Annotated in this window: 50 protein-coding genes (1 of these 50 running past the window's edge); 26 read left to right on the top strand and 24 right to left on the bottom strand. The window is 51.4% G+C overall.

Translation table 11 applies throughout. The features are described from left to right. From H6F86_RS09830 to H6F86_RS09820, 3 genes are all read right to left on the bottom strand, one after another. Positions 1-366: the 5' portion of a Ycf51 family protein gene (locus H6F86_RS09830; protein ID WP_347240110.1), read on the bottom strand. It extends 216 nt beyond the left edge of the window; the window shows 366 of its 582 coding nt (coding positions 1-366); the start codon lies at positions 364-366; its stop codon lies beyond the left edge, outside the window. Between the two features lie 15 nt (positions 367-381). Then, the gene (locus tag H6F86_RS09825) at positions 382-804 is read right to left on the bottom strand and encodes a tetratricopeptide repeat protein (RefSeq protein WP_190448428.1); all 423 of its coding nucleotides are present in this window, start codon (positions 802-804) and stop codon (positions 382-384) included. A gap of 149 nt (positions 805-953) precedes the next feature. Continuing rightward, positions 954-1310, bottom strand: coding sequence for an iron-sulfur cluster assembly accessory protein (locus tag H6F86_RS09820; protein WP_190448427.1), 357 nt, complete (start codon positions 1308-1310; stop codon positions 954-956). Positions 1311-1666: 356 nt separating this feature from the next. Between H6F86_RS09820 and H6F86_RS09815 the strand changes: the two genes are divergently transcribed. Next, the gene (locus H6F86_RS09815; protein ID WP_190448426.1) at positions 1667-3322 is read left to right on the top strand and encodes a hypothetical protein; all 1656 of its coding nucleotides are present in this window, start codon (positions 1667-1669) and stop codon (positions 3320-3322) included. A 156-nt stretch (positions 3323-3478) separates the two neighbouring features. On the opposite strand, the gene H6F86_RS09810 is transcribed toward H6F86_RS09815, so the two are convergent. Continuing rightward, positions 3479-4411, bottom strand: a complete 933-nt coding sequence (locus H6F86_RS09810; protein WP_190448425.1) for a Sll0314/Alr1548 family TPR repeat-containing protein — start codon at positions 4409-4411, stop codon at positions 3479-3481. Positions 4412-4686: 275 nt separating this feature from the next. Here H6F86_RS09810 and H6F86_RS09805 point away from each other — a divergent pair, with 275 nt between their 5' ends. Both H6F86_RS09805 and rsmG read left to right on the top strand, forming a co-directional pair. Then, a complete protein-coding gene (locus H6F86_RS09805) occupies positions 4687-5373 on the top strand; it encodes an energy-coupling factor ABC transporter ATP-binding protein (protein ID WP_190448424.1) in 687 nt (228 codons plus the stop codon). A gap of 194 nt (positions 5374-5567) precedes the next feature. Beyond that, entirely contained in the window at positions 5568-6404 is an 837-nt protein-coding gene (rsmG, locus tag H6F86_RS09800) for a 16S rRNA (guanine(527)-N(7))-methyltransferase RsmG (protein WP_190448438.1), read from the top strand. 40 nt (positions 6405-6444) lie between these two features. Here rsmG and H6F86_RS09795 read toward each other — a convergent pair whose 3' ends face one another. The 4 genes from H6F86_RS09795 to H6F86_RS09780 all read right to left on the bottom strand — a co-directional run bounded on the left by H6F86_RS09795 (position 6445) and on the right by H6F86_RS09780 (position 13157). Next, the gene (locus tag H6F86_RS09795) at positions 6445-7788 is read right to left on the bottom strand and encodes a DEAD/DEAH box helicase (RefSeq protein ID WP_190448423.1); all 1344 of its coding nucleotides are present in this window, start codon (positions 7786-7788) and stop codon (positions 6445-6447) included. 218 nt (positions 7789-8006) lie between these two features. Continuing rightward, on the bottom strand, positions 8007-9545 hold the full coding sequence (locus tag H6F86_RS09790) for an NAD(P)/FAD-dependent oxidoreductase (RefSeq protein ID WP_190448422.1): 1539 nt from the start codon (positions 9543-9545) through the stop codon (positions 8007-8009). Between the two features lie 110 nt (positions 9546-9655). Continuing rightward, complete coding sequence (locus tag H6F86_RS09785; RefSeq protein WP_190448421.1) at positions 9656-12427, bottom strand: valine--tRNA ligase; 2772 nt, start codon at positions 12425-12427, stop codon at positions 9656-9658. Between the two features lie 73 nt (positions 12428-12500). Next, a complete protein-coding gene (locus H6F86_RS09780) occupies positions 12501-13157 on the bottom strand; it encodes a Uma2 family endonuclease (protein WP_190448420.1) in 657 nt (218 codons plus the stop codon). A 489-nt stretch (positions 13158-13646) separates the two neighbouring features. Here H6F86_RS09780 and H6F86_RS09770 point away from each other — a divergent pair, with 489 nt between their 5' ends. The 4 genes from H6F86_RS09770 to H6F86_RS09755 all read left to right on the top strand — a co-directional run bounded on the left by H6F86_RS09770 (position 13647) and on the right by H6F86_RS09755 (position 17397). Then, positions 13647-15560, top strand: a complete 1914-nt coding sequence (locus tag H6F86_RS09770; protein ID WP_190448419.1) for a pentapeptide repeat-containing protein — start codon at positions 13647-13649, stop codon at positions 15558-15560. 57 nt (positions 15561-15617) lie between these two features. Beyond that, entirely contained in the window at positions 15618-15857 is a 240-nt protein-coding gene (locus tag H6F86_RS09765; protein WP_190448418.1) for a hypothetical protein, read from the top strand. A gap of 82 nt (positions 15858-15939) precedes the next feature. Further along, positions 15940-16563 (top strand): cytochrome b/b6 domain-containing protein, encoded by a 624-nt coding sequence (locus tag H6F86_RS09760; RefSeq protein ID WP_190448417.1) that lies wholly within the window; start codon positions 15940-15942, stop codon positions 16561-16563. Positions 16564-16674: 111 nt separating this feature from the next. After that, positions 16675-17397 (top strand): molybdopterin-dependent oxidoreductase, encoded by a 723-nt coding sequence (locus tag H6F86_RS09755; RefSeq protein WP_190448416.1) that lies wholly within the window; start codon positions 16675-16677, stop codon positions 17395-17397. A gap of 110 nt (positions 17398-17507) precedes the next feature. On the opposite strand, the gene H6F86_RS09750 is transcribed toward H6F86_RS09755, so the two are convergent. Next, positions 17508-18149: a hypothetical protein gene (locus H6F86_RS09750; protein ID WP_190448415.1), complete on the bottom strand. Its 642-nt coding sequence runs from the start codon at positions 18147-18149 to the stop codon at positions 17508-17510. A 197-nt stretch (positions 18150-18346) separates the two neighbouring features. On the opposite strand from H6F86_RS09750, the gene H6F86_RS09745 reads away from it, so the two are divergent. From H6F86_RS09745 to H6F86_RS09720, 6 genes are all read left to right on the top strand, one after another. Then, positions 18347-18679, top strand: coding sequence for a DUF565 domain-containing protein (locus tag H6F86_RS09745; protein ID WP_190448414.1), 333 nt, complete (start codon positions 18347-18349; stop codon positions 18677-18679). A 127-nt stretch (positions 18680-18806) separates the two neighbouring features. Further along, positions 18807-20744: an aminopeptidase P family protein gene (locus H6F86_RS09740; RefSeq protein WP_190448413.1), complete on the top strand. Its 1938-nt coding sequence runs from the start codon at positions 18807-18809 to the stop codon at positions 20742-20744. Positions 20745-20805: 61 nt separating this feature from the next. Then, on the top strand, positions 20806-21369 hold the full coding sequence (locus H6F86_RS09735; protein ID WP_190448437.1) for a Uma2 family endonuclease: 564 nt from the start codon (positions 20806-20808) through the stop codon (positions 21367-21369). Positions 21370-21720: 351 nt separating this feature from the next. Then, positions 21721-22980 carry an HhoA/HhoB/HtrA family serine endopeptidase gene (locus H6F86_RS09730; protein WP_190448412.1) on the top strand — a complete coding sequence of 420 codons (1260 nt, stop codon included), beginning with the start codon at positions 21721-21723 and terminating at the stop codon, positions 22978-22980. A gap of 157 nt (positions 22981-23137) precedes the next feature. Beyond that, positions 23138-23665: a peptide deformylase gene (gene def, locus H6F86_RS09725; RefSeq protein ID WP_190448411.1), complete on the top strand. Its 528-nt coding sequence runs from the start codon at positions 23138-23140 to the stop codon at positions 23663-23665. A 23-nt stretch (positions 23666-23688) separates the two neighbouring features. Next, positions 23689-24129 carry a hypothetical protein gene (locus tag H6F86_RS09720; RefSeq protein WP_190448410.1) on the top strand — a complete coding sequence of 147 codons (441 nt, stop codon included), beginning with the start codon at positions 23689-23691 and terminating at the stop codon, positions 24127-24129. Between the two features lie 4 nt (positions 24130-24133). On the opposite strand, the gene H6F86_RS09715 is transcribed toward H6F86_RS09720, so the two are convergent. From H6F86_RS09715 to H6F86_RS32165, 4 genes are all read right to left on the bottom strand, one after another. Further along, positions 24134-24505 (bottom strand): TSUP family transporter, encoded by a 372-nt coding sequence (locus H6F86_RS09715; protein WP_190448409.1) that lies wholly within the window; start codon positions 24503-24505, stop codon positions 24134-24136. Positions 24506-24612: 107 nt separating this feature from the next. Then, positions 24613-25035, bottom strand: a complete 423-nt coding sequence (locus H6F86_RS09710) for an NUDIX hydrolase (protein WP_190448408.1) — start codon at positions 25033-25035, stop codon at positions 24613-24615. A 15-nt stretch (positions 25036-25050) separates the two neighbouring features. Next, on the bottom strand, positions 25051-25515 hold the full coding sequence (locus H6F86_RS09705; RefSeq protein ID WP_190448407.1) for a DUF3531 family protein: 465 nt from the start codon (positions 25513-25515) through the stop codon (positions 25051-25053). A 133-nt stretch (positions 25516-25648) separates the two neighbouring features. After that, entirely contained in the window at positions 25649-27046 is a 1398-nt protein-coding gene (locus H6F86_RS32165; protein WP_190448406.1) for a glycosyltransferase, read from the bottom strand. Positions 27047-27158: 112 nt separating this feature from the next. Between H6F86_RS32165 and shc the strand changes: the two genes are divergently transcribed. Then, positions 27159-29135 (top strand): squalene--hopene cyclase, encoded by a 1977-nt coding sequence (gene shc, locus H6F86_RS09695; protein ID WP_190448405.1) that lies wholly within the window; start codon positions 27159-27161, stop codon positions 29133-29135. A gap of 93 nt (positions 29136-29228) precedes the next feature. On the opposite strand, the gene H6F86_RS09690 is transcribed toward shc, so the two are convergent. Then, positions 29229-29915 (bottom strand): RusA family crossover junction endodeoxyribonuclease, encoded by a 687-nt coding sequence (locus H6F86_RS09690; protein ID WP_190448404.1) that lies wholly within the window; start codon positions 29913-29915, stop codon positions 29229-29231. A gap of 223 nt (positions 29916-30138) precedes the next feature. Beyond that, positions 30139-33669, bottom strand: a complete 3531-nt coding sequence (gene treS / locus H6F86_RS09685; RefSeq protein WP_242033451.1) for a maltose alpha-D-glucosyltransferase — start codon at positions 33667-33669, stop codon at positions 30139-30141. A 374-nt stretch (positions 33670-34043) separates the two neighbouring features. Between treS and malQ the strand changes: the two genes are divergently transcribed. Further along, complete coding sequence (gene malQ, locus H6F86_RS09680; protein WP_190448402.1) at positions 34044-35552, top strand: 4-alpha-glucanotransferase; 1509 nt, start codon at positions 34044-34046, stop codon at positions 35550-35552. Positions 35553-35638: 86 nt separating this feature from the next. On the opposite strand, the gene H6F86_RS09675 is transcribed toward malQ, so the two are convergent. The 4 genes from H6F86_RS09675 to H6F86_RS32765 all read right to left on the bottom strand — a co-directional run bounded on the left by H6F86_RS09675 (position 35639) and on the right by H6F86_RS32765 (position 38769). Next, positions 35639-36700 carry a methyltransferase gene (locus H6F86_RS09675; protein ID WP_190448401.1) on the bottom strand — a complete coding sequence of 354 codons (1062 nt, stop codon included), beginning with the start codon at positions 36698-36700 and terminating at the stop codon, positions 35639-35641. A 395-nt stretch (positions 36701-37095) separates the two neighbouring features. Next, complete coding sequence (locus tag H6F86_RS09670; RefSeq protein WP_190448400.1) at positions 37096-37665, bottom strand: hypothetical protein; 570 nt, start codon at positions 37663-37665, stop codon at positions 37096-37098. Positions 37666-37797: 132 nt separating this feature from the next. After that, the gene (locus H6F86_RS09665; protein ID WP_190448436.1) at positions 37798-38595 is read right to left on the bottom strand and encodes a biotin--[acetyl-CoA-carboxylase] ligase; all 798 of its coding nucleotides are present in this window, start codon (positions 38593-38595) and stop codon (positions 37798-37800) included. A gap of 42 nt (positions 38596-38637) precedes the next feature. Then, positions 38638-38769 (bottom strand): hypothetical protein, encoded by a 132-nt coding sequence (locus H6F86_RS32765; protein ID WP_277881652.1) that lies wholly within the window; start codon positions 38767-38769, stop codon positions 38638-38640. Between the two features lie 75 nt (positions 38770-38844). On the opposite strand from H6F86_RS32765, the gene H6F86_RS09660 reads away from it, so the two are divergent. From H6F86_RS09660 to purF, 3 genes are all read left to right on the top strand, one after another. After that, positions 38845-39234 (top strand): VOC family protein, encoded by a 390-nt coding sequence (locus H6F86_RS09660; RefSeq protein WP_190448399.1) that lies wholly within the window; start codon positions 38845-38847, stop codon positions 39232-39234. Positions 39235-39307: 73 nt separating this feature from the next. After that, entirely contained in the window at positions 39308-41716 is a 2409-nt protein-coding gene (gene purL / locus H6F86_RS09655) for a phosphoribosylformylglycinamidine synthase subunit PurL (protein ID WP_190448398.1), read from the top strand. A 356-nt stretch (positions 41717-42072) separates the two neighbouring features. Continuing rightward, complete coding sequence (purF, locus tag H6F86_RS09650) at positions 42073-43545, top strand: amidophosphoribosyltransferase (RefSeq protein WP_242033452.1); 1473 nt, start codon at positions 42073-42075, stop codon at positions 43543-43545. Between the two features lie 151 nt (positions 43546-43696). On the opposite strand, the gene H6F86_RS09645 is transcribed toward purF, so the two are convergent. Next, entirely contained in the window at positions 43697-43849 is a 153-nt protein-coding gene (locus tag H6F86_RS09645; RefSeq protein ID WP_347240109.1) for a hypothetical protein, read from the bottom strand. A gap of 354 nt (positions 43850-44203) precedes the next feature. On the opposite strand from H6F86_RS09645, the gene glyA reads away from it, so the two are divergent. After that, positions 44204-45487 (top strand): serine hydroxymethyltransferase, encoded by a 1284-nt coding sequence (gene glyA / locus H6F86_RS09640; RefSeq protein WP_190448395.1) that lies wholly within the window; start codon positions 44204-44206, stop codon positions 45485-45487. 70 nt (positions 45488-45557) lie between these two features. On the opposite strand, the gene H6F86_RS09635 is transcribed toward glyA, so the two are convergent. Both H6F86_RS09635 and H6F86_RS09630 read right to left on the bottom strand, forming a co-directional pair. Further along, positions 45558-46613 carry an AEC family transporter gene (locus tag H6F86_RS09635; protein ID WP_190448394.1) on the bottom strand — a complete coding sequence of 352 codons (1056 nt, stop codon included), beginning with the start codon at positions 46611-46613 and terminating at the stop codon, positions 45558-45560. A 102-nt stretch (positions 46614-46715) separates the two neighbouring features. Continuing rightward, positions 46716-49082: an IMS domain-containing protein gene (locus H6F86_RS09630; RefSeq protein WP_190448393.1), complete on the bottom strand. Its 2367-nt coding sequence runs from the start codon at positions 49080-49082 to the stop codon at positions 46716-46718. 219 nt (positions 49083-49301) lie between these two features. On the opposite strand from H6F86_RS09630, the gene pdhA reads away from it, so the two are divergent. The 5 genes from pdhA to H6F86_RS09605 all read left to right on the top strand — a co-directional run bounded on the left by pdhA (position 49302) and on the right by H6F86_RS09605 (position 52622). Continuing rightward, positions 49302-50336 (top strand): pyruvate dehydrogenase (acetyl-transferring) E1 component subunit alpha, encoded by a 1035-nt coding sequence (gene pdhA / locus H6F86_RS09625; protein ID WP_190448392.1) that lies wholly within the window; start codon positions 49302-49304, stop codon positions 50334-50336. Positions 50337-50368: 32 nt separating this feature from the next. Beyond that, positions 50369-50686, top strand: a complete 318-nt coding sequence (locus H6F86_RS09620) for a hypothetical protein (protein ID WP_190448391.1) — start codon at positions 50369-50371, stop codon at positions 50684-50686. Between the two features lie 11 nt (positions 50687-50697). Continuing rightward, positions 50698-50913 (top strand): NAD(P)H-quinone oxidoreductase subunit O, encoded by a 216-nt coding sequence (locus H6F86_RS09615; protein ID WP_190448390.1) that lies wholly within the window; start codon positions 50698-50700, stop codon positions 50911-50913. A 146-nt stretch (positions 50914-51059) separates the two neighbouring features. Continuing rightward, positions 51060-52031 (top strand): malate dehydrogenase, encoded by a 972-nt coding sequence (gene mdh, locus H6F86_RS09610; protein WP_190448389.1) that lies wholly within the window; start codon positions 51060-51062, stop codon positions 52029-52031. Positions 52032-52073: 42 nt separating this feature from the next. Further along, positions 52074-52622, top strand: a complete 549-nt coding sequence (locus tag H6F86_RS09605) for a nuclear transport factor 2 family protein (RefSeq protein WP_190448388.1) — start codon at positions 52074-52076, stop codon at positions 52620-52622. Positions 52623-52668: 46 nt separating this feature from the next. Here the strand turns inward: H6F86_RS09605 and dapF are convergent, their stop codons facing one another. Beyond that, complete coding sequence (gene dapF, locus H6F86_RS09600) at positions 52669-53505, bottom strand: diaminopimelate epimerase (protein WP_190448387.1); 837 nt, start codon at positions 53503-53505, stop codon at positions 52669-52671. A gap of 141 nt (positions 53506-53646) precedes the next feature. Here dapF and H6F86_RS09595 point away from each other — a divergent pair, with 141 nt between their 5' ends. After that, the gene (locus H6F86_RS09595) at positions 53647-53865 is read left to right on the top strand and encodes an RNA-binding protein hfq (protein ID WP_190448386.1); all 219 of its coding nucleotides are present in this window, start codon (positions 53647-53649) and stop codon (positions 53863-53865) included. 141 nt (positions 53866-54006) lie between these two features. Here H6F86_RS09595 and H6F86_RS09590 read toward each other — a convergent pair whose 3' ends face one another. Beyond that, positions 54007-56070, bottom strand: coding sequence for a S9 family peptidase (locus tag H6F86_RS09590; protein WP_190448385.1), 2064 nt, complete (start codon positions 56068-56070; stop codon positions 54007-54009). A 233-nt stretch (positions 56071-56303) separates the two neighbouring features. Here H6F86_RS09590 and fba point away from each other — a divergent pair, with 233 nt between their 5' ends. After that, positions 56304-57383 carry a class II fructose-bisphosphate aldolase gene (gene fba, locus H6F86_RS09585; protein ID WP_190448384.1) on the top strand — a complete coding sequence of 360 codons (1080 nt, stop codon included), beginning with the start codon at positions 56304-56306 and terminating at the stop codon, positions 57381-57383. Positions 57384-57671 lie beyond the last annotated feature (288 nt).

Genomic DNA, 57671 nt, shown 5'->3' with positions numbered 1-57671 from the left:
ATAAAGGTCTACCGCAGCCTGCCGTAAAGTGGCATCCAGCGCCGTTTCAGTAATAGTGGCAGGCACCACAATCACCACCTGAGAGGCTCCAGAGTCAAAGACGCGGGTAAATTTGACGGCACCTGGAATCTGAGGGCGATCATGCAGCCCCAAACCCAGTGCAAACAAACCGCCCGTCAACACGCCCATAAAGCCCGTGATGCCAACTAGCCGAAACCGGATCCCCCACTTTAACAACAACCCCAATACCATCAAAGCAGCAGAGAAGAGGGTAAAGTACCCTGACCAGATTGCGATCGTAACCAGTGAAAGACCAAACATGACGTAGGGACGAATGGAGCGGCGAATAAGGCTAAGACAGACCAAGCTTCAACAGACAATTTAAGCTTCAAAAACCCAAGCTTTGACCCGCTCCAAGCTTTGCCAGCCCGGTTTGCGTACAAAGCCATCCTCAATATTTTGTGCTACTTCATCGCGCAGTTCTGGCACTGCCATCACCAGTTGCTGCACCAGTTCAATGTGCTGCCGAACCCCTTTTTTAGAGGTTTCTAGCATCGCCAGCACCAGATTGACCCGTGCCTGTGCGTCTTGTGGGTTAAGCTTGACCGCTTTTTGCGCTGCTTCAAATGCCAGAGCAGGCTTCTCAACCAACAAGTACAGCCATGCAAGACACGTCCAGGCAGAGCTACTCTTGCGGGAGCGATCGCAGACTTCTTTGAAGACAGGAATCAGCGTTTCGGGCGCTTCGCCTGCTTTGTAGCGCTCAATACCTTCATCAAAGAGCGCATCAACAGTTTGAGTCATAGTTAGGAAAGAGATTTACTAGTTGTTAGTTTCTAGTTGTCAGCAGTTCAGACTAAAACTAACCGCTAACAACTATAAGCGTTGTTGGTTTTTAGCTGTTAGCAAGTTCAGACTAAAAACTAAAAACTAACCGCCAACAACTAAAGAAGCTACGCTGAGAACGATTTGCCGCAGCCACAGGTTTGATCAGCATTTGGGTTCGTGAATTGGAAACCACCGCCAATCAGCGCATCACTATAATCAAGCACTAAACCGTAGAGATAGAGCAGACTTTTAGGATCGCATACAACCTTAAAGCTCTCGTAGTCATAAACCTCATCCGTGGGCTGAATGTTGCTAGCATCTTCAAAGTTCATGGTGTAAGACATCCCAGAGCAACCACCGCCCCTCACACCAACACGCAGGCATAGATCCTGCCCCTGCTTTTCTCGAAGCTGCAACACGTGGTTCAGAGCGGCATCTGTCATGAGAATGCCCTGCCGTTGCGATTGCGCTGTTTGCGTCATTGCTGATAAAGCTCCTTGCCAGTGTTCAATCCCAAGGGTTCATACCTATCTATCCATACTATCAGGGATAAATCACACCGGGGTAATGCATCTTATTGAAGAGAGGCGACTGGTTAGGAAGAGAGATTTCTGTGATCTGGAGACCGGCAAAGGTCATTACCACCTTAGCCGTTGGTCGCATGACAAGATGATCGCACGACGAGATGAATTGCGCGCCAAACTGCAAGAGACGAAACAGCAGTAGGAACCGGATTAGTGTTTAAGATGAATATCTGCTGCCAATTAGCTGCTGCCAAATCAGTCTAGGCTGGCTGGCATTTGGCATACCAGTCTTTAAAACAAGCTTTCTATTTTTTATGACTGCGCTCAACCTTTCTACCCATCGCCGCCTTCAGCAACTACCGCAGATTGCTAGTGTCTGGGAAGGCGATCGTCGTCCGCTGGTATCTGGGATGCCCTCAAGCGCCGATTGGACGGATGCTGGCGCTGGTTCAGAACCAAATGGTGAGTGTATTCTTTGGGTGGATGGTTCGCAAGGCATGGTGCGGGCGATGGATGTGGTCACACCAGAGACAGGCTCAGAGGCTGTTGTACGCACCCTTCTCCGGGCAATGGAGCATCCGCACAACCCGAACAGTCCGGCACGTCCTCAGAAAATTGTGGTTAGCGATCGCGAACTGCTGTTTTATCTACGAGGGGTACTGCAAGATCTAGACATCACGCTGGACTATGTGCCCTCACTGCCGCTCATTGACGAAATTTTTCGTGGGTTTCAGGATGCGGTAAGTAGCCGCCCACCCCAACTGCCACCCCAATATGCTGAAGCCTTGACGCAAAAGGCGATCGCACTTTGGCATGATGCACCGTGGGATATCTTTGCCGATCATCAAATCTTGGCGATCGAGGTCAATCGCTGGGATATCGACACGCTTTACGCCTCCGTTATGGGGATGTTAGGCATGGAGTTTGGTGTCTTGTTCTATCGTTCGCTTGAATCACTCCAGCGTTTTCGGGAACGTGTGTTGACGAATGAGTCTCTGGAAGACATGGAGGAGGCGTTTTTAGGACAAGATTGCCTATTTGTCACGTTTGAGAACGAAGGTGACGAGGAAGAGGGGGTGAATCTGTCCATTGTGCCGACGATCGACGCGATCGAGCCTGTCTTTGGCAATCTGCATCCCCTTGAGGGGTTACGTTCCTTTCTGTATGACGAAGAGGCAATGGCGCTAATGGTTGTCCTAGAAGCATTCCATCGCTTCATGCGCCAGCACCGCTCCAAGTTTGAGCCAGATACCTTTCCTGTCGTTAGCAGTCGTTATCGCATTCCTCTACCAACTGAGGTAACAGCCGATGCACCAGCAAATGAGGCAACCAAAACAGCGACGATCGCGATCAAGGTGTCCACCATGCCCGATCTGGCTGCCGAGTTGCTGGTGCTGACTGATGCAGACGATGACGACGGAAGCTTTCCTGCTGTACGAGACGATCTGGTACCTGAAAACTCCTTTCTGAGTCTAGGTGTAGTGCCGTGGGACATGCTGGACTTACTGCGATCGGGCATGGCAGAGCATCAACCAATGACCGAGGTAAAAGCGGCAGGCGATGGGTTTCCCGTGGTTATGATTCAGACTTCGCGACCCAAGGCAAAGACCTTAATCGGCGCGATCAAGGCAGCAGGCGGACTGCAAGCCATTTGTTTCAACCCAGGTGCCGACCCCTTTGATAGCGAACACTACGACTTAGGACTGTTTCAAACAGGTAATGGCGACCTGCACCTGTTTGGTGAATTTGGTGACGACGACCCCACCCATATTGCTGCCCGCAAAAAGTGGGATCAGCGCTGCAAGAAGACAAATGGCTGTTGCGGTTTAATTGTTGCTACGGGACTAACTGGAGCCAGCCGTGGTAAGCCTCAATTTAAGGACATGGTGGCGCTGTTTGAGGCACGTTCCTTAACAGCAAAAGACCTGGGCTTAGGTACACTCCAGCTTCGGTTAGCGGCAGATTTTTAGGTGTTGCTGCGGGTTGGCATCACTGATTGCCTTATTGCACTCGTCTTAAATCTCCTCGAGCTGAGGCACTTTAAACAAAGCTGTTTCCCTCAGCTCTGAGGATGAATGAGTGCATTGGTAGCCTATCGCAACGTTGATGCTTGAAGGGCGACCGCTCTACTGACCCGCATTACCCAGACGACTTTGCGCCCGATCGCGCTCCCGATTGATTTGCCGAACTAATCCTGGCGGCAGTTGCTCTTGCTTAGTGAGCGCCTGATTAAAGTAGGCAATACTACCCCGATTGTCGCCCTGACGCACAAGGATTTGCGCCTTTAGATAAAGTACATCCGGATTATTGGGTGTCGCTTTAAGAGCGCTATCGACGGCAGCTAATGCCTTAGCTTGCTGGTTTAAGTCCCGATAGCCCAGAGCAATGCCCCGATGAGCCAGGTAACGGGGAGTGGCATATTTATCCAACCGATTGATGGCATCGGTCGGGCTAGAAAACGGCAAGTTGAGCGAGACAAACAAATCAATATAGCCCCGCAGCAAGTTTAACTCTGGATCGCTTGAATCAATTTTTTCAGCGTTATCCAGATACTTAAACGCCTGCTGAATTTCACCCAGCGCTCGCGGTGTGCCCTTGACTGTGCCGTCTTTGCTGAAGATATAAGCACTTTCTAGAAAATGCCCGACTGCCTGGTAAAGGTTGCCGCGCAAAGGGTCTTTGCTAACCATGTCTGCGGCAGCTTCCCGAGTCTGAGTCGCGTAGGTTTTAAACACCTCTAGCTGTGCAGACTTTTTCGCTTCATCCTTCTCACCATCCCAGTTGATGTATGCCAGTGAAGCTCGGAGCGCTTGCGTCAGCGGATCTCTTGGGTCTGCTTTCTGTGCAAACGAATCAGCTTTTTTATAGTTCCCTTGCTCAAAGAGAGCTTTGAAGGCAGCTTCGGTACGATCGCCAATTTGTCTGGCATTCGTCGTCCGAAACGGATCTTTTGCCAGGGAGGGACTCGCCCACAGGCTCAAGGAAACAAGTGTCGCACTGGCAACACGCAGCACACGGCTGGGAGTAATTTGCGAAAGGGTAGTCAACTTAACAGCCATAACATTCCAGTTAATCGGGTTTAAGAAAGCACGGTTCAAGAAAGCAGTAATCAAAAAACTAATACTAACTTGGAACCAAGTTAGTTAGAGTGGTAGGACAAAACCCTGTGCCGAAGGCAGTTTCTACAGAGTAAGGACACAGCCTAAGAACCCTTTGTGCAGGTTGGGGCGGCAGTCGTTACCTGGCTCACCCAAGTAATACGCTCTGACGCTGTGGCTGCCTGCAAGTTCCGGCAATGTCTTTACGCGATCGCTCTCTTCTTTTGACGAACGGCATGCTCCAGCTCAAAAACCTGACCTACCATCCCACTGCCAGCCACACTGCTATTCTTAAAGCCGTCAATTTTCAGATTGCCCCGCAGCAGATGAGCTTAGTGATCGGTCCCAGTGGATCAGGCAAAAGTACACTACTAGAAATTTTGGCTGGGCTGGCAGAAAAGACAAGTGGTGGCATCTTTTGGCGTGACCAGGAACTCATCGCACTCCAACTGCAACAGCTTAGTGGTCTGGTCTTTCAGTTTCCAGAGCGCCACTTTTGCGGTGGCACTATTCTAGAAGAACTGAGGCTGGGGCATCCAGAATTGACGAGCGATCGCATCGAGCAAGCCCTCACCGAAGTCGGACTCACCCATTTACCCCTCAGTACGTCGCCCAATGCCCTTAGTGGTGGACAGCAGCGTCGTCTTGCCTTCGCCGTGCAGCTCATTCGCCAACCAAACCTGCTGCTGTTAGATGAACCCACCGCAGGCTTAGACTGGTCAATGCGGCAACAGTTGATTGGTCTACTGGCAAAGCTTAAAGCACACTGGAGCTTGCTCGTTGTTTCTCACGATGCCGGAGAACTGGCAGATATTGCTGACCAGTGCTGGACATTGAATCATGGTGAACTAACCGCAGTGCAACCGCATGAGCTTAAAAAAACGCGCAAAAAAATCGTAGAAGCAGGAAGGGGTGAGGAATGAGGGATGAAGGGGTGGAGGAGCTGAACTGGGCTGAGGCAGAGGAAGCAGGGGAAGAGAAAGAAGCAGGGGAAGGGAAAGAGGCTGTGATGCATAAGGGGGGCGCAGAGGTAGAGACCCTCACAACATCGCCGAGGCAAAGGAAACCGCACACTACAACCCTTACGCCTGACCTGCGATCGCCCCTGTTACCTCCAATGGAGGAATGGCAATTAACGTTGCGTTGGCAACCAGAAGCACATCAACAGGCGCAGTTTCAACAGCTTTATGCCCTGACGCTGGCTGGTAATCGTCAGTTTAATCTCACGCGCATTACAGAGCCAGCAGAGTTTTGGGAGAAACATCTGTGGGATTCGCTGCGAGGAGTGCAGCGTTTTTTGCACGAAGATTGGGAGTCGGGAGGCAGAAGGCAGAAGGCAGGGGGCAGAAGGCAGGGGGCAGAGGGAGCGGGGGAAGCAGGGGCGGCAGAGGAGGAAGATAAAACTCACCTCTCACCTTTCACCTCTTTCAAGGTCATCGACATTGGCACGGGTGCTGGGTTTCCAGGTTTGCCTGTGGCGATCGCTCAACCCAATTGGACGGTCACGTTACTAGATGCAACGCGCAAAAAAATTACCTTTATTGATCAGGTGATTGCCCACATGGGGCTTACCAATGCCACAACGTTAGTAGAGCGGGTCGAGCAAGTGGGACGGCAACGACTCCGGCGGCAAGCCTATGATCTGGCATTGATCCGAGCGGTGGCAGCAGCACCAGTCTGTGCAGAGTATGCGCTACCGTTGCTAAAAGTTGGTGGCTGTGCAGTGCTCTATCGAGGACAGTGGTCAGAGGCTGAAACTACATCCCTGGAAGCGGCAGTCGCTGTTCTGGGTGGCAAGATAGATGCGATCGAAGCCTTTACAACTCCGCTAACGCAGGGCGATCGTCACTGCATCTATTTGAAAAAGATCGCACCCACCCCAAACGAATTTCCACGGGCGATCGGCATTCCAGCGCAGAAGCCGCTTGGGTTGGAACTGGATACCATTGCGTAAGGGCGATCCTTCGTAATCGCCCTTACGCAATGGTGTAACTCTAATGTCGTCCACTAGGGCGACGGGAGACAGGCGATCGCGCACCAGGTCGTTCACCATCCACATGGCGGGCAGTACGTGGGGGAGCAACCGCTTGGGGCGATCGAGAGGGGACACGATCGTGGCGTTTGCTGCGAGAGGCTTGTCCACGCTGTCCGTTCTGAATCGGTTCTGGTTTGGCGTGGGGGTTTGGCTCAAACCCTGGAACGATTTCTCTCGGTAAGGGCTGCTTGATGAGCCGTTCAATATCTGCCAGCAGTTTTAGTTCATCCACACAAACCAGCGAGACTGCTTCGCCTTCGGCACCCGCACGCCCCGTACGACCAATGCGATGGACGTAATCTTCAGGCACGTTGGGTAGCTCAAAGTTGACAACGTGCGGGAGATCGCTGATGTCGATGCCGCGTGCCGCAATATCAGTAGCGACTAACACCTGCAAGCTACCGTCTTTGAACTTCGCCAGTGCACGGGTACGCGCCGCCTGACTCTTGTTGCCATGAATTGCCAGTGAGGGAATGCGATCGTCCATCAACTGTTTAACCAGGCGATCAGCTCCGTGCTTGGTACGAGTAAAGACCAAAACCTGAAACCAGTTGTGTTCTTTGATGAGATGAGTCAACAGTTGGCGCTTTTGCTCACGATCAACGGGATACACTTTCTGCGCGACAGTATCGGCAGTAAGATGACGGCGCTCTGCCTCAATCAACGTTGGGCGATCGAGCAGGCTAGACGCAAACGCTTTAATATCGCTGGAAAACGTTGCAGAGAACAGCAGGTTTTGCCGCTGCTTGGGCAAGAGGGCAAGAATGCGGCGAATATCGCGGATAAAGCCCATATCCAACATGCGATCGGCTTCATCCAGCACCAGAATCTCAACACGCGATAGATCCACCGTTCCTTGCTGCACGTGATCGAGCAACCGCCCTGGGGTCGCTACGAGAATGTCAACACCACCTTTGAGGCGTTGCACCTGTGGATTCATCCCCACGCCACCAAAGATCGTCATTGAGGTGAGCCGCACGTACTTGCCGTACACGCGCACGCTTTCTTCAACCTGTGCAGCCAGTTCACGAGTGGGAGTGAGAATTAACGCTCTGATGGGCGATCGTTTCTTGGGCTGACTGCTAGACACAGACGAACGATCGCCCTTTTCTGACAAAAGATGCAAAATTGGCAGTGTGAAACCAGCCGTCTTGCCAGTACCCGTTTGAGCACCCGCTAGCAAGTCACCACCGGATAGCACAGCCGGAATCGCTTGCAGTTGAATGGGTGTAGGTTCGGTATAACCGCGCTCTGTAATGGCGCGGAGAATGGCATCGGAAAGACCGAGATTGGAAAACGACATAAGGCTCCAGTAATAGCATCAGCCCCCGCCGTTAGCAGCGTCAGTCTTAGGCGGACGGATCAAAATTTTGAAGGGCTGAAAAGGCAGTGACGCTAGGACTGGAAGCGAATGCCACAGCTTTGCATTCTAGCAGAGTGTAGCTTTTTGTGTTGCCGAGTTGCGATCGCCCACTGCTCTACCCTCAAACCTCTACTCCCAACACACCCCACTTCCGACTCTTACTGCCTCACTCGCTTCAACACCTTCAGCAACTCCTCCGTCTGCCACGGCTTCACTAAACTGTTGGCACACAGAATGCCAGATGCCGCGACCGCAGGGACACCAATTCCAGGCATGGTGCTGTCGCCAACGCGGTATAAGTCGAGAATGGGCGTTTGGGTGCTGGGAAACATGCCCTGACCAGCCGCGATCGCAGGACCATATGTTCCCTGATGGCGGCGCAGGTAGCGGGCATGGGTAAGCGGTGTACCGATTAGTTCTAAAACGATGCGCGATCGCAGATCGGGGATGACTTTTTCTAACGCTCGAAACAAGGGTTCTGCGCGTGCTTGCTTGCGTTCTGCATAGTCACCATCTCGTTGCCAGTCGGTGTAGAGTTCTAAAGTGTAGGCATGAACAACATGATGACCTGGTGGAGCGAGAGTAGCGTCCCATACAGAGGGAATAGAGATCATGCAGGTGTTGCCCGGAACGGTGATGTCTTGTTTGGCATCGTGCAGGACAACATGATGTCCCGTGAGATGCTCCAACCCGTCAGCCCGAATGCCCAGATGCAAATGCATAAAGCTATCGACAGCGGGGGTTGCTAAGGCTGTTTGACGATAGGTTGCGGGTAAAGCGTCCGGTTTCAATAGGTGATTGTACGTGTCCCAAACAGTGGCGTTGGAGATGATGATCGCCGCCTTCAAGATCTCACCATTTCGCAAGCGCACCCCCACCGCTTTACCAGCTTCCACCAAAATCTGCTCCACATGAGTACCGAGTCGTAACGTACCGCCCCATTTTTGCAAGCCTCGTACCAATGCTTGCACGATTGCGCCACTGCCACCGATGGGATAATCGACCACAGATCGCGTCCGTTCGCCAAACATGAAGGCAACTTCGGGTGCGATCGTCCCCTCGGCTTTCAGACCAGAAAGCAAAAAGCATTCTAAATCAATCAAGCGTCGTAACCAGGGGTCATGCAGGTCGCGCATTAAGTCGGCAACTGAGCTTTGGACGGCACCGAGTTGGGGCAGAAGTTTGAACAAGGCAGGCAAATAGCGACCCAGAAGGACAGGCACCAAATTGAAGTCTGCCCGTAACGCCAAAGTAGGAATGCCTCGCAGCGCGTCATACAAACCCAGCAGCCGTTTTTCGAGTCGAGCTAATTCTGCTGCACCCTGCGGTGTAATTTGCGCGATCGCTTCCCGATAGCGATCGACATTGCCGTAAACCGGGAAGGAGCCTTCAGGAAAGTGGTAATGCCCCATTGGGTCGTAGGCGATCGCGGGCACCGTTTCACCTAACACATCCAACACCTGTCGTAATGGATTGAGCGAGTGGCGATCGCTCAGACCGCAGTAAAACGACGGCCCTGAATCAAACTCAAAGCCCTGTCGCGAGAAGCTATGCGCCGCGCCGCCCGGAATCGTGTGGCTCTCACAAACCACGACTCGCTTGCCATAACGAGCCAACAGCGATCCTGCAACCAGACCACCAATGCCGCTGCCAATGACGATAACCTCATACTCGCTAGGATTAATCTGTTTCGACATGCTCGATTTATCCTGCTAAATGCCGCCAAGAAACGCCTTTGGCATTGTAACGAGCTACAGAGCAAGGTGGAGATCAGCGGTCAGCGGTCAGCTTTTAGGCCGTTAGGAAACTAGAGTTTGCCAAGCCGATCGCGCAGAATCTCTGCTTGCTTTTCGGCTTCTGCCAGCGTTGCCCGTGCGCCTTCCACGACATCCGCAGGGGCTTTGTTGACGAAGCCAGGATTGCCGAGACGACCGGAGAGGGACTGAATTTCAGCCTCCACCCGTTTGAGATCGCGCTCGATTTTAGTACGTTGTGCCCCAAGGTCAACGACACCTGCCAGCGGAATCACAACCTGTACAGTACCGACTACGCCTGCGATCGCCTGGGATGCATCGGTGTCTACCTGCGCTGCATCATTAATAGTCGTAATGGTCAGGGTTTCCACTTTCGCCAGTTCTTTGATGTAAGCCTGTCCAGCGGTGAGGATTTGCTGTTCGCGATCGCTCTCCGTCTGCAAAATGGCGGTGACTTTCACCGCTGGCTTAATTTCGGCATCGGCACGTAAATTGCGAATGGTGCGAATGGTGCCGATAAGCAAGTCAAACTGCTGTTCCAGTTCGGTATCGATCAGGCTGGCATCTACTTCTGGATACGGTTGCAGTGCTAGATAGCGATCGTCGCCTGCTTGCGTCAACGTGTGCCAGATCTCCTCAGTAATGTGTGGCGTGAAGGGATGCAGCAGCTTGAGAATGCCTTCCAAAACAAAGATCAGCACGTTTTGAGCCGTGCGCTTCGACTCAGCATCATCGCCTAATAGCCGTGGTTTGACTAGTTCAATATACCAATCGCAGAAGTCACCCCAGATGAATTCATAGAGACCTTTGGCGGCTTCGCCTAACCCGAAATTGTCGATTTGGTCGCGGGTTTGCTGCGTGACCTGGTGGAAGCGAGAGAGAATCCAGCGATCAGCGAGTTCGAGGGAGTGGGGAGTAGGGAGTGGGGAATGGGGGGTAGACAACTGCGCCTCCCGACTCCCGATTCCAGACTCCCAACTCTCCAAATTCATCAGTACGAAGCGAGAAGCGTTCCACAGCTTGTTGGTGAAGTTGCGGGACGCTTCCACAGTGGCGGATTCATCAGTTTTGCGGTTGTACTCCAGACGGATATCCTGTCCGGCTCCGGCTACTTCGCGGATCAGCGTGTAGCGGAGAGCATCCGTGCCATATTTATTGATCAGCAAGAGTGGATCAATGCCATTGTTAGACGACTTGGACATCTTTTTGTTGTTTTCGTCCCGCACCAAGCCGTGAATGTAAACGGTCTGGAAGGGCATCTGTCCGGTAAAGTGTCCTGCCATCATGGTCATGCGGGCAACCCAGAAGAAAATGATGTCGAAGCCCGTCACCAACGTTGTGGTGGGATAGTAACGTGCCAGATCTGCTGTTTGTTCAGGCCAGCCTAGCGTCGAAAAGGGCCACAGCCCTGATGAGAACCAGGTATCGAGTACATCGGGATCTTGCACCAACTGCACATTGGCTCCAAACTGGGCGATCGCTTTCTCTTGTGCCTCCGCTTCATTCTTCGCCACTACAAAAGGCGTATCGTCCGTAATTTCGCCGTCTGTTTCGTTGACGGCATACCAGGCAGGAATTTGATGCCCCCACCAGAGTTGACGCGAAATGCACCAATCCCGCAAGCTGACGAGCCAATCGCGATAGACTTTCGTCCAGCGATCGGGCACAAAGGCAGGCGAATGCTGCTGATCCAAAAAGTCCAGCGTCTGATCTGCCATCGGTCGAATTTTGACAAACCATTGAGTAGAGAGCAGCGGTTCGACGGGCACTTTACCGCGATCGCTATAGGGCACCGTATGCTTGTAGTCCTCGATCTTGACCAGAAAGCCTTCTTCTAGCTGTGCAACCACATTCTTCCGGGCGACAAAGCGATCTTGCCCCTGAAAAGCGCCTGCATTCTCATTCAGAGAACCGTCTTTGTTCATGATGTTGATGAAGGGCAGGTTGTGGCGCTTGCCCATCTCAAAGTCATTCGGATCGTGGGCAGGGGTAACTTTGACGCAACCTGTCCCAAAGGTGGAATCCACATACTCGTCCGCAATGATGGGGATTTGCCGACCCACGAGAGGTAGCGTCAGGGTTTTGCCAACAAAGGCTTTATAGCGATCGTCGTTGGGATTCACCGCAACGGCTGTATCGCCCAGCATTGTCTCTGGTCGTGTGGTTGCCACTTCCACAAAGCCAGAACCATCGGTGAGCGGATAGCGGAAGTGCCACAGATGCCCGTTTACTTCCCGGTTCTCGACTTCAAGGTCAGACACAGCGGATTGCGTGGCAGGGCACCAGTTGACGAGATATTTGCCACGATAAATCAGCGCTTCATCATAGAGTTTGACAAACGCCTCTAGCACTGCCTCAGATAGCCCTTCATCCAGCGTGAACCGTTCCCGTGACCAGTCCACCGAAAGCCCTAGCCGTCGCAGTTGACCGACGATCGTGCCGCCCGATTCTTCTTTCCATGCCCAGGCACGTTCTAAATACGCTTCTCGACCAACATCCTGCCGCTTTTTGCTCTGCGCCTTCAGTTCTCTATCGAGAATCGCGCTGACTGCAATGCTGGCATGGTCAGTGCCTGGTAGCCAGAGAGTGTTGCGCCCTAGCATTCGGTGATAGCGCACCAGGACATCAATTAAGGAATGCTCAAAGGCGTGACCCATGTGCAAACTGCCCGTCACGTTAGGCGGCGGAATCACCACGCAGTAGGGTTCACCAGGATGATTGGGGTCAGCTTTAAATACGTCGTTGGCTTCCCATAATTGCTGCCACTTGGCTTCGGCGGTTGCGGGATCATATTGGCTGGGCAAATTGGGGGTTGCGGCGGTCATGGGAGAAGCTGCGTGTATTTAACTTTGATACATTCTGCCACGATGCGCGGTTAGGATGTGCCCCTTGATAGCCTCACTTAGGAATGCTTTGTAGCCACTCCCGGAGCGATCGCAGGGCGGTCATCAGCCCCAGCGCATCGCTTTCATCAATAAATTGCAGAATTCGACCAGCGGGCAAAAATGGAAACGCCAGCCCATGAGTCGCTTCAACGTAACGATCGCCCTCTAAACAATAGATCTGCAAGGTTCCTTTGAGAAAATCATCACCGAGTTGACTAACGTAGCGCCACACTTCAGCGACACCGATCGCGGCATAGAGCGCAAGCCTGTCACTTGTACGCGGGCTAAAGGAAACGTCCAGCACTAAATCGGGTGGTGGATCGACCGCAAGATCGATCGCCCTCTTACCGTGCACTGCCGCAGCGTGTTGGATGTAGTAACCGGTCTCTGGTTCGATCGCGATGCCCAAATCAGGACGCTTCAATGTGGGTGCCTTGTAGCCTTCCACACGCAGTGCCCCTTCATCTGCCAGCACAAGGATCAGCGACTCGATGAGCTTATGGCAGCGGTCGTGTTCCTCCAGTGGTGTCATTAGTTCCAGGCGATTGCGAGCGAACGTGAAGCGAGCCGATCGTTCTGCGCCCATTTCTGCCAGTAGTGTTTCAAACTGCTGCCAGCTTACTTTTTCCAGCACGACTCGTTGTTCGCTGGGTTTCGGTGCTTTTGCCATGAATCGTTCGTAGAAATGCGCTTGTCTCCATTAACGCATCTGTAAGGCGAAGCGCGATCGCACGGCTTCAATGATCGTCGGGCAAATGATCCGTGTATTGATTAATTGCTTCTACCATGATCTGCGAATACGGTTCAAGAATTGTGGCGGAGACGTGCAATGCTGCTAACGCATCCGAAAAGTCTTCTGAATCAGGGTTAGCCGTCTATAGCGTATTGAGTGCCGCGATCGCTCGTTCTAGCTGTGGTTGATAATCAGCCAAGTGTGCCTTGAGCAATGTCAAGGAGTTAGCGTAAGTCACTGTCATTTTTTAAGTCTCCGTGTCAGATCCCCGACTTCTGAATCAGATTTAGCAAATCATAGTGAGACTGAACAAAGAAGTTGGGGATCTATATTCCTGCTTCGCTTTGTGTCTTCTATCGCCCTCAACGATGACGAAATTCTTTGGCAAGGCAATAATAGACGGAACGCCAACCGCTGTGCCTTACTATGCCTCAACCGCAACGCCTGGACTACCGCAACCGCGATCTGCGAAATCGATCGTTTAAAAACAAAGATCTGGCAGGCGCAGACTTCAGTGGTGCTGACATTCGGGGGTGCGACTTTAGCGCTGCCACGTTAACAGGCGCAAACTTTCAGCAAGATAGAACGGGGCAGAGTCGTAGGCAGTTCATCATTCAGCTTGTTCGTGTGGTCGGTGGCACTGCCGGTGGCGCTGCCGGTGGCGCTGTTGCCGTCTCTTTCGCTAGCGCGATCGCTGTCCCTTTTGCTGTCGCTGTCTCTTTCGCTGTCATTGTCGGTGACGGTATCTCTTTCACTGGTGCTGTTGTTTTCGCTGTCGTTAGCAGTGGCGCTGTTGTTGTTGCCATCCACGGTACGACCTTTGCAATCTCTGCCTTTGGTAAAGGCGCAATTGCCGAAGGGCTTCTTTACACTGAACTTTCCGTTCTTCTCACTAGTTTTGCTCTTTATTTGTTCAGAGAACTCATCCAAACCATTCGCAACACACCCGGAACTATCTTCAAGGGTGCCAATCTGACCTACGCAAAGTTTGATCAGGTCAGCATTCAAAGCGCTGATTTTTCGGATGCAACTCTTGATTTTGTGGACTGGACTGGTGCATCTTTAGTGCGATGTCAATTCTCCAACAGCTTTGATCAAAGGATTAGGCAACTTTGCACCAGTCGCAACGGTCGCGGTCAAGATTACAGCCACGTCAACCTAAACCGTCTTTACCTGGCAGGAGTGACACTGGCGGGTGCTAATTTACGGAGGGCAAACTTAAACGACGCAAATTTGAAGGGTGCCAACTTAGAACGAGCCAATTTGCAAAGTACCCAGGCATTAGGCACGGATTTCTCCAACGCTGCCTTGACGGGAGCCTACATTCAGAACTGGGGCATCAATGCAGATACTTGCTTCACTGATGTTCGTTGCGACTACATTTATTTGGAGCCAGACGAACAGGCGCGTCAACCTGCCAGCGGGAGCTTCGCGCCAGGGGATTTTGCCAAACTGGTCAATCAGTTCTCCAAAACGCTCGATTTTCTCTTTCGCAATGGCATTGAACCGCAGGCGTTTGATGTGGCGCTCCGCAATTTGCTCACGAAGTACGAGGATGCAGGTTTGTCGCTACAGGCTGTGGTGGATGTGGGCGATGGCGATCGGCTCGTCAAGCTCAACGTTACCAATCCCAATACTGACTACGCACCTATGCACGCGCAGTTTATGCACGACTACATAGCAATGCAGAAGCAACTGGAGGCAGCGCGAGAAGAAAAGCAGGCATTGCAGCAAAATCTCGCCCATGCGGAAGGGCGACTCACTGTCTATCAAGAGCAATCGGTGTTCTTACAAGGCTTTGTTTATCATCAAACTAACCAATTTAGTAGACCGTCGTTCAATGCTCCTAACTCTCAATTCACAGGTGATCTTATGCCAAACAATGACAATAAAATCCAGGTCGGTAACGTGCAAGGCGATGTAAGCGGTATTGCAGGCGGCGACATTAGCGGCGTGGCAGGCAAAGACATCACAGGTGCAGCAGGCGGCGACATCAGCAGCACACTCACCCTCACACTTGATCAACTGGAAGCCTCAAACGCGCCTGAAATACTCAAGCTGGCAGATTTGCTGAAGCAACTCAAAGCTGCCATTGAAAAGCCCGACGCTGGCTTAGACAAAAAAGACCAGGAGAAAGCGCTGAAGCATCTGGATGCGATCGCCAAATTAGGTAACGACCCCAAAAATGCTGACCTGCTAGAAAAAGCAGGCGATGCGCTGGATGCACTGCCCACGATCATCAAGCGCGGCAATGGGCTAATGGAATTTGCTGAGAAGCATTTGCCCACGATCTTGTCAGGCGTAAGAGCGGTTTTGGCACCTTTGGGAGTTTCCTGGTAGCGGTCTAAGTTTGATCCGTCAAAATGCCAAAACGCCATTAAAAGGGCTAGGAGTGCAATGATTACTCAAATCATGGTTCAACCCTCATTCTGGGTCGAGTCTGGTATTACGGTTCAGAAAGTGAGAAACCTCAATCTGTTCAAATTTACCAATGAGCTTCAGGCTCGGCTAGAAGAACTCTTGGCACTGCACAAAGCAGGTTTGCTAAATTCAGAACAGGAAGCTGAACTAGCAGGCATTACAGAACTCGATCGCATCTTTACGATGTTGAATGCCAGACTGATTGCAGAGTCATGACCATCTTTCCGATTATTCAAGGTTGTCCCAGCAAGGTTGAACCGCTGTACAGTAGAGTGAGAAGCCGTTACAAACTGAAACAGTGGATTCCTCGCCAGCCGCAAAACCCCAACTTAAACGCCGATCGCTCCAAACGACACCAGCCAAGATCTTTCACTGGGTCAACATCGTTAGCCTGTTTTTAATGCTGACCAGTGGCTTGCAGATTTACAATGCCAATCCAGTCTTTGGTGGGCGTGAAGGGTTTCATTTTCCCTTCTTTGGCTTATTGGGTGGCTGGTTAGCAGGCGGACGGCACTGGCACTTTGCCGCTATGTGGTTTTTTTCGCTCAATCTACTCTGGTACGGCGTGTATGTGCTGGTGACGCAGCGGTGGCAGCATCGTTATGTGGGTAGCAACGACATCAAAGCATTGCAACAGAGCAAGAATCCCAAACGACGTGTTTATGCATGGCATCGCCTTGTTTATACGTCCATTATCCCGATTTTGCTGCTGGCGCTTTTGAGCGGCATTGGTATGTATAAACCCGCTCAGTTTCACTGGATTGTTGATTTTTTCGGTGATTGGTTTGCGATCCGCGTCACACACTTTCTCACGGTGCCGATTGTGCTTGCGTTTGCGATCGCCCACTCTCTCCTTGCCTTCAAAGCAGGCGGCGATCGGCTCGTAGATTCCATGTTTTTGGACGAGAAGGTAGAAAGCTAGAAGGCTGAAGGCTGTAGCTTGCTTCTCCGAAGGAGCAGGCTAAAAGCGAGTGTTCAAATTTAACTTAAAACTCAAAACTGCCCCTAACTCATAACGTTCCCTATCCCTCTCATGTCCCCAACTGACGACACTTCCGACTCTCTCCCTCGCCGTAGTTTTCTTCGTATCGCTGGTCTGACCGGCGCAGGCTGGATTGTGGGCACCGCTGGGCTAACGCTGGCAGAAGGCTTAGCGGGCAAGCTGTTTATGCCTGTGAACGATCGCCTGGATGCACTCTTGCTGAATCCCCAAAAGCTCATACCAGAGTTTCCTGTCAGCGCGATCGAGCCAGCGGCACTTATTGAGAATACGTTTCGGTTTGTGCCACGGATTGACCCAGGAGTGTTTCGCTTGACGGTAGACGGTGCTGTAAACAAGCCGCTAAGTCTAGATTTAACGACGCTTCAGCAGATGCCGTTGACATCGATGGTGGTTCGCCATGTCTGTGTTGAAGGGTGGGCGGCGATCGTGCAGTGGGGCGGCATCCGACTGAGTGATCTTATTGCACTGGCACAACCAAAGGCAGACGTGCGCTACGTCTATTTTCAATCAGCCGATGGCTATTACGAAAGCTGGGATCTCGCATCAGTGCTGCATCCTCAAACCATGCTGGCATATCAAATGAATGGTGCGCCGCTGCCTGCCAAGAATGGTGCGCCGCTACGTCTTGCCTCGCCGCTAAAGCTAGGTTACAAGCTGAGTAAGTGGGTGACAGGCATTACGCTGGTGAGCGAGCTATCGCAGCAGCGAGGCTATTGGGAAGATTTGGGCTATGAGTGGTTTGCAGGGCTTTAGGGATATCGGCGTACAGCACGCACGTTGAAGAAGGACCGTGGAGGGGTAAAAGCGTGGAGGGGTGAAGGGTGGAACTGATACAAGTAAGACTGTTTGGAAGTAGCGGAACTTTAGGGCTGCAAGATTAATTGCCATTCAACTGCTTTTGGGTTCCATGTTGGCATAGCAGTTTCGTCCACAACGTAGGGTCCCCAGTAGCGCCCGGAGCCGTCTTGAGCAAACGCAACCAGCACATCCCCTCTTTTGAGCTTGAGGGTACGATCGGGCAACGACACCAGCAACCCATTCGCACCACCTTCTTCGGGTGCAAAATCCCAGTGAGCAGGCACTTCGTAGCTAGATGGCTCATCTGGCTGGGCGATCGCCGACTCTGTCTTACCGCTGCCCTGCTTTACCTCTTGTTTTGGCAACAGCGCCACCCGTACTGGATAACTAGTCGGATTGCCAACTCGCAAGACACCACTCCGGATGCTAGCCGTACCAACACGCTTGTCAGGAAGCGCCTCAACGGGCTGGGCTGCTGTGGGTACAGGAACAGGTTTAGCGCTGGGTGCAAGGGTTGGCTGATTCGTTGGCTGCGTAGCTGGCGAAGCGGGCGCGGCTTTAGGCAACTCGCTATCAGCTGAAGGTAGATCGATTGCAGAGGGCACGATCGCGCTGGTAGTAAAGCGTTGATAGACGACCCACCCACTGACCAGACATAAAAGCGTTGCCAAGGTTGCACCAACAACGGGGTAGCATCGCAATTTCATATACCTAGCTGGTTTACCCGCCATCGTTTTCCTGCCATCCACATCCCTGCTTTAGTAATAGCAATCTTTCAGCACCTGCGGGGAAGAAATATTCTAAAGTGAAACAGAGAAAACGTTGAGCTGGTCAATGCTGTCCTGGCGGTTTGAAGCGACCACCTGCTCGATGATCGAGACCGTCCATCAAGAGCCATTCAGCTATGCAAAATACTCGTCTCAACAGTTTGGTGGATCGGACGACCGATCGCCTGGGCAGTTGGCTACAAAACCCGTGGCGACGAGTCTCGGTTCTAATCATCAGTCTGTTGTTCGGTAACTATGTTGGACCCGCGCTTTCTCTAGTTGCAGGTCAACAAGGGCAGGTAGACATCGTTGTTGCCGCGCTAGTCGTCGCGTTGACCGAACTAATCAGTCTGTTTGCGTATCGCCGAAGACCCGAAGGGACGCGATCGCTCTTGCTGGATTCTCTCAATGCCTTCAAGGTCGGCTTAACGTACAGCTTGATTGTGGATGCATTCAAGCTTGGCTCATAAACAGTGGTTAAAAGTCAGATTGGAATTTATTGCCTCCTGCCTTCTGCCTCCTATCCTCTACCTCCTGCCTTCTGCCCTCCGCCTTCTGTAAATGCTATAAATCGAACTAGACGCTCACTCATTGCCCATGTCTCCTACTGATTTGTCTTCTGCTGATTTGTCTGCTGCTAACTTATTGCCTCACGTGTCTACTGTGACTCAGGAGAAGTTTGCGGCGCTGCGATCGCACCTTGCCACCCATCGGTTAGATGGCTACCTTGTGCCTGCCGCTGACGAACATTTGAATGAATACTTACCAGAGGCAAAGCGGCGACGGATCTGGTTGAGTGGCTTTTCGGGTTCGGCTGGCGATTTGCTCGTTGGTCAAGAGACGGCGTGGCTGTTTGTCGATTCGCGCTATTACGAACAGGCGGATCTAGAAGTTGATCCGACGTTGATGCAGGTATCCAAGCTGGGACTAGACGGGCAGAAAACTTTGGAGGAAAGGCTGGAAGCGCTGGGTCGAGAGGCAACGCAAGCAGGCAGCCGTTTTCGCCTGGGGTTTGACCCGTTTACGCTGACGGTAAGTCAGTTTCGCAACTTTCAGAAGCAGTTGGAACCATCGGGGGTCGTGTTAGTGCCGATCGCTGGCAATCTGGTCGATCGCGTCCGCCTGCAACAGCCCTGGGTGAGTGCAGAACCGTTGCCAACCTATGCTGATGCCAAATTGTTTTACCTGCCCGACGCACTAACGGGAGAAACCATTGAGCAAAAGCTAAAGCGCGTTAGAGAGGCGATGCACAAAGCAAATGCAGACGTGTTGCCCATCACCAAGCTCGACCAAATTGCGTGGCTCTACAACCTGCGCGGTTGGGATGTCCCGTATAACCCGGTGTTTATTGCTTATACGATCGTCACGCCCAAGGCTGCCTACCTGTTCACCAATCTCGATCGCATTGATCTCGACTTGCAAGCATTCTTGCAAGAACAGGTGACGCTACACCCGTATGAACTCTATGGGGAGACACTGAAGGCGCTCGTTGCCCAGGCTCCAAACCAGCGGGTACTCATCGATCACAAGCACACAACCATGGGAACCCATGAGCTGCTTACCGATCCCGTTGCTCCGATCGCCTGCAAAATTGTCGAGGGAAGCAACCCGATCGAGGGCATGAAAGCCCGCAAGAACGCGATCGAAATCTCGCAGATGCAGCAGGCAAACCTGAAGGCAAGCCGCGCCAAAACTCGTACTTTGAAGTGGGTTTCTGATCAATTCAACAGCAAAGAAATCCTTACAGAAGCCGATGTCGCTGCAACCGTGGAACAGTTTTATGCCGAAGAAGCTAATTTTCAAGGCTTGAGCTTCAACACGATCGCTGGAGCCGGAGCCAATAGCTCGATCGTCCACTACGGCACCCCTAACCCTCAGCGAGTGCTGCATGACGGCGAATTTCTGCTGCTCGATTCTGGCGCACAGTACGCTTCCGGCACCACAGACGACACACGCACGTTAATCGTCGGCAACCCCACTCCAGAGCAAGTGGAATGCTACACCGAAGTCTTGAAAGCTCACATTAACTGTGCCATGCAGCGCTTTCCCAAAGGTACCACCGGAGCGCAACTGGACGGCATTACGCGATCGACCCTCTGGTTTGCAGGGCTAGACTACGGGCACGGTACCGGACACGGAGTGGGCGCGTTTCTGAATGTGCATGAAGGTCCAAACGGTATCAGCAAGCGAGTCAGCGAACCACTGGAACCGGGCATGGTGACTAGCATTGAACCAGGCTTTTACAAATCAGGCTGGGGCGGCATCCGTATCGAAAATCTGTACGTCGTTAAGGATCTAACACCCGCAGGCGAAACGTCAGAAACAGACGCAAAGCCAGATCCCAACAAACTCACTTGGTATGGCTTTGAACCACTAACCTACATTCCCTTCGACAAACGCCTGATCGATCACGATCGCCTTGACGAGCGTCACCAGGCATGGCTGGCACAGTATAACGAGGCGATCGTTGCTAGGCTCACCCCCACACTTAGCCCCGAAGAAGCCACCTGGCTCCAGGAGGTTTGTACCGTTTAGCCACCCTTGCAACGTTTGGATGATTGGCAAAAACCGTGATGCTATTGATGAGATTGAAGCCATGACGATCGCCACCCAGCAACCCATCACCCTCGAAGCCTTTCTGAAACTGCCAGAAACAAAGCCTGCCAGTGAATACATCAATGGCGCAATCATCCAAAAGCCAATGCCAAAGGGAAAGCATAGCCAACTTCAGTTGAGACTCTGTAATGCTGTCAACGAGATCGGAGTAGCCCAACAAACCGTCTATGCCTTGCCGGAATTGCGCTGCACGTTTGGTACACGCTCGCTCGTGCCGGATGTGGCTGTGTTCCAGTGGTCGCGTATTCCCTTTGATGCTGATGGAGAAATCCCTAACGATTTTTTGATGCACCCAGATTGGGTCATTGAAATTCTTTCGCCTGAGCAGGCTTCAAACCGCGTCACAGGGAACATTCTGCATTGTCTCCATCATGGTTGCAGCTTGGGTTGGCTGATTGGTCCCGGCGATCGCTCCATTCTTGCCTTCCTACCGAAACAAGAGCCAGTGCTGTATGAAGGTAATGACCTACTCCCAGTGCTGGCAGGAGTGCCGCTAGAACTGACCGTACAGCAGGTTTTCAATTGGCTCAAAATGTCCGGCTAGTTCGTTATCGTGATCATGGCTGCAAGTATTGAGTAGCAACCGCTGGAACTCTACACCGCTGCTAGCGTCTGCCTTGTAAGCCTTAGCATGACTGAGCGTTTCAGTCCTTTAGCAACCCGCATTTTAGGGGTGGGCTTTACTAGCAATTCCGTCTGGACAAACAGTAAGCGTGACTGCAATGTATACGTCTAATCTGGATTTTGAATGGGCTAGGATGAGCGTAAGAATAATGCTATGCAGTGCTTTCATCCTGGTCTCACAGTTGTGAAAAACAACGTGAGCGGCTAGAGGTGCGATCGGTTTCAGTGCTTTGACTTAACGTTTTACACTTGCGGACTGGACAGTACAACAATGAAGATTTCCATTTATAAACAAGGCAACGTACGCAAATCTCCCTGGAAAACGCCAGCGGCTTACTTGTTACTGCCACTCTTAGGAGCAGGGACAGCGCTGCTAGGTGATCACTGGCTGTCGTCTAACACAGCTTCGACCCAGGTGGCGATCGCCCAAACAGCCCGTCCTCCAGCACAAACCCAGTTGCTTGCCCAGACACCCAACCGCAGTAGCGCCATTCTTTCGTCTAGCGATCCCAACTTTGTTGTCAACGTGGTTGATCGCGTGGGTCCTGCTGTCGTGCGTATTGACTCCTCACGTACCGTCAAAAACCGCCGACCCGCCATCTTTAATGATCCGTTTTTCCGACAGTTTTTTGGCGATGTGCCAACGGGTCCATCGACTCGTGTTGAGCGTGGCACAGGTTCCGGGTTCATCATCAAAAACGATGGGCTAATTTTGACCAACGCGCACGTAGTGGATGGTGCCGATACTGTAATCGTGACGCTGAAAGATCAGCGCGAGCTAAAAGGCAAGGTGCTGGGCGTTGACCCCCTCACTGATGTCGCTGTCATCAAAGTAGAAGCAACCAATCTGCCAACTGTTAGCATCGGCAATTCCGATCAACTGCGACCAGGCGAATGGGCGATCGCGATCGGCAACCCCCTCGGTCTCGACAATACTGTGACAGTCGGTATTATCAGTGGTACGGGTCGCACCAGTTCGCAAATCAAAGCGCCCGATAAGCGCGTAAGTTTTATCCAAACCGATGCTGCGATTAATCCTGGCAACTCCGGTGGTCCCTTGCTCAATCAGCGCGGCGAAGTCATCGGCATGAACACCGCCATTATTGGGGGTGCCCAAGGCTTAGGGTTTGCCATTCCCATCAATACTGCGCAGCAAATTTCAAACCAACTTGTCACCACTGGTAAGGCGAGCCACCCGTATCTGGGCATCCGCATGACAACCCTCACGCCAGAGCTGAGGAAGCAGGTCAACAGCGACCCTGAAGCAGGTATCACTGTGAAAGAAGACAGCGGTGTGCTGGTCTATCGCGTGATGCGTGGTTCTCCGGCGGCTCAAGCGGGGCTTCAACCCGGTGACGTAATCCAGAAAATCAATGGTCAGCCCGTTAAAACAGCGGACGGTGTGCAGCAAGCCGTGGCACAGAGTTCTGTTGGCGGTAGTCTTCAGGTGGAGTTTAAGCGCAATGGACAAACGATGACGCTAGCAGTCCGCCCTGGTGCGTTCCCTACGCAGACAGCGCAGACTGAGTAAGGGAGGAAGGGCAGGAGAAGGAAGGATGAGGGAGGAAGGGCTTCTCTGCCTCTCCTCTCCCCTTGCCTCCCCTGCTCCCTCCGTCCCCTTGCCTCACCTGCTTTCCTTACATAGACGATCGCTTTAGACCAAAAATATCCATTTGTTGTCACGTCCTATGCCTGAGTTGCTTGAAGTAATCGAGTTGGGAAATCCCATTCTGCGTCAGAAAGCGCAGCCTGTGGAGAATGTTCAGTCAGAACGCATTCAAACGCTGGTTGAAAATCTACTGATCACGGTTAAAGAGGCAAATGGGGTTGGCATTGCTGCGCCGCAAGTTGCCCAGTCCGATCGCCTTTTCATAGTGGCATCGCGTCCGAATCTGCGGTATCCCAACGCACCAACGATGGAGCCGACAGCCATGATTAATCCACGCTTGCTTGCCCATGCTGATGAAACGGTAATGGGATGGGAAGGTTGCCTTAGCATTCCAGGTATTCGGGGAAAGGTGCCCAGATATCGAGCGATCGAAGTTGAATACACCGGACGTGACGGCAAGCTGCACAAACAGGAGTTGACCGATTTTGTTGCTCGTATTTTTCAGCACGAACTCGATCATTTGGATGGCATTGTGTTCGTCGATCGGATAGACAGTACGCAAGACCTCATCACCGAGCGCGAGTACCAGCGCCTTTTCCCCGGTTAATTTATCTTGCGATTTGAGACGCGATGAACTCCTGCTTCGTCGAATTTGAAATTGCCAGCGAGGAGCAGTTTCGGCAACTTGAAGCCGCTGTCAACGCTTTGTGCAAAGCAAAACGGGCTAACTTATTTCCTCCTGAAGACTATTGGTTAGCCTTCTTCGATACGAAAGCAACGTCTTTCTTCTGGCACCCAACTGAAGCAGAACTCAAGGATTGGGAGCGACGATGGTTCGCGACACCCGTTGAGGAACGATGGAATGATCAGACGCTTGAAACACCCTGGGACTTTGGCTCCATGATTGGAGCTTTTGAGGATGGCGATTACCAGCTAGTAGGATGCCGTCGAATCTCAGGTACAATTGCTCGTTTGGAGTTCACCCCGTATAGTTCGCCTTATGGTGGTACAGGCTGTATGCAAGCACTCATTGAAGCTTTTGGACACCAAGTTACGGCTATTTCAGACTAATTTCTCAACGAAAAAACAGGTAACGAGCGCCAATGACGAAGAGAAAAATGCCGTAGAGTTTTTTCATCAGGGCACTGCTGATAAAGGGTTGATTGGCAAACAATGCACCAAATAAAAAGCCGACAAAAAGTCCAGCCGCAATAAAGAGTGCATCCCGAATGCTGAGGTTGCCTTCTCTGTAATAGACCGCAGCGCCGAGAAGACCGATCGGCAAAATCTGTGCGGCGATCGAGGTTCCTGTTGCAAATTTTTGATCCATCCCCAGCAGCAGCACCATTGCAGGCACCATAATGGCACCACCACCGATGCCAAACATCCCGCCTGCAACACCAGCTACTAAACCGATGAGCAACAGTTGAACCATCAATAGAGACATAGCTTCATTCCGCTCAGCGCTGTTAAGTACACACTGAGACTACTTATAGCAGTACTTAGACATGAGTTCGGTCTAGAAATGCACGAAGTTCAGGAAAAAGCTTAGGGCTAAAGGAATTGCAGACATTGTGGCGGTACAAGGCGTAGTTCGCCCGATTGGAAGCGATCGCACTCAATCCAGTAAGCAGTGTAGGTTTGGTCGCTATCAGCAAAGTTGACTTGTTCCTGCTGATAGAATGCCTGATCGACAAAATCACAGCGGTAAAGCTGAACAAATTCATGCCCCGGCTTGCCGTTAAAGGTGAACACGTTTTCCAGGCAGCCGAGATAGTGAATGTTCGTTAGTTCTGCCTGAAGTTCCTCTCGAAATTCTCGCTTCAGCGCTTCCAGGCTTGTTTCGCCGAACTCAATACCACCGCCTAACGCACGATAGAAGTAATCCTGTTTTACGGGATCAAACCCTTCCGAAACAAACAGACGTGAGCCATTTTGAATGAAGCCCAACGCGATCGCTCGTATCCTATGTCCCAACGCCTCACTCCTCACCTAATTCAAATCACTGGTATCCAAAAATGTATCTGATCGATAGCGGCTGTCGCCTGTTGTCCAGTCTTCGTTTTCACCACCAATAATTAGGCTTTCAAGGACAACGTAATCTTTGCTGAACTGACGCAGGGCGGTGATAAGTACATCTAGGGCGATCGCGTCACTGGTACCGAGGTCAAACCAACAGCGTCCCCAATTGCCCTCGTATTCCACCTCGCCCATATTGTGCATCAACGCCACCATGCTGCTGTCAGCCAGATCATCGTCGTATTCCATCTGGCTCACTTCTAGCCCCATATCTTGCACCTGGAGGTTTTCGGCATTAAAGCCGCCAAGCTTGCCTAGAAAGAACCAGGAATTGAAGACTTCCTCAACGTACTGTTTTTCCATTTCCGAGGGCACTGTGCTGAACTCAATCCAGATCCAAACATTAAAGGGATCAAATTCTCGAAACTGTACATTCATCTTGATACTCCTGCGTTCCCGAGAAAAATTAAAATCGCAAAACTAAAAATGGCAAAGGCAAGTGATGCTCACTTTTAGTTCTTAACTTTTAATTCATTACTGATTCTTAGCTATCATGACACGGCACAAACGGCTAATAGACCCGTCCTTTCCAGGCTCCACCCTCGCCGCGCCAGTGACGGAGGGCAGAATCGAGCGTCATGATGGTGTAAAGGAAGGCGATCGCGGGTAGCCCAAATGCCAATAGTGGTGGACATTGATAGAGCCGCAGCGTTGGCACATACGCCACACCAATAAGTAGCCAGGTGAGTAGTCCAACCAGGGCGATCGTCCACTGTCCGGTGAGAAGTCCCGCGATCGTGCTCACAGGTGGCACCACATAAATGATCGTCATGCCAACTAACGTTCCAAACAGCAGCAACGGCGAATAGTTGAGTTGAGTAAAGGCAGTACGAGCCACCATATCCCAAATCGTTTTAAGCGACGGATAGGGGCGCAAACTGAGCGTTTGGCGAGTCAGCCCCAGCCAGATTTTGCCAGTGGGGTGTAGGGTGTGGGGTGCGGGGGGTGGAGTGTGGAGTGTGGAGTAAGGGGTGAGTTCGGAAGTTTGCCCCCCTACTTCCCTAGCTTCCCCTGTCTCCTGCCCTCTGCCCTCTGCCTCCTGCCCTCTGCCTCCTGCCTTCTTCCCCCTGCCTCCTGCCTCCTGCCCTCTGCCCAAACCCTTCACCGCCTGCGCCAGGGAACAGTCATCAATCAGCGCTTGACGAAGAATTTGCAGACCGCCGATTTGCGTCAGAGCGTCGCGACGTAGGAGAATACAGCCTCCAGCCGCAGCCGCAAGCTTACGGTTCGGATCATTTGCCCAGCGGAACGGGTAGAGCTTTTGGAAGAAAAAGACGAACGCAGGAATCAGAAGTTTTTCCCATGTGCTCTTGCAGCGCAACAACACCATCAACGAAACCAGATCCAGGTCATCTGCCTGTGCTTTGGCGACCAATTGATGCAGGTTTTCGGAGTGATGCGAGATGTCAGCATCCGTTAGCAAAAAGTAGTCAGGCGGTGGCGACAGCGTTTGGGCGTAGCGAGCGCCTTGTTCCATTGCCCACAGTTTGCCCGTCCAACCAACCGGAAGCGGTTCAGCAGTGATCACCGTTAGCCTTGAGGGATCAAGAGCCTGAGCCGTCTGCCGTGCAATATCAGCAGTGCCATCAGTACTCTGGTCATCAACCAAGATGATGCGAAGGTTGGGATAGCCCTGCGTCAGGAGCGATCGCAGCGTCACGGGCAGCAGATCGGCTTCGTTACGGGCGGGGATGATGGCGCAGACAGAAGGGAGTGGGGAGTGGGGAGTGGGGAGTGGAGAAAGAGTGCCTTCTGCCTTCTGCCTCCCGTCGGCTGATGCTCTGGGAAGCCTGCCTTCTGCCTCCTCATCCAAAAACTGATCCGATCGCCAAAACTGTCCGCGTCCAAACAGCAGCACGAGCCAGATGATGAGCGACAGCAGCGTTATTCCCAAGCCAATTTCAGCCATTACCAATTGCCAAGACTCTTCACTAAGGGGCAAAATACAACATCTGCCAATTGTAACGACAGGTGTATCGGTAAAATTGGCAAAAGCGGTGTGTTGAGGATGGACAGACGGTATGCAAACTCAGGAACAGGGTGTCGGGAACAGTGCAACGGCTGGGTCGATCGAAGTGGACGAGGCGATCGCCCGCAGTCAAAATTACTTGCTATCACTTCAGTATCCAGACGGTTACTGGTGGGCAGAGCTAGAGTCGAACGTCACCATTACGGCAGAAGTGGTGCTGCTGCATAAGCTTTGGGGCACCGACAAAACCCGTCCACTGCATAAGGTAGAGGCATATCTGCGATCGCAGCAGCGCGAGCATGGCGGTTGGGAACTGTTCTACGGTGATGGTGGTGAACTGAGTACTTCCGTTGAAGCGTACATGGCGCTCCGGTTGTTGGGCGTACCGGCTACCGATCCAGCGTTGCAAAAGGCGCGATCGTTCATTTTGAGACGGGGCGGCATCAGCAAGACACGCATTTTCACCAAGTTTCACCTGGGGTTGATTGGCTGCTACGACTGGCGAGGCCTGCCCTCCATTCCATCGTGGGTCATGCTGCTGCCGGATGCTTTTCCAGTCAACATCTATGAACTGTCTAGCTGGGCGCGGGGTAGCACGGTGCCGCTGCTAATTGTGTTCGATCGCAAACCCGTTTATATCACTGAGCCAGCCATCAGTCTGGACGAACTGTATACCGAGGGACGTAGCAACGCGCGCTTCGAGTTACCGCGTCAGGGCGACTGGACAGATCTTTTCGTGCATCTGGATGGTGCCTTTAAACTAGCGGAAGACTTGAACCTGGTGCCGTTTCGGCAAGAAGGAATCGACGCTGCCGAGAAATGGGTGCTCGAACGCCAGGAAGCTACTGGCGACTGGGGTGGCATTATTCCCGCCATGCTGAATTCCTTACTGGCATTACGAGCGCTTGACTATAACGTGGCTGATCCGATCGTCGAGCGGGGTCTAAAAGCCGTTGATAACTTTGCGCTCGAAACTGACGAGCATTACTGGATTCAGCCCTGCATTTCGCCTGTGTGGGATACAGCCTTAGTGATGCGATCGCTCGTTGATTCTGGTCTCGCTCCCGATCATCCGGCTCTAGTGCACGGTGGCGAATGGCTGCTAGAGAAGCAGATTCTCGACTACGGCGACTGGGCAGTAAAAAACCGCAAAGGCAAACCTGGAGCCTGGGCATTTGAGTTTGACAATCGCTTTTATCCCGATGTGGATGATTCTGCGGTTGTAGTGATGGCGCTCTGTGCCGTCCAGTTGCCGAATGAGCCGTTGAAACAAGCGGCGATCGATCGTGCCGTAGACTGGATCGCCACTATGCAATGCACTCCCGGTGGTTGGGCAGCCTTCGACCTCAACAATGATCAGGATTGGCTCAACGCCATCCCCTACGGCGATCTCAAAGCCATGATCGATCCCAATACGGCAGATGTGACCGCGAGAGTGCTGGAAATGGTCGGGAAGTTGGAAACCAGGCAGAAGGCAGAAGGCAGAGGGCAGAAGGCAGTTTCAACTCAAAACGCTCTCCCCACTCCCGCCATCGATCGCGCCCTCACCTATCTCCGCGCAGAGCAGGAACCCGAAGGCTGCTGGTTTGGTCGCTGGGGTGTGAACTACATTTACGGGACGAGTGGCGTACTGGCAGCGCTGTCGTTAGTGGCTGCCGCAACCCACCAGCGAGAAATTGAGCAGGGTGCAAGCTGGCTGGTGAGTTGCCAAAACGCGGATGGGGGTTGGGGTGAAACCTGCTTTAGCTACAACGATCCGTCGCTAAAAGGGCAGGGCACCAGCACTGCCTCACAAACTGCCTGGGCGCTGATTGGACTAATGGCAGCAGGCGACGCAACTGGGACGTATGCGATGGATACACTTGATCGTGGCATCCAATACCTTCTCCAAACTCAACAACCCGATGGCACCTGGAATGAGGACTACTTCACAGGTACAGGTTTTCCCTGTCACTTTTACCTGAAGTATCACCTCTATCAACAGCACTTTCCACTAACGGCGATCGGGCGTTATCGACTCATCAAGTAACGTTTAGCGGTTGCGATAACGTTCCCAATCACCGGACTCAGAAAACTTTTGTCAACAGCCACTGTACTTCAAAGTTCCGGTGCATTGCGGTTGTTATACCTCAGCCACTGATTTCTTAGCAAGGAATTCACTTGAACTCACAACTTTGAATCCCCTTACTCTAGTCATATGAAATGGTCGGCTTGAACCGAGCAAGCTTGCGACAGCAGGATAAGAACTACCCAGCTTTTCTAAAACATCTTTTGAGGCTTGATTAGATTTCAACATAGCAGCCCAAATTGCTTTAACCTCATATGACCAATTAAGATTAACTGGCGTACAAAGAGCGTCCTCCAAGCGCACAAAAGCCAGTTCGTCTTTTGTGCAGTATTCGCTTGCTACAAACTCGAACTCAAATATCACTTGTTCATCTTCAGATTCAATATGACGCCAGCAGATGTATAAACCACTGAGTTGACAATCATCAATAAATAGTCCATCTACCCCTGTTAGTGCATCAATAATGGGCTTGATGCAGTTATCAATATCCGCTTTCGCATCTGTTTCATATCTACTTTTTGTTGGCAAAAGCCATGTCAAGTTTAGAATAATATCTCCCGTCAATATGTAATCTAAATTCTTAAACTGGTTTTTAATTGAATGAACGTATTTATTGCGAGTTTCTTTACTGGCTTGAATTGAAGCAGGCGATCCTTTGACCGTAAATTCGGCTCTTCCGAAGGGGGACGGAATTTCGCCACGCTTTGTCCTATCTAAGCCCTCAGCCAATTCGTCAGTCATCAAGAGTAAGTTTTTTCAAGCGATATAACTATTGAACGGAAGGATTCCGTAAAACATTTCAACTAACATCAGTAGCCAGTAGCTTGTGTTTACTCCATCATTTATAGAGGCTAATGTTAGGCATAGCTACGCTTATTGAACCAGGTACGATCGCACCGCGCCTGACTCAAATTAGCACCCACTTATACGGCACTGAAAAGAAATTACTCCGCAAGAGTAGCTTTTATACTTGGGCATTCGTCACAGCTTCCGGTTTTGGTACACCTTCGTCAGGATTGATTGCCAGAAGGTGAAGAATGCGACGCAGCGAAATTTTGACTTGTGTGGATTGATTGGTTAGCTCACGTCCCAAATCATAAATAGCTTGCTCGATCAGGTAATTATTTAGCATCACCTCTAACTCTTGCTGGGTTTTGGGCAAGAAGCTGTCACGAGTAGCAGTGGTCAGGTACGCTTTGATAAAAGTTGTACTCACCCAGCGATACCAAAACTCTGCCCATTGCTGCATTCGATGGAGTTGCTCAGGATGGCTCATGCCGCTTTCGATTTCGTTCTCAAGCGCAGTGTTGACAGCGTAGTAAAACGATTGCAGCATCCCTGCCACATCGCGCAAGGGCGATCGCTTCATCCGTCGCTCACTCAAGCTGCGGGCTGGGTCGCCTTCAAAGTCGATGATAAAGAAGTCTTTGCCCGTATAGAGCACCTGCTCTAAGTGATAATCACCGTGATAGCGAGTCCGCAACGCCGTAATTTTGTGGTTTAAGACCAATTGAAACCGTTGTAAACAGGCATCATGCTGGCTTAAAACAGTGGTGGCTAGCGATCGCGTCTCAGGTGGCAACACACTCAAGCGATTTTTCAAGAGTAAGAAGACGCGCCCAGTGAGATTGCGGCTGTACTGGTAGATCGATCGTTGGTAGAGCGTAGTAAAGGGCTCGGGCGCAAAGGCAGGCGTGTCAGCATCCACTGACAGAGCAATATGGAGTTCAGCAGTCCGCTGCCCCAAAAGCTGCATATTTGCTAGATAGCTATTGATCGCTTTGCAGGCAGGAATCTGGGAAGGAACGGAGGGCAGAGGGCAGTAAGGAACCGGGAAAAAGACTTCTGGCGAGGTTGGATCGGCGGGAGCGTTAGCGCTTGCAGACTCTAACTCTAGCGGCGAACCGACGGGCATGGGTGCTTCCGTAATATTCGACTGATCCATCGTGACAAGATCAAAGTAGTCACGCAAATGGTCGATCGTATAGTCCCAAGCGCTGCGGGTGTCGGGGATAAACTCTTGCAGAATGCCGATCGTGATGGGTTCAGCCGAGGGACGATGGTAAGTCAGCGTACCAGCGATCGAGGGGATGCCGGTAAAGTGCTTGTGCTCATCCAGAAAGCGGCGGACTTCCAGATCTGGATGCAGCCCTTCCTCAACTTTTTGGAACAGCTTTAGAATCAGGCGATTTTGAGCAGCGACGCTACCAGTTTGGGCATAGGTAATCGACGTATTGTTGTGTAAGCCTTTCAGCAGCGCTGGCTCAAAGGGCTGAATGCTGCCACTACGTTCGTCACTAATAAGGGAACCATCATTAGATTCACTACCGCTTAACTCGTTGAACAACGCCGTTGTAGCTGCCACCAACGTTCCCGCCGTATTCTTGTAAACCTGGTTCTCAGCAATGCTATCTAGCAACGCGGTTAAAAATTGCTTGTCGGCGATCGCATCAAACAGCACTGCCACATCATCGCTATTTGACAGCTTTAGCCGTGCCACTACTGACTGCGGTGTCTCGGACAACAACTGTAGCGCCTGTTCACCCTCAGCAACCGCCAAAAACAGCACATAGGTTTGCGGGTTGCCCTGAATGTAGTCTACGTGCAGCTCAAGCATTTGCGCGTGGCTACTGCCGTAGGGAATCGCGATCGCTTCTACGAGGCGAGTGGATTGCACCGTACGGACTCTGCCGCCAAACCAGGGATGGCTGGACAAGTAATTGGGCAACAGGTTTTCTAAACCAGACGTAAAACTGCGTGTTTGGGCTGACTGCAACTGAGAAAATGCTCTTTCCCACGCGCCATCTAGCACCAACATGGGTAGTTCCGCATGGGGTTTTGCAGTAGGCAGGGGAAGCACTTGCGGCTTGAGTGTAAACCAATAGACCGCGTAGGGACCAATACTAAGGAAGTAGGGCAAATCCTCGATCGGTGGAAACTCAGTGCGTCCAAAAATCTCGACGGGCACCCACCCCTTCAACGCCGATAGCTCTAGCTCAACAGTCTGCACAAAGCGAGACAAATTCGCGACGACCAGAATTAGCTCGTCCTTATACGTACGTGTGAAGGCAAGTACCTTACGGTTTTCGGGATGCAGAATCTGAAAATCGCCGCTGCCCAAGGCTTGAAAGCGGTTTCGCATTGCAATGAGCCGCTTCGTCGCATTCAGGAGTGAGCTAGGGTTCGCCCGCTGCGCCTCGACGTTAACGGTTGCATAGTGATACTCTGCCTCGACAATCAGGGGCAAATACAGTCGTTGAGGGCTAGCGTTGCTAAAGCCTGCGTTACGGTCAAAGTTCCACTGCATTGGTGTGCGAACCCCGTTGCGATCGCCCACGTACACGTTGTCGCCCATCCCAATCTCGTCGCCGTAGTACAGCACCGGCGTTCCAGGCAGGGAGAGCAGCAGACTGTTAAGAAGTTCAATCTGACGGCGATCGTTACCCAGCAACGGAGCCAACCGACGCCGAATGCCCAAATTCACCCGCATCTCTGGATCTTGGGCATAGACGCGATACATAAAATCTCGATCTTCATCCGTCACCATTTCCAGCGTCAGCTCGTCGTGGTTCCGCAGAAACAAGCCCCACTGACAGTTATCGGGGATAGCTGGCGTTTGCTGTAGGATGTCAGCGATTGGAAAGCTATCTTCCATCCGCAGCGACATAAACAGCCGTGGCATCAGTGGAAAGTGGAAGTTCATGTGACACTCATCGCCATCGCCATAGTAGGCGGCAGCATCTTCAGGCCACTGGTTTGCTTCTGCCAACAACATCCGGTTGGGAAACTTTTCGTCTACGTGCTGGCGCAGTTGCTTCAAAAAGGCGTGCGTTTCGGGCAAATTCTCGCAGTTAGTGCCATCACGCTCATACAAATAGGGCACTGCATCCATCCGCAGCCCATCCACACCCAACGCCAGCCAAAAGTCCATGACATCAAACACTGCCTGACGCACCGCAGGATTGTCGTAGTTCAAATCGGGCTGGTGGGAGTAAAAGCGGTGCCAGAAGTACGCCTTGGCAACAGAATCCCATGCCCAGTTAGAGGTTTCAAAATCCTGAAAAATAATCCGCGCTTCCTGATATTTGTCAGGGGTATCGCTCCAGACGTAGAAATCGCGCTCTGGGCTACCTTTAGGCGCTCGTCGTGCCCGCTGAAACCAGGGGTGTTGATCAGACGTGTGGTTAACAATCAGTTCAATAATGACGCGAATACCACGCTGGTGAGCCGCTTGCAAAAGCTCCTTAAAGTCGTCCAGCGTGCCATAAATGGGATTCACATTCACATAGTCGGCAATGTCGTAGCCATCATCCCGCAGTGGTGATGGAAAGAAGGGCAGCAGCCAGATCGCAGTTACACCCAGATCTTGAAGATAATCCAGTTTCTCAGTCAGTCCACGAAAGTCGCCAATACCATCACCGTTACTGTCGGCGAAGGCACGCACCGGCACTTCATAAATAATGGCATTCTTAAACCACAAGGGATCATTCTTCAAGGTCAACCCATCCATTCGCACTCAATGTCCGTCATTAAGTTAGCGGAAATAGTCCATTTCGTCATCGTACAAAGGTTAGAGCGATCGCGTGACAATGCTTTCAACGCTCATCTATGTAGCGGCTATAGACTCTAAAGTGCTCTTACTCTAAAGTGCTCTTTGTTAAATAGAAAATAATTTTATCCAATCCTTAAGAAGGATGCGTTCGGCGAACATTTTCTTTTATGAATGGCATTGCTGATCGTGAAAGAAGCGATCCGAAGCTCCGGTTTCTTAATTGCGTCCTGATTAAACAAGCTAGACCTGCTTGAGAAAGCAAAGATCCGGCACTGATTTTCTGACATACCACCTTTAAAAGCGATCGCCGAACCAATATGAGCTTTCAACGTGCTAGCGGCGTTTTGCTGCATCCTACCTCTCTCCCCAGCCGCTTTGGTATTGGAGATCTCGGTCAAGCCGCTTACGCCTTTGTCGATTTTTTGGCGAAGAGTGGTCAAACGCTATGGCAGGTTTTGCCATTGGGACCCACAGGCTACGAGCATTCGCCCTACATCATGAATTTCAGCACCTTTGCGGGCAACCCGCTGCTGATCGATTTAGAGCAGCTAGCCGCAGATGGCTTATTAGACTCAAATGCCTTAACGCCCTTGACCGATGTTGACCTGGAGAAGGTTGATTTTGAGAAAGTCATTGCTCACAAAACTCATTTACTGAAGCAAGCACACGACCGCTTTCTCACCGCACGATCGCCCGACCAGGATGCGAAATTCGCACAGTTCTGTCAAGAGCAAGCGTCATGGCTGGATGATTTTGTGCTGTTTATGGCGTTACTAGAAGCAAACGGCGGCAAAAGTTGGCATCAGTGGGAGCGTGCGATCGCCCGACGCGAACCAGATGCCATCAAAGCGCAAACCGAAGCGTTACAAGCAAGCATTCAATATCAGCAATTTGTACAGTTTAAATTCTTTGAGCAATGGCAGAAGCTACGCCAGTATGCCAACGCTAAAAACATCAAAATCATTGGCGATATTTCCATTTACGTCTGCCATAACAGCTCAGACGTTTGGGCTGATCCAGAGCTATTTAAGCTTGATCCAAACACGTTTGAGCCAGCGTTTATTGCTGGTGTACCGCCTGATTATTTCAGCGCGACCGGACAGCTTTGGGGCAATCCCGTTTACAACTGGGAGCAAGCGCAGAAAACAGATTTTGCCTGGTGGATCAAACGCTTTCAGGTGACGTTGCAATACGTCGATATTGTCCGTGTTGACCACTTTCGCGGCTTTGAAGCCTACTGGCAAGTGCCGGCTGGAGAAGAAACTGCCATTAACGGCGAATGGATTGAAGCGCCCGGTGAACAATTTTTTACCGCGTTAGAAAAAGCATTGGGAACGTTGCCGATTCTGGCAGAAGATTTAGGCATCATCACGCCCCCAGTTGAAGCCTTGCGCGATCGCTTTGACTTCCCTGGCATGCGAATTCTCATGTTTGCGTTTGGTGATGATGCAAACAATGCCTATCTGCCTCACAACTACGTTAGAAACACGGTGGTTTATCCCGGTACGCATGACAATGACACCGCGATCGGGTGGTGGCAGCAAGCCAGTGCAACCGAGAAACAGTTTCTCGCAAAATATCTAGGCTACGATTCGCCCGACGCGATCAAGGACATTAATTGGCTGCTCATTCGTACGGCGCTGGCTTCGGTTGCCGATCTTGCCATCATTCCACTGCAAGATCTCCTGGATTTAGATGGGCGATCGCGCATGAATGATCCTAGCCATAATGCAGGCAACTGGCGCTGGCGCTACCGTAGTTCTGATCTGCTAACGCAGGAGTTGAGCGATCGACTTCTCGCTCTGACCCAACTTTATAGTCGGTAACACTCCGGTTGAGCGGCATAAGGGAACTATAACTGAAGCAAAAAACCTGTATGCCGCTCCAACAACTTGTTAGGCGACGAAACCAATTACATCCGTATGCCTTCAACAACGCTAACAATGCCCTGAGTTGGTACAATTCTGCTCACTTTAAAGCCAGCAGCAGCAAACAGGGCACGGAATTCTTCAGCTGTGCGTTCCTTACCACCCGGACTCATTACTAACATATTCACATCGAGAAGTTTGCCGATAAAGGGATCGTTGCCGGGAGGAATAACTTGCTCCACAACTAGAACTTTGCCATTATCTGCCATGGCTCGATGACATTGTTTGAGAATGGCGATCGCCCGTTCATCATCCCAGTCATGAATGATGTGTTTGAGCATATAGGCATCAGCACCAGCAGGCACAGATTCAAAAAAGCTGCCGCTTGATAGTTGGCAGCGATCGCTCACGCCACTGTTTGAAATATGAGCCTTTGCCCGCTCAATCACCTCTGGAACGTCAAACAAAATCCCGGTCATACCCGGATTGGCTTGCAGAATAGAGGTCAGCAAACTACCATGACCACCGGCTACATCCACCAGAGTACGAATGGATGAAAAGTTATAATCCGCCCTTACGCCTGCATTTTCAACGCTAGAAAAGCTCGTCATCGCCCGGTCAAAAATGTCGGCAGGTTCAGGATTCTGAGCATAATAATCAAATATATTCATGCCAAAGAGATTTTCAAACCCGCTGTCGCCAGTCTTAACGGCGTGCAGAATGTTGCCCCAACTGTTGTAGTGTTCGCGATCACCCATCATGATTGCTACATCTCGCAGGGAACTGGAAGAACCACTCTGGAGAAAAGCTGCCAACGGTGTCGTGGCAAATTTTCCTGGTGACGTTTCAACAAAGATTCCGACGCTTGCTAGTGCCCGCAGCAGGCGATAGAGCGACTGCTCATTAGTCTCAGTTGCGATCGCCAGTTCTGTACAACTCTTTTCGCCAGTGGCTAAGTGATCAGCAATGCCGAGCTTGGCAGCAGCGTAAATCGTTTGCGATACCCAATAGCCCGTGATCATCTGCATCAGGATCATTTGGGGCGGGGGTGCTTCAATGCCTTGAGACAGAGTTGAAGTGGTTTCGAGCTGAGATGATGTTTGCATAGTTGTAGACCTAAAGCTTCTGCTCATAGATACTTTAGATCCTCCAGGGAAAACGGACAAAGACCCAATAAAATTTCTTAATTAGCTGCAAAACTCTATGAACATAGAGCATTTTTTTACCTTCTTTAGGCATCTAGATAAGGAAACTTAGTTCAGCAAATGTATTCCTTAAAACATCAGATTCTTGTCCTCACTCGGCTTTACAGTTGTTAACGTCCTAACCGCCTGCCGCAGATAACCTCGAATACTCAACCAATAACTTTCCAGCGATCAACGCTAACGATTGAGTTCAGCGGTGGCTAGTAAGCCTTGCACCTTCACTAACAGCCTTCATCTCGCTGCTGCAACGATTTATTAGGCTGTTTATGCTCATATAAACTCAAATAAAACATAAATTATCCAAGAAAAAGTTTTTTGATGCCACGAAATAGCAAGACTATACGTAGCAACCAAACTGGTACACCTGGATATAGATCAATAAGTTTACTTAATTCTTTTTTTGCTTGATGATACGCTTTTAGACTATGAAATTTTTCTTCTGGAATTTTGGGTAAAGTAGAGAGCATCTGGGCACTGAGCTTACATTGGTCAGCTATACGTTGAGAATCTGGTTGACTTGACTTTAGCAACTCTCTACATTCAGCCTTGAGTTTACCTAGCACTTCGCAAGCCTGACTATGTCTTGCAGCTTTTTCCTTCCAGTCAACTCGAAGTTCAATAAGAGAAATCAGAAAAACTAGAGTAGAGCACACTCCAATAACTATCTGAGAAACTTTTGAATCGATCCTTAAAAAGCTTAAGATAGCCGGATCGACAAAAACCAAAGTACTAAGGACAACCGACGAACATAGCAAGAGCAGATTAACCGCTACAGCGAGTCGGTGATTGTCATCCCGCAACTTAGAATGACCAGACAACATCATATCGATGATTCGGTGCTGGTGCTCTAGTTCTTGAATATCCATAGTCTTTAAATTCAATTAATCCAGAATATTGCGCCATTGATTGAATGTTTATGCAATCAATCGCACTCATAAAATGGTCTGAGCGTCCTGCGACAGTGCAAGGACTTTGGCTTCAAGGAGGGTAGCCTCATACTACGATCGCCCCTCATGATTCCAAAGAATGTGTCCTGAAACAAACGATCGCACTTCACCATTAGGTAGTTGCAATAAGAGATAACCACGATCGCTGATTCCAGCAGCTTGTCCTGTCACTTGTTCGCTACCTGTCTCAACGATGATGGTATGTCCTAATAATGCATTGCGGCTTCGGAGCGCAGGTAACAGTGCTGTTAGTCCAGTGCTTTCGCCCGTATTCTGTTCTGGTTTTAGCAAGCCTGCTGTTTGCAGCAAATAATGACGGAGGCGATCCAACAGTAATAGTGGATCGGGAACGAGCGGTGAAACCTGGTGCAGGCTTATTGCTTGACCGATCGTGCTAATGTCCAAGCCAGCCTGCTCAAAATCAACACGGCAGTTCAGACCAATGCCAACCACAACACGCCCTAAAGTACCGCTAGCAGTCGCCTCGCACAGAATGCCCGCTAGTTTGCGTCCGTTCAGCAGCACATCATTCGACCACTTTAAGCGCAGCGTACCTTGCAAGCTCGGCAACAGATCTTCAACAGCGTAAATCACGCTCAGTCCTGCGCCCAGGCTGATGACAGGCAATTGAGCGACGGGAATATGCTCCAAAACAAAGCTAGCGGTCAATACACCAGGAGGAGAATGCCACACTCGTCCGTGTTGTCCCCGTCCAGCCGTTTGTTGTGGGGTGTAAACGACGTCACCATGCTGCAACTGCGGGAGATGCGCGATCGCCCAGCTATTTGTGCTGGGGCAAGACTCTAGCCAGTGTAACCAGATGGGCAATGGGGGCTGCGATCGTGACATCAAAAAGGACGTTGACAATACAGACCGTAGTTTACAGCAGCACTAAATGACGATCGTGGTGTAAGCAGCAGCAAAGCGTTCATGCTTGAGGCAGAAGGCAGCGCTACTGTATGCAAAGCAAAGTGAAAGGAAGAGAATCCTAGTGATCGCCGAAATCACCAACTCGTGCGGCATCAGCAAAGAGCCTCTCTCATCACCATTTCATCCTTCATCCCTCTGCCTCCTGCCCTCTGCCTTCTTAGTAAAACGATGAACACTACATCTAAATTCCTTAGTGCAGTACCAGTACTGCCAGCCGTTGATATTGCTGCCACGATCGCGTTTTACGAACAGCAGCTCGGCTTCACGACCGAGTTTCAATACGACGATTACGCTGGCTTGCGACGGGGCGGCGCTCAGATTCACCTGTGGCAATGTAGCGATCGACAATTGGCAGAAAACACCAGTTGTCGCATCAACGTCAGCGGTATCGAAGCACTCTATGACGAATACCAGACGCAGAATGTGATTCATCCCGATGGAGCGCTGACAACCAAACCTTGGGGCTTAAACGAATTTACCGCTTTGGACTTAAACGGTAACTGCGTCATCTTTGCAGAACAGCCCGCCACCAGTAATCGGCGCGATCGTACCGATTAATTTCAGCCGTACCAATTTGAGGAAATGTAAAACCTCGATACAATGAAGCCTGTTCCCTCGACGTGCGTACTCTATGTCAGCCTCGATCGCTGCTCCTTTCTCCCCTGAAGACATTGCCGCAGAGGGCATCAAGCCAGAGGAGTATGAAGAAATTGTGCGTCGTCTGGGTCGCCATCCCAACAAAGCTGAACTGGGTATGTTTGGGGTCATGTGGTCAGAACATTGCTGCTACAAAAACTCGCGCCCTTTACTGAAGCAGTTTCCCACCGAAGGCGATCGCATCTTGATGGGTCCCGGCGAGAATGCGGGCGTAGTGGATCTAGGCGATGGGCTGCATCTGGCATTCAAAATTGAGTCGCACAACCATCCATCGGCTGTAGAGCCGTTTCAAGGTGCAGCAACGGGTGTGGGTGGTATTTTGCGCGATATTTTTACAATGGGCGCACGACCGATCGCCCTCCTCAACTCTCTCCGCTTTGGTTCGCTGGATGATGCCCGTACCCGTCGCCTGTTCAATGGTGTGGTGTCTGGCATCGCCCATTACGGCAACTGCGTGGGTGTGCCCACGGTAGGCGGCGAAATCTACTTCGATCGTGCTTATGCTGACAATCCCTTGGTAAACGTCATGGCATTAGGCTTGATGGAAACGCCAGAGATTGTTGTGTCAGGGGCAAAAGGCATTGGCAATCCCGTCCTTTATGTTGGTTCAACAACGGGGCGCGATGGCATGGGTGGAGCTAGTTTTGCCAGTGCTGAATTGAGTGATGCTTCAATGGATGATCGCCCCGCCGTGCAAGTGGGTGATCCCTTTCTCGAAAAATCTCTCATCGAAGCCTGTCTGGAAGCATTCAAAACGGGGGCAGTCGTTGCCGCTCAAGATATGGGTGCAGCGGGTCTCACCTGTTCTACCTCTGAGATGGCAGCCAAAGGTGGCGTGGGCATTGAGCTGGATTTGGACTTAATCCCGTCGCGCGAAACAGGCATGGTGCCGTATGAGTACCTCCTATCTGAATCGCAAGAGCGGATGCTGTTTGTAGCGCACAAGGGGCGCGAACAAGAACTCATCGACATTTTTGAACGTTGGGGACTTCATGCTGTCGTCGCTGGAACCGTCATAGCCGAGCCGATCGTTCGCATTTTCTTTCAGGGCGACATTGCTGCTGAAGTACCCGCAACTGCACTTTCAGACAACACGCCCATTTATCACCGCGAGCTTTTAGCAGAACCACCCGACTATGCTCGCCAAGCCTGGGCATGGACTCCAGCCACTCTCCCTCCCTGCAACGTCGATGGCATTAAGCTTCAGGGCACACAACATACCTGGAATGACATTCTGCTGCAACTGCTGGCAAGCCCGACAATTGCCTCCAAACGCTGGGTTTATCGTCAATATGACCATCAGGTACAGAACAATACAGTGATGCTGCCCGGTGGTGCTGATGCCGCGATCGTCCGCGTCCGTCCCCACTCCTTAATCCCCACTCCCCACTCCCTCCCGGGCGTCGCCGCCACCGTTGACTGCAATCCCCGCTACGTCTACCTGCATCCCTATGAAGGTGCCAAAGCAGCTGTAGCAGAAGCGGCGCGTAATCTCAGTTGTGTGGGTGCTGAGCCGATCGCAGTCACCGATAACCTGAATTTTGGTAGTCCCGAAAAGCCGATCGGCTACTGGCAGCTAGCCGAAGCCTGCCGTGGGTTAGCCGAAGCCTGTAAAGCATTCAGCACGCCTGTGACGGGTGGCAATGTGTCGCTCTATAACGAAACACTGGATGCAGACGGCAAGCCCCAACCCATTTACCCTACGCCTGTGGTTGGAATGGTGGGGCTGATTCCTGATTTAACTAGAATCGCTGGGCAAGGCTGGCAAGCAGAAGGCGATGTTATTTACCTGCTCGGCGCACCAATCGAACCTCTAGCTGTTGACCCGTCCCAACTCCCCACTCCCGACGCCCCACTCCCCACTCTAGGCGGCTCTGAGTACTTGGCAGTGGTGCATGACACGATCGCTGGCATTCCTCCCATCATCGACTTTGACCTGGAGCGCCGAGTGCAGTCAGCCTGCCGCGAAGGTATCCGTCAGGGTTGGGTTCGCTCTGCCCATGATTGCGCTGAGGGTGGTTTAGCAGTGGCATTGGCAGAATCATGCCTTAGTGGTGGTCGTGGAGCCACTATTACCCTTAACCCTGTGCAACTTCAGCCCTCAAACGAGACTCGTTGGGATCATCTCTTGTTTGCCGAAGGTGGTGCACGCATTGTAGTGTCTGTGGCTCCGAATCACGTTGCACAGTGGGAAATGTATCTTATGCTACATTTGGATACTGATTGGGGCATCATTGGTCAAGTTGGTGATCAAGAGGCTGCTTTGCAAATCGCGATCGTACCGACTTCATCCTCAAGTCATAACAAGCTTTTAATCAATCTTGCGCTGGCAGATATGGGCGATCGCTGGCACAACGCTGTTGAGCGAGGGCTTGCACCCTAACAACACGCTGTCTTGAACCTCAATTAGGTATCAGCTAAGTAGGTTTGAGGATTGTTACGATGTAACTGTCAGTTAATGAGAAGATTAAATAAATATTAAGCAATCGCTAATTCTACGTGTCCTCAGCGGTCCGACAGCAGAGCATCGATTCTAGATTGATTCCTTCTAAACCGATGCCACTTTGTCGTTCTAGCGTCTTTTAGTCATCCGCTTCCGCCCGATCGCCCAGTGTACTCGCCCAAGTGTGTTTTCCCGATCCCATCCATAACCAGGAGCTGAACTGAAGCATGATCCCAAACCAACCGTCTTCTGTTGACCTGTCCCTTGCTCAGTCTGTTTTACCCCTAGCTGAGTCTATGGCAGAGTCAATCGCTGCTGATAAGCCAGAAGAAGCCTGCGGTGTTTTTGGCGTGTATGCGCCAGAGGAGGATGTTGCCAAGCTCACCTACTTTGGGCTGTACGCGCTCCAGCATCGCGGTCAAGAATCTGCCGGGATTGCAACCTTCGACGGCAATCGCGTCCATCTGCACAAAGAAATGGGGTTGGTGTCACAAGTCTTTAGCGAAAATATTTTGGGCACGTTAACTGGGACGATGGCGATCGGGCATACCCGCTACTCCACTACAGGCTCTAGCCGCGTCGTCAATGCCCAACCCGCTGTTGTCGAGACTCGTCTAGGCTACCTAGCACTTGCGCACAACGGCAACCTGGTGAATGCGCCTGACCTGCGAGATGACCTACTTAAGAGCAACTTTACGCTACTGACCACGACAGATTCGGAGATGATTGCGCTGGCGATCGCTGAAGAAGTCAACAATGGTAAAGGCTGGCTCGAAGGAGCAATCAGCGCGTTTCATCGTTGCCAAGGTGCCTTTAGCCTGACGATCGGCACACCCTCTGGTTTGATGGGGGTTCGTGATCCCAACGGCATTCGTCCACTGGTCATTGGCACGCTACCACAGGCAAACCCAACTGACCCGCTCCGCTACGTTCTAGCGTCCGAGACTTGCGCTCTCGATATCATTAGCGCTGACTACGTTCGTGATGTCGAACCGGGCGAACTGGTCTGGATTACAGAAGAGGGACTGGCATCGTTTCATTGGACGCAAGAGACGAAGCCCAAACTCTGCATCTTTGAGATGATTTATTTCGCTCGCCCCGATAGCACCATGCAGCAAGAGAGCCTGTATAGCTACCGTATGCGGATCGGTCGGCGGTTGGCGATCGAAGCTCCGACTGATGCCGATATTGTGATTGCGGTTCCTGATTCGGGCATTCCTGCGGCGATCGGTTACTCGCAAGCGTCCGGCATCCCCTATGCAGAAGGGCTAATCAAAAATCGTTATGTCGGTCGGACGTTCATCCAACCGACCCAAACGATGCGTGAGTCGGGCATTAAGATGAAGCTCAATCCCCTAAAGGACGTGCTGACTGGTAAGCGCGTGATTATTGTGGATGATTCGATCGTACGGGGCACCACCAGCCGCAAAATTGTCAAAGCGCTACGCGATGCGGGGGCGACAGAGGTGCATATGCGTGTCTCCTCACCACCCGTCACCCATCCCTGCTTCTACGGCATTGATACCGACAACCAGGATCAGCTCATTGGTGCGACCAAAACAGTTGCCGAAATCGCTGCTCAAATCGGCGTTGACTCCCTCAGCTACCTGACCTGGGAAGGAATGCTAGAGGAAACGCGCAGTGATCCTAACAACTTTTGCTCTGCCTGCTTTACCGGCGACTATCCCGTCCCTGTGCCCGAACCCGTGAAGCGCACAAAGCTACGGTTGGAGACGATCGCAACGCTGGAGACAGTGACTACAGGGTAGCAATAAGCTTTCAGCCGTCAGCCATCAGCTAAAAGAGCGGTGAAAAGGGGAACCGTCTACCTCAACAGGTAGCATAGCATTCAGCTAGCGGTAGCCAATTCTTGATTAAAAGCTGATGGCTGAAAGCTAGCCGTAACTACGGTATCTCTGCTCACGGCTTAATCTCCGCAATGCGAAAGCCCATTTGGCATTCAAACTGATGAGGCTGTGTCTCTGTAGCGTTGCACTCACTGGTATTACTAAGAGCACGACCGCAATAAAGTTTGCCGCTTTGCCAGCGAGGTTTGCCGCTTTGGTCCGCCATCAGACATGTTGAGCAAATCAGGTGCGGGGAAATTAGTTGATTATCCATGAGGATGACTAGCACGCAACACCTCCAGTGAACGTCCAAGCCTTGAATTTAATTGCCTTAAGCCCATTGTATGGGGCAGTTGAGTGGCTGCGAGAACACGCATACAGAGCTTAATATGCTCGATTAGCGATCGCTGTATGCGCTGACTCATTTTGAGCGAACCATCGCTCCGAGCGCCTGTAAACAGCGTTATTATTGTTTACCTGGGACGGTTTTCTTTGCTCAAGCTTCTGGCTGTTAGAGTGAGAAAGTATGCGTCTTGCCGACATGCCAAACGTTTATTGCGCTTTTAAGAGGTTTGCTCCTGTGACTCGAACAGATTTAGATTTTCTTGCCGAAACTGATCCCGCCATCGCTACGATTATCCAGCAGGAACTCCAGCGTCAGCGGGATCACCTGGAACTAATTGCCAGCGAGAATTTCACATCTGCGGCAGTGATGGCAGCGCAAGGGTCTGTGTTGACCAACAAGTATGCTGAAGGGCTGCCGGGCAAGCGTTATTACGGCGGCTGCGAATTTGTCGATCATGCTGAGGCGATCGCGATCGATCGTGCCAAGCAGCTTTTTGGTGCCGCTCACGCTAACGTACAGCCCCATTCTGGTGCACAGGCAAACTTTGCGGTGTTTCTGAGCTTGTTAGAACCCGGCGACACGATTATGGGCATGGATTTGTCCCACGGTGGGCATTTAACCCACGGTTCGCCCGTCAACGTCTCAGGTAAATGGTTCAAGGCGCAGCACTACGGCGTGAGTGCTGAAACAGAACAATTAGATTACGACCAGATTCGAGATTTAGCGCTGCAACACCGTCCCAAACTGCTGATTTGTGGTTATTCTGCTTACCCTCGCGTCATTCAGTTCGACAAGTTTCGAGCGATCGCCGATGAAGTGGGTGCCTACCTACTGGCAGACGTAGCGCATATCGCTGGACTAATCGCGACAGGACATCATCCCAGCCCAATCCCCTATTGTGATGTCGTCACGACTACGACCCACAAAACGCTACGTGGTCCCAGAGGCGGCTTGATTTTGACCCGTGATGCCGACTTGGGCAAGAAGCTCGATAAAGCTGTTTTCCCTGGCAGCCAAGGTGGTCCTTTAGAGCACGTCATTGCAGCGAAAGCGGTTGCCTTTGGCGAAGCGTTGAAACCTGAGTTCAAAGCCTACAGCGGTCAGGTAATCGAAAATGCTCGCGCTCTGGCGGCTCAACTGCAAGCACGGGGGCTGAAGACCGTTTCTGGCGGGACGGATAACCACTTAATGCTGGTGGATCTGCGTTCAATCAGTATGACAGGCAAGCTGGCAGACCAGTTGGTCAGCGGTATCAACATTACGGCAAATAAGAATACGGTGCCCTTTGATCCCGAATCACCGTTTGTTACCAGCGGCTTGCGGTTGGGTTCACCTGCCATGACCACTCGCGGCATGGGACAGGCGGAGTTTACAGAAATTGGCAGCATTATTGCCGATCGCTTGCTCAGTCCTGATGATGCTGCCGTGACGCAAGATTGCCGCCAGCGCGTAGCTCAATTGTGCAGTCGCTTTCCGCTCTATCCACATCTCAGCGTTCCGGTGCCAGCGTTGGTATAAGGGGGGTTAACCGCTTGTTAGTCATTGGTTAGTGGTTAGTCATGAGAAACTACGGACTACTAACCAATGACTACTTAAAGAAAAATAGCCAGAGTGGGATAGTAAAGAGAAGCGCGATCGTGCTGAGGGCAATGCTGCTGGCAATTAGCTCTCGGTCTAGCTCGTATTCTTCAGCGAGAATGAGTCCTGCAAAGGCGCTGGGCATCCCAGACATCAGCACCAGCGCCAAACGTGCATCGCCAGGCAGCCTTAGTAGTGTGGTGCCAAGACCAACCGCGAGCGGTAGAATGACCATTTTGAGCAGCGTCGGCGGTAGGGCTGTCTGAATGCTTTTCCAACCGTGAAGCTGGCTGAGGCGCATTCCCATTAAGAGAAAAGCACCAGGAATAACGAACCAGAGAGAGGCATGTAGTACCTGTTCTGCAGGTTCTGGGAGTGCTACTGATCGCGTTGAAGAGCCAAGTGCAAATGCCCATAAGGACGGCACTGTTAGCACATCGCGTAGCTGCACAAACCAGTGATTTTGTTGCTGCGATCGCCCGTAGTAGCTAGCAAGAAAGACACCGATGCCATATGTGCCAATAATGTTATGCGTCACGCTGTAAAACACCGCCCAGCCTAGAGCCGATGGATGAATAAGCGCAGGCACTAGACCGAGACCAACAAAGCCCGTATTACCGATCGTCGCTGCCAGAATGAAACTGCCCCGTTGAGAGCGGTTAAGTCTGGTCTGCGTCAGATTATTTGGTAGTGTTGTATCAAGGGCGATCGCGCTTTCACCCGCTGGCATGAACAAGAGTGGCATTGGCAAAGCCTCTCTTTGAGAGCACTGCGGGCTGTCTGAAGAAGGCAAGCGTGCTAACCAACGCTGATACATCTGTAGGCTAACCCATGCCAACAGTAAACCTAGAACAAGGGCAGCGATCGTTACAGCAGGAGCCAGCTCCAGTGTTTGTGCATAATCAGTTTGCCGTGCCAGCGCCAAGATCTGCCAGGGTACACCAACCCAATAGAGCGATCGCCCGAACAAACGAGGAAGGGCTTGCGGCACAAACCGAAAAGCAATTAGCCCCAAACCAGTCCATAAAACTAGCGGCAGGTAGGCATCAAACAGCGTGTCAGCCATAATTTAGATACCTACGGCGTTCAAATCATCTGGCTACGCGCTCATGGACAGGGCAAAAGTTTGTCACCCAACCCGTTGTGATCGTTAGCAAGTTACGAAACTTTACTCTAAAAGCTTCCAGTTTTGAATCCGCCAAATGCCATCTTTTCGCACAAGGCTGTAATTAATGCTTAGGTTAGGGCTAGTTTCAGCCTTATCGCGTTGGTCAGCTTCGTAGTACTCAGTTGCTTCGGTAACATCCGCCAAAACGTTTGCCTGGTTAGGATCGGCTTGATTCAGCTCGACCGATTTTACTGTAACGGTATGCTCGTACTTCCGGTATTGATTATTGCGTTTGGCTTCGGCAGCGGCTCCTTGCCACTCAGCCAGCTTTGCCCCTTCGAGGATGTTTGCTAGAGGCTCTAGCTTATAATCAGGTCCCATCGCATCGGCTTTGGCTGAAAACCAGGTTTGAAGGACTTTCTCAGCTACCGCAGTGGTGAGAACACCAGTAGTTGCAGTCGCTGCGGTCGGTGTAGGCAAAGTAAAGAGAGGACGATCGAGTCGCAAATCAAGCTGCTCTTCCTGGGGCACAGGCTTTGTTGCAACTCGTCGCCACAGTGATCCGGCTATAAATCCCAGCGTGATGATCGCTACCGTCAAGCCTAATGGCAACAACCAGGGAAGTAGTGATGCCAGCTTTGTCTTAGCAGCAGGACGATCCCCTCGACGACGTACGGGAGCCTTGCCTCGTCCATCGCCATTGCCATTGGAACGATCACCAGAGCGAACACGATCACTAGAGGGTCGATCAGCAACAGGTCTTGCTGTTGTGGCTGTACCGCTACCAACCGCCTGTGACACCCGTTCGGCGACTGGCATTGGCGTACCCTCCGTCGGGATGCGATCGTCTGAAACAGCAGTGCCCATCCGCGCAGCAATGTGGGCGCGAGCTGTATGAATCAAATACTCGTGGCTGGTGTCTTGCTCCAGCGATCGCTCAGTCATAAGACTGCTATCTTCAGCAACATTGCCCGCAGACTGCACACTAACCGGACGCGCACGTCCACTCGCTCCTGCTAGAGGCGATACAGTGGCTGGACGCTCCACTCGACCCCGATTAGACGATCCTCCCCTTGCCTCACCGTTAGCACTAGCGGCAGAAGCGGATGATAGCGCCCAAGCCGTAGTTGAATCATCGGCTTCCTCTGGTAGTTCTTCTAGATAAGACTGCACCTGCTGATCAGCAAAATAATCCTTAAGCGAGGCTTGCTGCGGCATCAGGTCGCGGAAGTGTGGAAAGACCTCATCCTGTAACCAGCGCTCACCGTAGAGACACAAACCAGGGAGAAGATCAGGTGCACCCTGAGAGTGCTCACGGATGAAGGCGATCGGACCGTAATCTTGGCTCCGCTCTAGCGCCTGACTGGCGTTCTCAGTCTGCCCTAGCAGCAACGCACAAACAGCCTGCTCCAAATGCACATCCTGACGGCTGCTCAAGCGCGTGAGCATCAGCTTTGCCCGTCGTACCAGGGCTGGTTGCCGTTCAGCAAAGCCTCGCGCCAATAGCGCATACACCGACAAATAAGTGGCGACAGGAGAGGGGCGCTGTGCCTCTTGCTCAAAGAGTACCTGTTGTTCAGCAGCGGTCAAATAGCCACGCAGTTGTTGAATAAAGCGCAAAAAGTCATCAATGTTTAACCCAGACTGATCATCACCTGCCCCATCAATGCCGTCTCGCTCTTGCAGCATATCTTGCAGCAACTGCATTCCCTGATGACGCATGGCGATCTGGTCTTCGGGCAGTGCCAGCAGTTCCAGCACGCGGTACGGGCGCAGTTTATAAAGGTCTGCCTGGATTTCACCCCGCACCTCAGCAAATAGACCCTCGCGCAAAAGCAACTGTTGCCCTGTTTCTAACGCTTCTGAAGCATTTTCATACTGTCGCTGCTGCCACTGCTCCCGCCCAAGTTCCATACAGGCAAGCGCAACAGTCAGCACAATGTCAGAAAAAACGATACTGGGGTCGCCAAACTGCCCCTGCTTAAGGCTGGCACTGCCGCCTGTCAAATAGGGACGACCAAGCCGTAGTACCAATTCGTATTCGCCTAAATCTTGCAGCACCAACAAGGCACCAACAAGCTGGTCATCCTGAACGTCGATGCTAGGCGTGTGAGGGTCGTTGCCGCTCTCGCTTGCGGCTGGTCGCCCGGACACCTTACTGCCTGCGAGTCCATTTCCTGACTCCGACTCTGGCTCTATCTCGTAGGCTCTGGCTAGAAAACCAGCATCATAAAGCTGGCGCTGCTCTGGGTCAGACAGCACTGCAAACGCTTCGTCAAACAGCTTTTTGCGGGAGGCAATTGCCGCATCAGAGTACTCTCGCCGAGGCAATTGCAGCGTGCGATCGCGGTGTGCCTGTCGCAACTGTTCTGCGGTTGCCTGAATCGGCAAACCCAGTATCCGATAGTAGTCGAGCGGAATACGCACGGTGCACTTTCCTAGCGGTGAGCAATAAGGTTAAGCTATGGTAGCGGCTAGCGCTAGCCCAAAAGTTGCCATCATCATAACCTGCTAAATGCCAGAGTGGCAGCTTAACCCAGCATACGTAAAAATCCACTGAAGATAGCATTAATTCAAGAAAACTTGACCGATTCAAGCGAATATAGAAAGTCCCCAGCCAGGATTGCAGTCATAGGATTAAGTTAAATGGTTCAAGAGAGAGTCTTCCCAACGTTTCAAGCCGCTACTGCCACCGTGACAAAAGAAGAAGGGCTGTGGCTCTATGAAGACATGGTACTGGGGCGCTTCTTTGAGGATAAATGCGCCGAGATGTATTATCGCGGCAAGATGTTTGGCTTCGTCCACCTCTACAACGGGCAAGAAGCTGTTTCAACGGGCGTGATTCAGGCGATGCGACCAGGTGAAGACTACGTTTGCAGCACTTACCGCGACCATGTTCATGCCTTAAGTGCAGGGGTGCCTGCGCGTAACGTGATGGCAGAGCTGTTTGGCAAAGAAACGGGCTGTAGCAAAGGGCGCGGTGGCTCCATGCACCTCTTTTCGGCAGAACATCGGATGCTGGGCGGCTACGCCTTCATTGGTGAAGGAATTCCTGTTGCAACGGGTGCAGCATTCCAGTCTAAATACCGTCGAGAGGCAATGGGCGATGCCTCGTCTGACCAGGTTACGGCAGCCTTCTTTGGTGATGGCACCACAAACAACGGTCAATTTTTTGAATGCCTGAATATGGCGGCGCTGTGGAAGCTGCCGATTCTCTATGTGGTAGAGAACAATAAGTGGGCGATCGGCATGGCGCATGAACGCGCAACCTCTCAACCCGAAATTTATAAAAAAGCTAGCGTGTTTGGGATGCCTGGCTACGAGGTAGATGGCATGGATGTGCTAGCAGTTCGCGCCGTGGCGCAAGAAGCCGTAGCCCGTGCCCGTGCAGGTGAAGGTCCCACACTGATTGAATGCCTCACCTATCGCTTTCGAGGACATTCGCTGGCAGACCCCGACGAGCTGCGATCGAAGGCAGAAAAAGAAGCCTGGTTCGCTCGTGATCCGCTCAAGAAACTAGCGGCACATCTCCTTGAGCAAAACTTGGCAAGCCAAGACGAACTGAAGGCGATCGAAAAGAAAATTCAGGGAGTCGTCGAGGAAGCCGTAACGTTTGCTCTGGAAAGCCCCGAACCAGATCCTAAGGACCTCTACAAGTACGTTTTTGCAGAGAACGATTAGACACTAAACTCACACGTTGGTGAAACTTCAGAATGTATGTAGGTGAGACGCTAGAGCACTTTCAACAGCAGGTGTTGACTAAGTTAAAGCAGCTTACCCAGTGGCTCGATCGATTAAAAACTAAGGTCGAAATCGGCTACAAGTTCAACACCGACCGAAAGGTGTTCGATCGAGTCATGCGACTGCTACTACTACTGCCGCCGCATCTGTATTTATGCCAGCCAACATTTCTGCTCCAGCCAACAGAGCCTATGTCTCTGGTGATGCGGCTAGTGACTGAGAGATATCATGGAAAGTGCGATCGTCCGTTCTGCTTCCGCCGTACAATGCTGAGAGACGTGAATCATTGACGGTAAGCGCTATGCCAATCAAACGCGGTGACTTTGTGCGGGCTGTGAAAGACAAGCTAGAAAACAGTTTGGAGGCACAGGCAAGCGATCCTCGCTTTTCGTCCTACATTTTTGAGACAAAGGGTGAAGTGGTTGACCTGAGCGGCGACTACGCCTTGGTCAAATTCGGCGTTACCCCAACGCCGAATATTTGGCTGCGGCAGGATCAGCTCGAAGCGTTTAAGTAAGGGGAAGGCGTAAGGAGTAGGGGCAAATATCAAAAACCATCATGATGGTTAGATGCCCCAACGCTTTGAACTGTTATGAAATAGACGGTTCACGGCTCCTCGCTTTTAGCTCACCTCACTCCTTACCCCTCTCTCCTCTCCGAACTATGGCTTTAACCCCGTCTACGATCGCCTGTTTTCCACCTCGCGTGACTGTTGTTGGCTCTGGCAACGTGGGTAGTGCCCTGGCACAGCGTCTTGCTGAGAAAAACCTTGCTGATGTTGTGCTGCTAGATGTAGTGGAAGGTCGCCCGCAGGGGTTGGCGCTGGATTTAATGCAGGCACGGGGCATTGAGCGGCACGATCGCCAAATTATTGGCACGAATGATTATGCGGATACGGCAAACTCTGATGTCGTGGTGATTACTGCTGGGCTACCGCGCAAACCAGGCATGAGTCGAGATGATCTGATGCTGATCAACGGCAAGATCGTGCTGGAAGTGACGAAGCAGGCGATCGTCCACTCGCCCAACACGATCTTCATTGTTGTCACCAATCCCCTTGACCAGATGACGCACATCACCTGGAAAGCCAGCGGACTGCCGGTACACCAAGTAATGGGCATGGCTGGTGTGCTGGATTCTGCCCGGTTCCAGACCTTTGTAGCAATGGAGCTAGGCGTTTCAACGAGCGATATTAGCGCGACTGTGTTGGGTAGTCATGGTGACCTCATGGTGCCGCTGCCCCGCTATACGACCGTAAACGGCATTTCCATTACAGAATTGATGGACGCTGACACCATCGAGCAGTTAATCGATCGCACCCGCAAAGGTGGTGCCGAAATTGTGGACTTGATGAAAACAGGCAGTGCATTCTACGCACCATCGTCCTCTACCTGCGTCATGGTGGAGTCGATTTTGCTCAATAAGTGCCGTATTCTGCCTGTCACGACGTATCTTCAAGGTCAATACGGCTTGCGTGATGTCTTTGTAGGAGTGCCTTGTCGTCTCGGCTGCCAGGGCATTGAGAGCGTGCTAGAACTGGATTTGACCGAGGCGGAACAGCTAGCACTGCATCAATCCGCTGAAGCTGTACGGCAAACCAGCGATCGCATTGAGGCATTACTGGCATCAAGCTAATTCAACTGGCATCAAGCTAATTCAACAATTGAGAGGGTGGGCATGAAGGTCGATCGCGTCAGTATTCTACTTGCCAGTCTATGGCTTGGGTTAACCTTGTCAGCTACTTGTTCTACGGTTGCCACTGCTCAACAAGCCCCAGATTTGATTAAACAGTCGCGCACTTCGGCGATGAGTGAACGCCAGATTCGCGACATTCTTGACGCGATGGCAAAAGCAACGCAGCAGCAAGATGTTGATGGCATTGTGAAGTACATGGCTCCTAAGATTGCCATCAAGATGACTCTACGCTTAGGCAAAGCCTCCCAGCAGCTCAGTCTGACACGAGAACAGTACCGTCAGTATCTTGAGCAGGGCTTTGCCCTGCTCCAACGTTATGATAGCCAGTACAAAAACCTCAAAATTCAGATTGCGTCCAGTGGGCAAACGGGAACAGCAACCTACACGCTTCTAGAAGAAGCGACCCTGAAAGGACAGCCAGGGACTTTGGTCTCAACCTCTCAAGAAACGGTCAAATTTGAGCGCCTCAAGGGACAAATTTTGGCAACAGCAGTAACCAGCAAATCAACGATCGAGATGAAGCGAATTTGAGGTTAAGTAAAAACTGTGTTGGTGAAGCCAGTGAACTGACTGACCTTCAACGCTGACCGACAAACGTCTTCTCAGCAGGACCCGTCATGTAAAGTCGATCGTCCGCTTCAGACCATTCTATTTGCAGCAGTCCACCAGGTAGTTCAACGGTGGCGCGTCGATCGCACTTCCCATTCAAAACGCCTGCAACCAATGAAGCACAAGCGCCTGTCCCACACGCTAGGGTGATGCCAGCGCCTCGTTCCCAGACGCGCATTTTGAGATAATCCGATCGCACCACTTGAATAAATTCTGTGTTGATCTTCTTCGGAAAAACGGCATGAGTTTCAAACTGAGGACCAACCGTTTCTAGCGGAATCGCCGCCACATCATCGACAAACGTAATGCAGTGGGGGTTGCCCATATTGACGCAAGTCACCTGCCAGGTTTTGCCAGCCACCTCTAGCGGTTGATTCACCACTTTTTGATTAGCGGCTACCAGCGTTGTGGGAATTTCGGCTGCTAACAAACGGGGCTTGCCCATATCGACTGTAATCAAGCCATTCGCTTCTAGCTTGGGCGTAATCAACCCGCCTAGCGTGTGAATTTTGTAGGAACGAGGTTCCGTTATTTCCTCTAGCTCGGCGATGAATTTAGCGAGACAACGAATGCCGTTGCCGCACATTTCGGGTTCCGAACCATCGTTGTTGAAGATTCGCATTGTGTAATCGGTGCCGTCCTGCCCCGGTAGGGCAAAGATGACACCATCGGCACCAATTCCAAAGTGACGATCGCACCACTTTACCGCGTCGTCTGGGGTCAACCGTGGCTCTGATGCGCTTCGGTTGTCAATCAAAATGAAATCGTTGCCCAAGCCATGATATTTGGTAAATTCGATTGCCATGATTCTGCTAAGAAGTGATGTGAAAAGGACTCTGGTGAGGAATGATAGAGGGGGAAAGACAATGATGAGGGATGCAGGCTAACAGCTAAAACGTTTTAGTCTTTAGCCTTCAGTCTTTAGCCTTTAGGAGAAACGACCATCATGGCGACAGAATTAGAAACCGGATCACCGAGCGTCCGTCAGATTCAGGAGATGATTCGGGAAGGGACAGAAGTAGAGTTAAAGCTAGTGACAGGCGATCTGTTGGCTGGCAAAGTTCGCTGGCAGGATAACGATTGTATCGCGCTGGTAGACCAGTACGACCAGGTGACGATCGTCTGGCGGCAGGCAGTGGTGTATCTTAAACCTAGAGTTGCGTGAGGCTTTGTAGCAAGCGACAGTCAGCGGTCAGCAAGTGAAAGTCGGGGCAGGGGAGGCTGAGGGAGCCGGGGAAGTGACCCTTAACACGGCTAGAAGCAGCAATCGGATTAGCACTAGAAACTGACTGCTGACCGCTAAACGCTACATCAGCCCCCATTGATCAAAAAGAAAAGCGTACTCAAACGCTATCTCTTTAAGGCTTTCGTAGCGCCCTGATGCACCACCATGCCCTGCACCCATATTAGTTTTGAGCAACAAGCAATTGTGATCCGTTTTGAGCGATCGCAGCTTTGCCGTCCACTTTGCAGGTTCCCAATACGCTACACGCGCATCGTTTAAGCCTGCTGTAATCAACAGATTAGGGTAGTCTCTGGCTTCAACCCTGTCATAAGGCGAATAAGACTTCATGTAGTCATAGAACGTTTTGTCGTTTGGATCACCCCATTCTTCGCGCTCCATAACGGAAAGCGGTAGATGGTCATCCAGAATTGTGGTGACAACATCAACAAACGGGACATGCGCGACCACTGCCTTAAAGAGGTCGGGTCGCAAGTTAATGACGGCACCCATAAGCAAGCCGCCTGCACTGCCACCGACAACGGCTAACTGTTCCTTAGAAGTCCAGCCTTGAGCAATGAGATGTTCGCTACAGGCAATGAAGTCGGTAAACGTATTTTTCTTCTTAAGAAATTTGCCGTCTTCGTACCACTGACGACCCATCTCTGACCCACCGCGAATATGAGCGATCGCCACTACTACGCCTCGCTCCAGCAGCGACAGGCGAGTAGATGAGAAGGCGGCGGGATAGCTGAACCCATACGAACCGTAACCCGTTAGCAATAAAGGCTTTGCGCCGTTTTGCTCCAGTCCTTTTTTGTACACGATCGAGATCGGCACCTGTGTACCGTCGGTAGCGGTTGCCATCAGGCGATCGCTAGCGTATTGCGTGCGATCATAGCCACCCAGCACAGGAGTCTCTTTTTTTAGTTCCCGCTCTTGCGTTTCCAGGTTGTAGTCAAAGACCGATCGGGGCGTTACCAGCGACGTATAGTTAAACCGCAGAATCTCTGTGTCGAACTCTGGATTGCTGCCTTCATCCGCGCTGTAGGTCGGGTCAGGGAATTGAATAAAGTGTTCTTCGCCACTGGCAAGCTGCCGCACCCGAATGGTAGGTAAACCAGACTCCCGCTCATAAACCACGAGATGCTTGGCAAACGCGCTGACACCTTCCAGCAAGACCTGATCACGATGGGGAATGACCAGTTGCCAGTTGTCCTTTGCAGGAGCTGTGACTGGCGTTTGCATGAGTTTGAAATTTAGCGCCTCATCGTTCGTCACGATATAAAAGGAATCGCTATGATGCTCAACCTGATACTCAATACCCGACGCGCGAGGCTGAATCACCTGAAACTTACCCTCTGGCTGATTCGCATCCAGATAATGCACCTCAGACGTAATTTTGCTTCCTAGCTCCAGCAAAATATAGGCATCGCTGCGGGTCTTGCCCACGCTCAAAAAGTAAGATTCATCTGCTTCAGAGTAAACCAACTCATCGTCACTTACTGCACTACTCAGGCGATGACGTATTAGCTTAAAGGGTCGATTTGCCTCATCCATCAGCGTGTAAAAGATGGTCTGATTATCGTTGCCCCAGGCAAACCCATAGCCCGTTTCAAGAATGGTTTCAGGATAAAGCTGCCCCATTGCTAGATCTAAGAAGAACAACGTGTAGCGCTCCGAGCCAGCCGTATCTACTGAGTACGCCAAAAGCTGATGATTTGGGCTAATGTCAAACAGTCCTAATTCAAAGAAATCATGTCCCTCTGCTAAAGCATTCTGGTCAAGGAGTACTGTTTCGGGCGCATCCAGGCTACCCGCTTTACGGCAATAGATGGGGTAGGCTTTGCCCGTTTCAGTACGGGAGTAGTAGTAATAATCGCCTTTACGGTAGGGCACCGACAGGTCAGTCTCTTGAATCCGCGCCAGCATCTCGTCATACAATGCCGTTTGTAGGGACTCTGTATGCGCCATCACCGCTTTGGTGTAATCATTTTCAGCCTCAAGGTACGCGATGACGTTAGGCTCGTCGCGGTAGCGCAGCCAGAAATAATCATCGGTGCGATCGTCTCCGTGAATTGATAATCGGTGCGGCTGCTTGTTAGCGATCGGTGGCAAGACAGTAGAAGACACAACACGTTGATTCATTAGTTACCGTTAGTGACCGTGGGTAGAATGTTATCCCTCTTCTCGTTTGCCAGCAGAACCGTTGACACTTACAAGGAGAACAAGGGTTATAAGTAAATTAAATAGGAATTTTTACTCAGCAACTAGGTGAAACGAGCAGATCTTGCTAATGTGGAGCAGAAAGTATCTTAAGATTATCGTAAGAATTAAGCTTATTTCTAGAAGCTGATTACCAATCACCAGGAGGACTGTTTATGGCGCTCGTACCACTGAGACTGTTGCTCGATCACGCAGCAGAAAATGGCTACGGCATCCCTGCCTATAATGTCAACAATTTGGAGCAGATCCGGGCAATTCTGTACGCTGCTAGCGAAACCGATAGCCCTGTAATTTTGCAAGCGTCTCGTGGTGCCCGCAATTATGCTGGCGAAAACTTCCTCCGCCACCTAATTCTGGCTGCGATCGAAACCTATCCTGACATCCCCATCGTGATGCACCAGGATCACGGCAACGCGCCTTCCACCTGCTACTCTGCCATGAAGAACGGCTTCAGCAGCGTCATGATGGATGGCTCCTTGCAAGCTGATGCAAAGACGCCTGCTAGCTTTGAGTACAACGTCAACACCACCAGAGAAGTGGTCAAGGTCGCTCATGCGATCGGCGTGAGCGTTGAAGGCGAACTCGGTTGCCTAGGTTCTCTGGAAACAGGCAAAGGCGAAGCAGAAGATGGACACGGGTTTGAAGGTGCGCTTTCTCACGATCAACTGCTGACCGACCCCGATGAAGCCGTTGAATTCGTAGAGCAAACTCAAGTAGACGCGCTTGCAGTGGCGATCGGTACCAGTCATGGTGCCTATAAGTTCACCCGCAAACCAACGGGCGAAATTCTGGCAATCAGCCGCATTGAAGAAATTCACCGTCGCCTGCCCAACACGCATTTGGTCATGCACGGTTCTTCCTCTGTGCCCGAAGACCTGATTGCAATCATCAACCAGTACGGTGGTGCGATTCCTGAGACCTATGGTGTGCCTGTCGAAGAGATTCAAAAGGGCATCAAGAGCGGTGTACGGAAGGTTAACATTGACACCGACAACCGTTTGGCAATTACTGCTGCGGTGCGTGAAGCGCTGGCAAAAGAGCCAAAGGAATTTGACCCCCGTCACTTCTTGAAGCCCTCCATCAAATATATGCAAAAGGTTTGTAGCGATCGCTATGAACAGTTTGGCACCGCAGGCAATGCCAGCAAGATCAAGCAAATTGGCTTGGATGAGTACGCCGCTAAGTATGCTAAAGGCGAACTGGCAGCCGTCACCAAAAAGGCTGTAGGCGTGTAATTACTTCGCCCGAAGTAAAATTTGTTAAGATACCCGGATAGCTTTACTGCTGTCCGGGTATTTTAATGCAACAGCTAACCTGCTATTGCCAACTTACGAACAATAGAACAGCAAGGGTTGTGCTATGCGTAAAACTCTATAGAACTAGTCATGTCATTAGAAACTGTTTGTAAATGTATGTGAAGTAGAAGACAACTACGGTCACAAAGGCGCGATACCAGAAGAGTGACATCTACATGGCTTGAGGATATGAGTCAGCCTTACTACGACAGTGACCTGACCGATGAG

The sequence above is a fragment of the Phormidium sp. FACHB-592 genome (assembly GCF_014695795.1).
In the GTDB taxonomy this organism is placed as follows: domain Bacteria; phylum Cyanobacteriota; class Cyanobacteriia; order Leptolyngbyales; family Leptolyngbyaceae; genus Stenomitos.
Note: the sequence above shows the minus strand (reverse complement) of the source record. Positions and strands in the feature narration are given on the sequence as shown.

What these genes read in the sequence shown, in the direction of transcription:
- H6F86_RS09825 (WP_190448428.1), bottom strand. Translation starts at nt 804, where the DNA reads ATGACTCAAACTGTTGATGCGCTCTTTGATGAAGGTATTGAGCGCTAC.
- H6F86_RS09820 (WP_190448427.1), bottom strand. Translation starts at nt 1,310, where the DNA reads ATGACGCAAACAGCGCAATCGCAACGGCAGGGCATTCTCATGACAGAT.
- H6F86_RS09815 (WP_190448426.1), top strand. Translation starts at nt 1,667, where the DNA reads ATGACTGCGCTCAACCTTTCTACCCATCGCCGCCTTCAGCAACTACCG.
- H6F86_RS09810 (WP_190448425.1), bottom strand. Translation starts at nt 4,411, where the DNA reads ATGGCTGTTAAGTTGACTACCCTTTCGCAAATTACTCCCAGCCGTGTG.
- H6F86_RS09805 (WP_190448424.1), top strand. Translation starts at nt 4,687, where the DNA reads ATGCTCCAGCTCAAAAACCTGACCTACCATCCCACTGCCAGCCACACT.
- rsmG (WP_190448438.1), top strand. Translation starts at nt 5,568, where the DNA reads ATGGAGGAATGGCAATTAACGTTGCGTTGGCAACCAGAAGCACATCAA.
- H6F86_RS09795 (WP_190448423.1), bottom strand. Translation starts at nt 7,788, where the DNA reads ATGTCGTTTTCCAATCTCGGTCTTTCCGATGCCATTCTCCGCGCCATT.
- H6F86_RS09790 (WP_190448422.1), bottom strand. Translation starts at nt 9,545, where the DNA reads ATGTCGAAACAGATTAATCCTAGCGAGTATGAGGTTATCGTCATTGGC.
- H6F86_RS09785 (WP_190448421.1), bottom strand. Translation starts at nt 12,427, where the DNA reads ATGACCGCCGCAACCCCCAATTTGCCCAGCCAATATGATCCCGCAACC.
- H6F86_RS09780 (WP_190448420.1), bottom strand. Translation starts at nt 13,157, where the DNA reads ATGGCAAAAGCACCGAAACCCAGCGAACAACGAGTCGTGCTGGAAAAA.
- H6F86_RS09770 (WP_190448419.1), top strand. Translation starts at nt 13,647, where the DNA reads ATGCCTCAACCGCAACGCCTGGACTACCGCAACCGCGATCTGCGAAAT.
- H6F86_RS09765 (WP_190448418.1), top strand. Translation starts at nt 15,618, where the DNA reads ATGATTACTCAAATCATGGTTCAACCCTCATTCTGGGTCGAGTCTGGT.
- H6F86_RS09755 (WP_190448416.1), top strand. Translation starts at nt 16,675, where the DNA reads ATGTCCCCAACTGACGACACTTCCGACTCTCTCCCTCGCCGTAGTTTT.
- H6F86_RS09750 (WP_190448415.1), bottom strand. Translation starts at nt 18,149, where the DNA reads ATGAAATTGCGATGCTACCCCGTTGTTGGTGCAACCTTGGCAACGCTT.
- H6F86_RS09745 (WP_190448414.1), top strand. Translation starts at nt 18,347, where the DNA reads ATGCAAAATACTCGTCTCAACAGTTTGGTGGATCGGACGACCGATCGC.
- H6F86_RS09740 (WP_190448413.1), top strand. Translation starts at nt 18,807, where the DNA reads ATGTCTCCTACTGATTTGTCTTCTGCTGATTTGTCTGCTGCTAACTTA.
- H6F86_RS09735 (WP_190448437.1), top strand. Translation starts at nt 20,806, where the DNA reads ATGACGATCGCCACCCAGCAACCCATCACCCTCGAAGCCTTTCTGAAA.
- H6F86_RS09730 (WP_190448412.1), top strand. Translation starts at nt 21,721, where the DNA reads ATGAAGATTTCCATTTATAAACAAGGCAACGTACGCAAATCTCCCTGG.
- def (WP_190448411.1), top strand. Translation starts at nt 23,138, where the DNA reads ATGCCTGAGTTGCTTGAAGTAATCGAGTTGGGAAATCCCATTCTGCGT.
- H6F86_RS09720 (WP_190448410.1), top strand. Translation starts at nt 23,689, where the DNA reads ATGAACTCCTGCTTCGTCGAATTTGAAATTGCCAGCGAGGAGCAGTTT.
- H6F86_RS09715 (WP_190448409.1), bottom strand. Translation starts at nt 24,505, where the DNA reads ATGTCTCTATTGATGGTTCAACTGTTGCTCATCGGTTTAGTAGCTGGT.
- H6F86_RS09705 (WP_190448407.1), bottom strand. Translation starts at nt 25,515, where the DNA reads ATGAATGTACAGTTTCGAGAATTTGATCCCTTTAATGTTTGGATCTGG.
- H6F86_RS32165 (WP_190448406.1), bottom strand. Translation starts at nt 27,046, where the DNA reads ATGGCTGAAATTGGCTTGGGAATAACGCTGCTGTCGCTCATCATCTGG.
- shc (WP_190448405.1), top strand. Translation starts at nt 27,159, where the DNA reads ATGCAAACTCAGGAACAGGGTGTCGGGAACAGTGCAACGGCTGGGTCG.
- H6F86_RS09690 (WP_190448404.1), bottom strand. Translation starts at nt 29,915, where the DNA reads ATGACTGACGAATTGGCTGAGGGCTTAGATAGGACAAAGCGTGGCGAA.
- malQ (WP_190448402.1), top strand. Translation starts at nt 34,044, where the DNA reads ATGAGCTTTCAACGTGCTAGCGGCGTTTTGCTGCATCCTACCTCTCTC.
- H6F86_RS09675 (WP_190448401.1), bottom strand. Translation starts at nt 36,700, where the DNA reads ATGCAAACATCATCTCAGCTCGAAACCACTTCAACTCTGTCTCAAGGC.
- H6F86_RS09670 (WP_190448400.1), bottom strand. Translation starts at nt 37,665, where the DNA reads ATGGATATTCAAGAACTAGAGCACCAGCACCGAATCATCGATATGATG.
- H6F86_RS09665 (WP_190448436.1), bottom strand. Translation starts at nt 38,595, where the DNA reads ATGTCACGATCGCAGCCCCCATTGCCCATCTGGTTACACTGGCTAGAG.
- H6F86_RS32765 (WP_277881652.1), bottom strand. Translation starts at nt 38,769, where the DNA reads ATGCCGCACGAGTTGGTGATTTCGGCGATCACTAGGATTCTCTTCCTT.
- H6F86_RS09660 (WP_190448399.1), top strand. Translation starts at nt 38,845, where the DNA reads ATGAACACTACATCTAAATTCCTTAGTGCAGTACCAGTACTGCCAGCC.
- purL (WP_190448398.1), top strand. Translation starts at nt 39,308, where the DNA reads ATGTCAGCCTCGATCGCTGCTCCTTTCTCCCCTGAAGACATTGCCGCA.
- purF (WP_242033452.1), top strand. Translation starts at nt 42,073, where the DNA reads ATGGCAGAGTCAATCGCTGCTGATAAGCCAGAAGAAGCCTGCGGTGTT.
- H6F86_RS09645 (WP_347240109.1), bottom strand. Translation starts at nt 43,849, where the DNA reads ATGGCGGACCAAAGCGGCAAACCTCGCTGGCAAAGCGGCAAACTTTAT.
- H6F86_RS09635 (WP_190448394.1), bottom strand. Translation starts at nt 46,613, where the DNA reads ATGGCTGACACGCTGTTTGATGCCTACCTGCCGCTAGTTTTATGGACT.
- pdhA (WP_190448392.1), top strand. Translation starts at nt 49,302, where the DNA reads ATGGTTCAAGAGAGAGTCTTCCCAACGTTTCAAGCCGCTACTGCCACC.
- H6F86_RS09620 (WP_190448391.1), top strand. Translation starts at nt 50,369, where the DNA reads ATGTATGTAGGTGAGACGCTAGAGCACTTTCAACAGCAGGTGTTGACT.
- H6F86_RS09615 (WP_190448390.1), top strand. Translation starts at nt 50,698, where the DNA reads ATGCCAATCAAACGCGGTGACTTTGTGCGGGCTGTGAAAGACAAGCTA.
- mdh (WP_190448389.1), top strand. Translation starts at nt 51,060, where the DNA reads ATGGCTTTAACCCCGTCTACGATCGCCTGTTTTCCACCTCGCGTGACT.
- H6F86_RS09605 (WP_190448388.1), top strand. Translation starts at nt 52,074, where the DNA reads ATGAAGGTCGATCGCGTCAGTATTCTACTTGCCAGTCTATGGCTTGGG.
- dapF (WP_190448387.1), bottom strand. Translation starts at nt 53,505, where the DNA reads ATGGCAATCGAATTTACCAAATATCATGGCTTGGGCAACGATTTCATT.
- H6F86_RS09595 (WP_190448386.1), top strand. Translation starts at nt 53,647, where the DNA reads ATGGCGACAGAATTAGAAACCGGATCACCGAGCGTCCGTCAGATTCAG.
- H6F86_RS09590 (WP_190448385.1), bottom strand. Translation starts at nt 56,070, where the DNA reads ATGAATCAACGTGTTGTGTCTTCTACTGTCTTGCCACCGATCGCTAAC.
- fba (WP_190448384.1), top strand. Translation starts at nt 56,304, where the DNA reads ATGGCGCTCGTACCACTGAGACTGTTGCTCGATCACGCAGCAGAAAAT.